Source organism: Pseudomonas sp. TMW22080, assembly GCF_022496745.1.
GTDB lineage: Bacteria > Pseudomonadota > Gammaproteobacteria > Pseudomonadales > Pseudomonadaceae > Aquipseudomonas > Aquipseudomonas bubulae.
The window spans coordinates 513,220-570,217 of record NZ_SCFF01000003.1 but is presented as its reverse complement, the minus strand read 5'-3'; the positions used below and the strand labels follow the sequence as shown (position 1 = coordinate 570,217).

Sequence of the window (56,998 nt, the reverse complement as noted above, 5' to 3'; positions counted from 1 at the left end):
TGTCTCATATCAACTTCCCGTTGGTCGGAGACCCTGCCTACGGCGGTCGCTTCCGTATTCCGCCGTCTGCCAGCGTGACGATGGTCGAGTCCCTGAAAAACTTCCCGCGTCAGGCGCTCCATGCCCGTTTCCTCGAGCTGGATCATCCGACGACCGGTAAGCGCATGAGCTGGGAATCAGCACTGCCTGACGACTTTGTCTGGCTGTTGACGTTGCTCAAGCAAGACCGTGAGGCATTTATCGGGTGAACACCTTCCTGATTCCTGACTGGCCAGCGCCGGCAGGCATCCGGGCCTGTGTGACCACCCGTGCGGGCGGCGTCAGTGTGGCGCCGTTCGACAGCTTCAACCTGGGCGACCATGTAGGCGACGACCCTGTTGCCGTTGCGCATAACCGCCATCGCCTTACCCATATTTTTGACGTACAGCCCGCCTGGCTTAGCCAGGTTCACGGGGTTGTGGTCGCACCTGCCAATCCCGAACTGATTGTTGAGGCCGATGCCAGCTGGACGGCCACCCCCGGTATTGCCTGTACGGCAATGACGGCGGATTGTTTGCCTGCATTGTTCTGCGATCGTGCTGGCACTCGTGTTGCGGCAGCCCATGCCGGTTGGCGCGGGCTGGCGGCCGGGGTGCTTGAAGCCGCCGCACTAAGCCTCAATGTTGCGCCACAGGAGCTGCTTGTGTGGCTGGGGCCGGCCATTGGCCCCAAGGCATTTGAGGTCGGGGCCGAGGTGCGGGAGGTCTTTGTAAAAGACATGCCCCAGGCCGAAGCCGCCTTTGTGCCCAGCATCAATGCCGGGCGTTTTATGGCCGATATCTATGAGCTGGCGCGTTTGCGTCTGGCCCGCTTCGGTATCACGGCTGTGTACGGCGGGGGTTTTTGCACCGTGACCGACCCGCGTTTCTTCTCCTATCGGCGCAGTCCCAATACTGGCCGCTTCGCATCACTGGTTTGGATCGAAAGACCGTCCAGCTGATCTGCGTCATTTTCCAAACGCTTGAAACTCTCGTAATCGCCCGCATCTACTATGGTATCTGGCAGGTTTCTTCATTCAGGAGTTTCCATCCCTCCGGCCTGCTCATAAGGAAGGTGACGAATGCGTATAGATAGATTAACCAGCAAGTTGCAATTGGCGTTGTCCGATGCTCAGTCATTGGCCGTTGGCCTCGATCATCCGGCCATCGAGCCTGCGCACTTGATGCAGGCATTGCTGGAACAGCAGGGCGGTTCGATCAAGCCGTTGCTGATGCAAGTCGGTTTCGATGTAAACAGCCTGCGTAAAGAGCTGACCAAAGAGCTCGATCAGCTGCCAAAAATTCAGAATCCGACTGGCGACGTAAACATGTCGCAGGATTTGGCACGTCTGTTGAACCAGGCGGATCGTCTGGCGCAGCAAAAAGGCGACCAGTACATCACCAGCGAAGTTGTATTGCTGGCGGCGATGGACGACAACAGCAAGCTGGGCAAGTTGTTGCTGGGTCAGGGCGTGAGCAAGAAAGCCCTGGAAAATGCCATCAACAACCTGCGTGGCGGCGAAGCGGTCAATGACCCGAACGTTGAAGAGTCACGCCAGGCGCTGGACAAGTACACCATTGACCTGACCAAGCGCGCCGAAGAGGGCAAGCTCGACCCGGTGATCGGTCGTGACGATGAAATTCGTCGCACCATTCAGGTCCTGCAGCGCCGTACCAAGAACAACCCGGTACTGATCGGTGAGCCTGGCGTGGGTAAAACCGCGATTGCCGAAGGTCTGGCACAACGGATCATCAATGGCGAAGTGCCTGACGGCCTCAAGGGCAAACGTCTGCTGTCCCTGGACATCGGTGCGCTGATTGCCGGTGCCAAGTTCCGCGGTGAGTTCGAGGAGCGCCTGAAAGCAGTGCTTAACGAGCTGTCGAAGCAGGAAGGGCAAGTCATCCTGTTTATCGACGAATTGCATGTCATGGTTGGCGCCGGTAAAGGCGAGGGTGCCATGGATGCGGGCAATATGCTCAAGCCTGCATTGGCTCGCGGTGAGTTGCACTGCGTGGGTGCGACCACGCTCAACGAGTACCGCCAATACATCGAGAAGGACGCAGCACTTGAGCGTCGCTTCCAGAAAGTACTGGTGGACGAGCCGAGCGAAGAAGACACCATTGCGATCCTGCGTGGCCTTAAAGAGCGTTATGAGGTTCACCACAAGGTAGCGATTACCGACGGTGCGATCATTGCTGCGGTCAAACTCAGCCATCGTTACATCACCGACCGGCAGTTGCCGGACAAGGCGATTGACCTGATGGACGAGGCTGCCAGCCGTATCCGCATGGAGATCGACTCCAAGCCTGAGGTACTGGACCGTCTTGAACGTCGTTTGATTCAACTGAAGGTTGAAGCCCAGGCGTTGAAGAAAGAAGAAGACGAGGCCGCGAAAAAACGCCTCGAGAAATTGCAGGAAGAAATCGAGCGTCACGAGCGCGAATATTCGGACCTCGAAGAGATCTGGACCTCGGAAAAAGCCGAAGTGCAGGGTTCTGCCCAGATCCAGCAGAAAATCGAGCAGGCGCGCCAGGAGCTTGAAGTGGCCCGCCGCAGCGGCAACCTCAACCGCATGGCCGAGTTGCAGTACGGGATCATCCCTGATCTGGAACGCAGCCTGCAGATGGTCGACGAGCACAGCGGCAAAACTGAAAACCAGTTGTTGCGCAGCAAAGTGACTGAAGAGGAAATCGCGGAAGTGGTATCGAAGTGGACGGGTATCCCGGTCTCCAAGATGCTCGAAGGCGAACGCGACAAGCTGATGAAAATGGAAAGCCTGTTGCATGAGCGCGTGATTGGCCAGGACGAGGCCGTAGTGGCTGTGTCCAACGCCGTGCGGCGTTCCCGTGCCGGCCTGAGTGACCCGAACCGTCCTAGCGGCTCGTTCATGTTCCTCGGCCCGACCGGTGTGGGTAAAACCGAGTTGTGCAAGGCGCTGGCCGAGTTCCTCTTTGATACTGAAGAGGCGATGGTGCGGATCGATATGTCCGAGTTCATGGAGAAACATTCCGTGGCTCGACTGATCGGTGCACCACCAGGCTATGTGGGCTACGAAGAAGGCGGTTATCTGACCGAAGCGGTACGGCGCAAGCCTTACTCGGTGATCCTGCTGGATGAAGTCGAGAAGGCTCACCCGGACGTGTTCAACGTGTTGCTGCAAGTGCTGGAAGACGGTCGCCTGACTGACAGCCACGGCCGTACCGTGGACTTCCGCAACACGGTGATCGTGATGACCTCCAACCTGGGCTCTGCACAGATCCAGGAACTGGTAGGCGATCGCGAAGCGCAACGCGCAGCGGTGATGGATGCGGTCAGCACCCACTTCCGTCCGGAGTTCGTGAACCGGATCGACGAAGTGGTGATCTTCGAGCCTCTGGCCCGTGATCAGATTGCTGGCATCGCCGAAATCCAGTTGGGTCGTCTGCGCAGTCGTCTGGCTGAGCGTGACTTGAGCCTTGAGCTGAACCAGGATGCTCTGGACAAGCTGATTGCGGTTGGTTACGACCCGGTTTATGGCGCACGCCCTCTGAAACGTGCGATCCAGCGCTGGATCGAGAACCCGCTGGCACAACTGATCTTGTCCGGTCAGTTCTTGCCTGGCACCACCGTGACAGCCAGCGTGAAGGACGACGAAATCGTCTTCGCATAAGGTTTGAAAGCGGTGTTTTAAGAGAGGCCTCGCTTTGCGAGGCCTTTTTTTTCTAGGGTGTTGATCTGTAAGGAAAACGCTTGTAATATGCGCCCCGCAGCAAGCAACCCGTAATAGCGACTTGGCCCAAACCGAGAAGCCCGCTGGAAGAGCTAAGTAATTGTCTTCTAACGAAAAATAAGGGTTGACAAGGCTTTTAAAGCTTGTAGAATAGCCGACCTCAGAGACGCCAACGCAGCGATGCGAAGAACTCGAAGAGTGTTGCTAAGCAGTAAGGCAGCAACGTTACAAATTGAAATATGTAGTTCCGCGATAGCTCAGTTGGTAGAGCAAATGACTGTTAATCATTGGGTCCCTGGTTCGAGTCCAGGTCGTGGAGCCATTTTCAAGCCGGGGTATAGCGCAGTCCGGTAGCGCGCCTGCTTTGGGAGCAGGATGTCAGGAGTTCGAATCCCCTTACCCCGACCATTTTTGGGTCGTTAGCTCAGTTGGTAGAGCAGTTGGCTTTTAACCAATTGGTCGTAGGTTCGAATCCCACACGACCCACCATTTTTGGCTCCAGTTCGCTGGGGTTAGATCTTAAGATCAGAGGCCAAAAGCACTGATCGAAGAAGGCGCCTCTTGAAGGTGCTTTTTTTTACCGGGGTATAGCGCAGTCCGGTAGCGCGCCTGCTTTGGGAGCAGGATGTCAGGAGTTCGAATCCCCTTACCCCGACCATTTTCTGCCCGGCAGTAATGGGTATAGAAAATAAGGCGCTGATGCCAGTTGCATCAGAGGCCATAAAAGAGCGTCCTTACGGACGCTTTTTTATTGTTGTAAAAGTTGAAATATGCAGTTCCGCGATAGCTCAGTTGGTAGAGCAAATGACTGTTAATCATTGGGTCCCTGGTTCGAGTCCAGGTCGTGGAGCCAGTTTCAAAGAATTTTTGGGTCGTTAGCTCAGTTGGTAGAGCAGTTGGCTTTTAACCAATTGGTCGTAGGTTCGAATCCCACACGACCCACCATGTTCGGCTCCAGTAGCCATAAAAAAAGCGTCCATTGGACGCTTTTTTTATGCCTGTAGGAAACGTAACCCTGTAGTCGCAGCCTTCGTTCTTCGGCAGCTGCTACGAGGTTTTTGCTTCAGCTTGGGTTTGCAGCCTTGTTGTCCGCGTCCTGAAGATCCTGCAGCGCGGCCGAATACTGATCTGCTTCTGCCTTGGGAACCATCTGCCATGACGGCTTGCGCAATGCATAGAAGATAAACGGCGGCACGCCTGCGACGATCAATCCCAGCAACAAAATCCCCGCATATTCGAAAAACGGCATGCTGCTGAAACTGTTGGGCGGAATAAAGCCGAAAATCAACGCCACGCAGGTTGAAAACAACCCCAGGTAGCACCAGCCATGCAGCCCCTTGAGCACATAGCCGCGTTTTACATTGGGCTGTGTTTTACGCAGCTTCATGGCCGCCATAAACATGAATACGTAAATGATCAGGTACATCAGCGCCGCCATCGCACTGATCATCCAGAAGGCATCGGATACATTGTCGAGAAAGATGTAAATCGTCGACAGCAGCGTGACGATAACGGCCTGTAAATACAGAATGTTTTTTTGCACGCCTTTTTTGTTCACTTCCTGCATCACAGGTGGAAGCATTCCGGCCTTACCGACGAACAGCAAGCCGGTAGACGGCCCGGCAGTCCAGGCCAGTACCCCGCCCAACGCACCGATAATCAGCAAAATGGCCATGATCGGGGTTGCCCATGGCATGTCGAAGCCCTGGAAGAACGCAGCGTAAGCCTGGATAACCCCGGCGGTAAGGCTGGTTGAGTCAGCGGGTACCACCAGCGAAATCGCCACCGTGGGCGGGATAAACACCAGCAGGATCATAAAGAAGGCCAAGAGAATCGCCCGGGGCATTTCCTTTTGCGGGTTACGCAATTCACGGGCGTGAATGGCGTTCATTTCGATACCGGCAAACGCCAGGAAGTTACTCACAATCAGTACCAGGCCGGTAATGGCGCCGGTAAATTCCTGCCAGAAGTCCGGGTGCAGGTTGCGCGAGCCGGATTTGACTGTGGAGTGGGTATCGAAAATGGCCGGGATCAAGGCATCCCAAGTCAACGGGGTGGCAGATTTATGCCCCAGCACCAGCCAGGCGACGCCGAGCAAAACCAGCAGCGCGGCGGGTAATGCGGTGCCCAGCAGCATGAACCATGACGTCAGCTTCGACAGTGCTGTCAGCCCGTTAAGTGCCACAAATGTCGATAGCCAGTATAAAACGATGATGACGGCGGCAGTAAATACACCGCTTTTGGCCAGTTCAGGGTTGATAAGATACGCCATGGTGCTGGCGCCAAACCCGAGCACAATCGGGTACCAGACCACCACTTGTACCCACATGAACCACATGATGAAAAAGCCCGGGCGGTCGCCGTAGGCTTGTCTTACCCAGCCATAAATCCCGCCGTTCCAGCCTGTGCCCAGTTCAGAGGCGACCAGGGATACCGGAATGAAAAACAGCAGTGCGGGGATGACATAGAGAAAGACCGAGCCCAGGCCATAGACGGCCATGCTGGGTAACGAACGAATACTGGCAACAGCGGCAACCATCATAAAGCAGATGGTCAGCCAGGACATGTAGGTTTTAGCTTTGCTGGTGGTAGCCATAAGTATCCCGCTCCCTTACGCGAATTCGTGCAACAGGCTCAGATTGAGCGTGCGGCTAAGGTATTCGGCGGCCAGTTGACCGCGAACGCTGTTACCGGCTCCGTCCAGTGGCGGGGCAAAGGCGGCGATGGCGCACACCCCCGGAACCACAGCCAGAATGCCGCCGCCGACCCCGCTTTTTCCGGGCAGGCCGACTTTGTAGTACCAGTCCCCGGTGGTGTCATACAGGCCATTCAGGGTCATCTCGGAGAGGATTGGCGCCACGTTGTTGGCCCGAACCGCGCGTTTTCCGCTGATCGGGTTGACGCCACCATTGGCCAGGGTAGCGCCCATGGTCACCAGGTCATGGCAGGTGATCGCCACGGAACATTGACGGGTGTAGACGGCGCACACTTCCATCGGGTCGGCGTACATATAGCCGTAACTCTGCAACAGCCAGGCAATGCCGCGGTTGTGCTGGTTGGTCTTGGCTTCCGATTGATAAACCTCGTCGTTGACCGTCAGTTCACGCCCGGCGAAAAGGTTGTAAGTCGCCTGGATCTGGTCCCAGCGCGCTTGCGCCGTATCGGCTTCGAGGAGGCTGACAGTGGCCATGGCGCCTGCGTTTACAAAGGGGTTGAGCGGTCGGCCCTTATGCAGTTCCAGGGCAATCACCGAGTTGAACGGCTCACCTGTGGGGTCGCAACCGATCTTGCTGCGCAAGGCTTGCGGTCCCACTTCATCGAGTACATGGGCGAGGGTGAATACCTTGGAAATCGACTCGATGGCGAAGGCGTAATCGGTGTCGCCGACTTCTGCATGGGTACCGTCGCAGAACATGATGCTGATGCCGAACAGATGGGATGGCACTGAGGCCAGGTAAGGGATGTAGCTGGCGTTCTTGCCGTGCTGATTGCTGGCAAACCGTTGCAGGGACTGGTCCAGCGCCTGTTTTACCGTGCTGTCTACGGTCGTGGGTCTTTGCTTCATCGTGCTCGCTCCGTGAGTACTATCGAGAATCGAGACTATAGATCGGAAAATGCACGGTGGTCGGAAATCGGACGGCAGACCTCAAATGCTTGGCTATGCTGGCTGGGCCGAAGCTGAGCCAGAGTTGCAACGGCGGGCTCATAGATTGACCAATACTCAAGGAGAGTTCACATGGCACTGCACCGTATCAAGCGCAACAAGGACGTCGACCCCGTATTTGGTTCTTCTGCGCTGGCTCATGCCGCTGCAATCAAGCTGTTCCCCGAGGCTGAGCAAGCGCCGGGTGAGGTTTTCCAACTGGTCCACGATGAGTTGTATCTGGATGGAAACTCCAGGCAGAACCTGGCGACCTTTTGCCAGACGTGGGAAGAGGACGAGGTCCACAAGTTGATGGACCTGTCGATCGACAAGAACATGATCGACAAGGATGAGTACCCGCAGTCTGCGGAGCTGGAAAACCGCTGTATTCATATGCTGGCGGACTTATGGCATTCGCCGGAAGCGGCTACCACCATCGGTACTTCCACCGTAGGCTCCAGTGAAGCCTGCATGCTGGGTGGTCTGGCTGCATTGTGGCGCTGGCGTGCGGTGCGCAAGGCGGCAGGCAAGCCGACAACTACGCCGAATATGGTGTGCGGTCCGGTGCAGGTGTGCTGGCACAAATTTGCCCGTTACTGGGACGTCGAAATTCGTGAAGTGCCGATGTCGGAAGGGCATTGGTTTATGACCCCCGAGGACATGCTGGAGCGGGTCGATGAAAATACCATCGTCGTAGTGCCGACCTTTGGCCAGACGTTCACCGGGCTATATGAAACCGTAAAGCCGTTATCCGATGCTCTGGATGACTTGCAAAAAAGCACGGGTCTGAATATTGATCTGCACGTCGACGGTGCAAGTGGCGCGATGCTGGCTCCGTTTTGTGCGCCGGATATTCTTTGGGATTTTCGCGTGCCGCGGGTCAAGTCCATCAGTACCTCCGGGCACAAGTTCGGCCTGGCTCCGCTGGGCGCGGGCTGGGTGGTTTGGCGGGATGAAAAGGAACTGCCTGAAGGGCTGGTGTTTCATGTGAATTATCTGGGGGGTGATATGCCTACGTTCGCCCTTAACTTTTCACGTCCGGCCGGGCAGATCATCTCGCAGTACTACAACTTCTTGCGTCTGGGGCGTGAAGGCTATGAGCGTATTCATTCAGCCTGCTACCAGACGGCCCAGTTTCTTGCGGCTGAACTGGTCAAGGTCGGACCGTTCGAGATGCTCTATAACGGTGACCCGCAGCTGGGGATTCCGGCGTTGACCTGGCGTCTGAAGCCAGGGGCGAAAACTTCATATTCGCTGTATGACCTGGCAGACCGGTTGCGCACCCGTGGCTGGCTGGTACCTGCGTATAGCTTGCCGGCAAATGTCGAGAACGTAGTGGTGCAGCGGATTCTGGTGAAGCAGGGTATGTCGATCGACATGGCCAAGTTGTTGCTGGAGGACTTTGTGCGCGCGGTGAAATTCTTTGACGAGCATCAGCCCCACGGCTTTAAAGGCCGTGAAGCCGAGGCGGGTAATCACGCGGGGCGCTGATTACGCGGCGCTGTAGATACTCTGTTGTAGATCAAGCCCTATTGTGGGAGCGAGCCTGCTCGCGAACGACCTTCGCGAGCAGGCTCGCTCCCACAGTTGCAGTTTTTACTGTCGCAGCCTTCGGCAGCGACTACAGAGTAGTCGCACTTAGTGCAGTTTCAGGCGCGGCTCGGTGCCGCGTCCGATCCTGCTGCCCAGCATCAGCATCAAGGTGCGGAAGGTGCCGTACAGCGCCATCTGGTGCATGCGATATAGCGAGATGTAGAACATCCGCGCCAACCAGCCTTCCAGCATAACGGTACCCATCAGGCTGCCCATCAAGTTACCCACAGCCGAAAAGCTCGACAGGGAAATCAGCGAGCCATAATCGCGGTAGGTGTAGTCCGGCAGCTGAGTTTTACCTTCAATGCGCAATTTCAGCGACTTGGCCAGCAACGACGCCTGCTGGTGAGCAGCCTGGGCGCGAGGCGGCACCAGCTTGTCGGTGCCGGGTTGCGGGCAGGCGGCGCAATCGCCAAAGGCAAAAATATTCTCGTCACGGGTGGTTTGCAGGGTAGGGCGTACCACCAACTGGTTGATGCGGTTGGTTTCCAGCCCGGCAATTTCCTTCAAGAAGCCAGGTGCACGAATGCCCGCAGCCCAAACCTTCAAACTTGCAGGAATCACCTGACCATCTTTGGTTATCAAGCTGTCAGCAGTTACTTCGCTGACTGCGGAGTTGGTCAGCACGGTGACCCCGAGTTTTTCCAGGGTTTTATGCACAGGCCCGCCGATACGGTCCGGCAGGGCAGGCAATACCCGTGGGCCCGCTTCGATCAGGGTGATATGCATGTTTTCCGGCTTGATCCGGTCCAGGCCATAGGCTGCCAGTTCGTGGGCGGCATTGTGCAGTTCGGCAGCCAGCTCGACTCCGGTTGCACCTGCGCCGACAATGGCCACGCTGATCTGTTCGAGCGTATCGCTTTGCCCTGCGTGGGCACGCAGGTAATGATTGAGCAGTTGCTGATGAAATTTCTCGGCCTGCTTGCGGGTATCGAGGAACAGGCAGTGTTCGGCCGCGCCTTTGGTACCGAAGTCATTGGTGGTACTGCCCACCGCAATCACCAGGGTGTCGTAACCCAACTCGCGGGCAGGTACCAGTTCCTGGCCGTTTTCGTCGAGAGTTGCCGACAATGAGATCTTTTTCAGTTCACGATCCAGCCCGCTCATGCGGCCCAGCTGGAACTGAAAGTGATTCCATTTGGCCTGGGCGACGTAGTTGAGCTCGTCTTCCGATGAGTTCAATGAGCCGGCAGCAACTTCATGCAGCAGCGGTTTCCAGATATGGGTCAGGTTGGCATCGACCAGCGTGACGCTGGCCTTGCCGCGCTTACCCAGAGTCTTGCCCAGGCGGGTCGCCAACTCCAGGCCGCCGGCGCCGCCGCCGACGATAACAATACGATGGGTCATGGATATCACTCACAAGGCTTGAAAAAAATTCTGTGCCTGAGTGGCCCCGGGCGAGCGCAATGCAGCTCATAGCGCCAGGTAACTCAGGAGGCGGCTTAAAAGGCCCATGCCGATCACCGCGATCACCACTACGGCAAGGAGCAGCCAGGGCCTGAAAGGGCGGCGCTCAACCTGATTTTGTGGCAATTGAAGGTACTCTTCGACACGCTTCAGATCATCGGGGTTCAGGCGACTGGGCATATTTTTGGCCTCGTCAAATAGACGTTGCTGGGTGTGTAAAAGCTACAGCATTGATCAACCGGGATGAAATGAAGCATAGCCGTGCGGGCCTAACGGCTCGACCCGCAGTTCGTCGTCTAGACGAATGATCCCGCTTTCGATTACCCGGGCCGTGATCCCGCCGTGGCCACGTACCGCCTGAAAAATCCCCTGGCCCAGACGCTGCTCCAGTCGGGCACAAGGCTGACACCAGCCAGTGGTTTCGAAAATGGCCTGGCCAACCTTGAAGCGCCGGCCTTTGAGGCTGAACAGGTTGATTCCGCGGATCACCAGGTTGCGGCGCAAGTCCTGCGCCAGGATCGGTTGATCCGCCGTGCGCCCCAGCAGTGAGCTGATAACGGCCAGGTGTTCCCATTGTATCAGCGTCACCTGGCGGGCATTGCGGGCGCCGGGCCGGGCATGATCGCCGGTCAGCCCGGCTTCGCGGCGGGCTTCAACCGCGTCGAGTTCGAGCATGTCTGCCCGGGACTCGGGGCGTACGCCGATCCAGCACACGCGCCCGGTTTGCGGCACATTGGCAATAAGCTCCTGCAATGGGCTCACAGGCTGATACCCACATCAAAAATAATGCTGCGTCCCAGGTTGTTGCGCAAAAAGTCCGGTGCATCGGGTTGGGCAAACAGCACCCTGGCAAAGGTCGGCCCTACCAGCGACAGCGAGCGCCAGCCCTGGCGCAAATATTCAGTCGGCGGCGGAAAGTGGCTGTTAAGGTCCAGCACTTCGCGCTTGAGGCTGGAAAACGCAATGATATCCAGCTGCCCCAGGTCGATATCGCGCTCTTTGTAGTTAGTGGCTTTTTTATGCAGGGTGGGGCCCAGCCGCTGCAATAGCTTGCTCGCCGGAATCCGTTTGGGCCGTGCTTCGCGACGGACCAACTGGCTCAGGGAGTAGGCGCTGCGCCTGCGCTGCAGTTCCGCGCGCCATTCATCGTTCAGGCGCCGGCCCTCATCGAGGACAAAGAACACCTCAAAGCGTGCATCGCCGAACAGCACATCGGGAGGCTCCTGGCCCGCCTGCCGGAAGTCTTCACTGTGGTAGGGGATATTCAGGCCTTGCAACAGGCGCTGGCAGACCCAACGCTCACGCTCCCATTTGCGGGCATTGGATAAAAAGGCATTGGCTTGCTCGGCCTGAATGGTGAGCAGGCGTAAATAATCTGAGTCGTCCATGCACGCAGCTTAGCCTTGAAACAGGTGTTACTGAAAGTCCGGGTGTAGACTCAGTCGCATCCGACAGGGAGGGTTGAACGGTGTGTTTTGACAAGGCAGGGCAAGGCCGATGATAAGTACACAGGTGTTATCCACACAAACGCTGGTCATCGGCTGGCTGATCTATGTTCCCGTTGTGCTGTGGGCCATCTGGCGTGCTCCCTGGGTTGAGCTGTTTACCGATACGCGGCGCCAGCACCTGTTGTTTGGCACGGTGTTCGGGCTGTTTTTGCTCTGGCTGGTACGGCGTGACTTTGAAGGCGGGGTGTCTTACCACTTTATTGGCCTGACGGTGGTCACGTTGCTGCTCGACTGGCCGCTGGCAGTCGTCGGTGCGCTTCTGGCGCAAGTCGGACTGGTGTTGCTGGGGCGTCAGGAGTTGGCCGCGATGGGTGTCAACGGCGTGCTGCTGATTCTGTTGCCGATAGCAGTGACCGAAGGGTGTGCGCGTATGGTCGAGCGTGCGCAACCGCGTAACCCCTTTGTGTATATCTTTTGCTCGGGTTTTTTTGCCGCAGCGTTGGCGGCGTTGCTGTGCATAGGGGCGGTGCTGGGTGTGTTGTGGCTGGACGGGTTGTTCGTCATGCCGTATTGGCTGGAGGACTTTGTCGGCTATCTGTGGCTGATCATCTTTCCCGAAGCGTTTATCAACGGGATGCTGGTAACGGCACTGGTGGTGTTCTGCCCGGAGTGGCTTGAGACCTTTAACCGCACCCGCTACCTGGCGGCGCCATGGAAGGATGATGGAGAAAAGCCGTAATCGCCGACGCAGGCTGCGAGATGAACCGCAGGGCCTGTGCTCTTTTAAAGCACGACCCCTTCGGGCTCGATCGCAGCCTTCGTACCTCGTCAGCGACTACAGGATTTGGCTTTTAATGTAAGCGCTCGCTGAGGTCCTCGGAAAACAGATCATCTTCAGCATCCGGGCTGACCGGGATCTTGTGTTCCTCGCTGGCCCAGGCACCCAGGTCGATCAGCTTGCAGCGGTCCGAGCAGAACGGGCGAAAAGCGTTGGTGGTATCCCATTGCACGGCTGTGCCACAGGTCGGGCAGTCGATGGTCATAGGTTTGGTCATGGTTGGCCTCCACGCAAAGTTAAATAAAAGTGATGCAGGCGCTCGACCTCAGTCTGCAGCGCCTTCAGATCCTTGTCATTGACCAGCACATCGTCAGCGTGACGAAGGCGATCTTCGCGGCTGGCCTGTGCCTTGAGAATGGCCTGGACTTGCTGTTCGGTGGTGTTGTCACGCACAAGGGTGCGCTGCATCTGCAGGGTTTGCGGTGCATCGATCACCAGTACACGTTGAGTTGTGGTGTATTGGCCGGACTCGATCAGCAGCGGCGAAACCAGAATGGCGTAAGGCGATTTTGCCTGTGCCAGATTGTTTGCGATCTCTTCACGAATCAGCGGGTGCAGCAGTGCTTCAAGCCAGCGGCGTTGCTCGGGGTCGGTGAAGATCAGATGGCGCAATGCGCCACGATTGAGTTGCCCGTCGGCTTGCAGCACCTGTGCTCCAAAGTGTTCGGCAATACTGGCCAGCGCCGGGCGTCCCGGCTCAACGACCCAGCGCGCCGCATGATCGGCGTCCACCACATGTATGCCCAACGCGGCAAAGTGCTCGGCAGCGGCACTTTTACCACTGCCGATACCGCCGGTAAGCCCGAGAATCCAGGGTTTGGAGGGTGGAGTCATCATGTCAAACCGAAACCTGCCAATAGAAGCCGGTTATTTGACCACCCCAGAGCAATGCAATCCAGCCGGCAATTGCCAGATACGGCGCAAAGGGGATCGGGGTACTGGTTTTGGCCCGCCGCATGGCCAAAAGCCCCAGCCCCACCGTCGCCCCCAGCAGTGAAGAGAGCAGGAGGGTTAGCGGCAGAACCGCAACCCCGCCCCATGCCCCGAGTACGGCCAGCAACTTGAAGTCGCCGTAGCCCATGCCGTCCTTGCCGGTGACCAGTTTGAATATCCAGAACACCGACCACAGGCTTGCATAGCCCAGCGCGGCCCCCCATACGGCCTGCCCCAAAGTGGTGAACAGGGAGAAGCTGTTGAGCAACAATCCCAGCCACAGCAGAGGCAAAACCAGCACGTCAGGCACGATTTGATGCTCGATATCGATCAGGCAAATGCCGAATAACCCCCAGGTCAGCAGAAGCATCCAGCCCGCCTGGGCGCCAAAACCGAAATGCCAGGCGACAAAAGCCGACAATACCGCGCAGGTCAGTTCCGTAAGGGGATAGCGCAGGCTAATGGCACTTTTGCACTGCGAGCATTTGCCACGCAAAAACAGGTAGCTCAGTAGCGGGATGTTCTCCCGGACGCGCAGCGAATGCTGGCAATTGGGGCAGTGAGAGCGCGGGCGCAGCAAGTTATACACAGGACCTTTGGCTGGCTCGGGCAAATCCAGCACCTCGCGGGCCTGGGCTTGCCATTCCTGTTCAAGCATTTTTGGCAATCGCCACGCCAGCACATTGATAAAACTGCCTGCCAGCAAGCCGAGTATCAGCGCGCAGGTAATAAAAGCGTCGGGGTGACGGCTCAGCAAATCAATCATGCTCATATTACCCGGCCAAGGTTGAATATCGGCAAGTACATGGCGATGACCAGCCCGCCAACCATGACTCCAAGTACCACCATGATTATCGGCTCCAGCAAGGTTGTCAGGTTGTCGACCAGAGTGTCGACCTCGCTTTCATAATAGGCGGCAACCTGGTCAAGCATGCTGTCCAATGTGCCGGATTCTTCGCCAATAGCTGTCATCTGGATTGCCATGCCCGGGAATACTCCGGCAGCGGCCATGGCCACATGGATCTGGCTACCCGTTGCAACCTGCTTCTTCAGTCGTAGCACCGCGTCTTTGTACAGGCTATTGCCAGTGGCGCTGGCTACGGAGTTCAGCGCTTCGAGCAATGGCACGCCGGCAGCCAGGGTCGTCGACAGCGTGCGGGCAAAACGGGCCATGGCTGACATGTGCAGCAGATTGCCCATGACGGGCAGTTTCAGCAGCCAGCGATCAACGCGCTGGCGCCAGGTTGCGCAGTGCTTGTAGCGATGGTGAAGGCCTGCAAGGGTGATGCCGCAAAAAAACAGGAGCCATAGACCATGCGCCTGAAGGCTGTCAGACAGGCCGATCACCCACAAGGTAAGCACTGGCAGTTGCGCGTCGAATGAGCGGAAAACGCCCTGGAACTGCGGAACCACTTCGATCAACAAAATGCCGCACACCGCCAGCGCGACCACGAGCACGGCGCTGGGGTAGGTCATGGCTTTTTTGATTTTCTTTTTCAGAGTGGCGGTCTTTTCCCTGTAGGTCGCCACCCGTTGCAGCAACACGTCCAGAGCCCCGGCCAGTTCGCCAGCTTCGACGAGGCTGCAAAACAGAGGATCGAAATGTGCCGGTTTTTTGCGCAGCGCCGCCGACAGGCTGGTGCCTGCGCCGATGTCTTGCTGGAGTTCGGTGACCTGCTGGCGCATGGCACGGCTCTCGAAACCGTTGGCGATAACCTTCAGAGCTTGCTGCATAGATATGCCCGCGCTGATCAGGGTAGCCAGTTGGCGGGTGAACAGGGTGATATCCAGTGCCGTGACCGATTTGCCCGCATTCAGTGTGTGACTGTAATGGCGGCGGATTTTACTAACGGTAATACCTTGGCGGCGTAGCTGGATCCGAATCATTGTGTGGTGTTCCGCCGTGATTTGCCCGCTGGTTTTAATGCCATTTCGATCGGTGCCTTCCCACTGGTAAAGGCTGTATTTAACGGCCTGTGTTGCCATGCATCGATCCTTGGAGCGCGGCGCGCCCGGCTGTGCTGTAAGCCCAAAGACTAGATGCTCCGAGCTTTGACCCGGAAAGTTGAGAGTGACCAGAAGTGTCAGCGATGCAGTTGTGGAGCAACGGCCCACTAACCTTGATAGCCTGTGCGCACTTTTTTGCCTGCACAGCACTGCCTGGCACCTGTGGGTGCCCCTTTTCTGGAGACTTCATGTGAAACAACAACAAGGCTTCACCCTGATCGAACTGATGATTGTGGTTGCAATTATCGGTCTGATTGCTTCGTTCGCATTTCCGGCTTACCACGAGCACGTGATGAAGACCCGTTTTGCCGAGGTGAACACCATCAGCAATACCTACAAGACTGCCGTCGCCCTGTGCTACAGCCAGACCAATGATCTGATGGCCTGTGATGCGGGCACCAACGGCATCCCGGGGCCGGCCGAAGCGACGGAAAACCTGGCAGCGGGCATGACGGTGGTCGATGGTGTGATTACCATGGCGGGGACCCAGGCAGCAGGCGGCTGGGTCAGCGTATTGGTGCCGACCCCGAGCAATTCGGGGGGCACCCTGAACTGGACGCAAAATGGCACCTGCCTGGCCAGCGGTGCGTGCAAATAACCCGTGATGGTCGTAATGCCGAGTGTGTGAAGCCTGGGCGCCAAGGGCTCAAGAATATCGCGATTTACTAACAACCTTGGTCAGCAGGCTCGCTCCTGCAGCGGCACACATGCGGCAATTGCCGGTTTTTTCCAGCGCTGCTAGTTTTACTGATACCGCCGGTGTAGCTCAGTCGGTAGAGCAGCGCACTCGTAACGCGAAGGTCGCAGGTTCGATTCCTGTCTCCGGCACCACTTAAAAAGCCATCCGGTCAATGCCGGGTGGCTTTTTCGTTCAGGGGCAGCACCAGGCACTTTGACGTCCGAAAATGGCGAGAATCGGCCAAAACGCGGTGCTATTCTGCGGTCCATGAATACAGATAACCGCCTGTCAACGCCCAGTACCGCTGCCTGCGAAATCGCTCGCCTGAGCCGTGATGCGCGGTTTGACGGGGTGTTTTTCACTGCCGTACTCAGCACCCGGATCTACTGCCGCCCCGTGTGTCCGGCCCGTGCGCCAAAAGCCGAAAACGTGGTTTATTACCCCAGCGCGGCAGCGGCTCAGGCCCAAGGCTTTCGCCCCTGTTTGCGTTGTCGGCCCGAGCTGGCACCGGGTAATCAGCTTTGGTTGCAGGGCGAGCATCTGGTGTCGCGCGCCTTGACGCTGATTAATGAAGGTTACCTGGCAGAGCACTCGCTGGAAGAGTTGGCTGAGCGCATGGACATCGGTGCGCGGCAATTGCGTCGTCTGTTTGTTCACTATCTCGGGGCGCCGCCGATGGCCGTGCATTCCACCCGGCGCCTGCTGTTTGCCAAGCAACTATTGACCGAAACCGACCTGTCGATCACTGAAGTGGCAATGGCTTCCGGCTTTGGTAGTCTGCGTCGTTTCAATGCGGCTTTTGCCGAAGCCAATCATGCCGAGCCCCGTGCCTTCAGGCGCAGCCCGAAGACACGGGCAGACAAGGCGCTGGTGTTGCGCCTGGGCTATCGCCCGCCTTACGACTTTGCAGCCTTGCTGGGCTTTCTGCAGACCCGGGCCTTGCCCGGTATCGAACGGGTCGATGGCCACAGTTATCAGCGGGTGTTTGGCAGCCCTGAAGCTCCCGGCTGGCTGAGGGTCAGCGCCTGGCCGGGTGAGCAGCATGCATTGCAGCTGGAGCTGCGCAATGTGCCACCGGGGCAGATGCTGGCGGTGGTCACGCGGATTCGGCGCATGTTCGATCTGGATGCCGACCCGCTGGCCATCGCCCGTACCTTGAGTGCCAGCCCGCTGCTGGCGCCTGTGATCGGGCGTTATCCGGGGCTGCGATTGCCGGGGGGCTGGGACGGTTTTGAAGTGGCGGTGCGGGCCGTGCTGGGGCAGCAAGTCAGTGTGGCTGCAGCACGCACCCTGGCCAGTCGAATCGTGCAGCGCCATGGTGTTGCCATTGAAGCCGACAAGGGCTCGGGGCTGGATCGTCTGTTTCCCGGCCCTGAGCAGCTGGCGCAAGCCGATCTTGGGCAAATGGGCATAACCCAGGCGCGCATCAACACGATCCAGGGCATCGCCCGCGCCCTTGCACAAGGGCGTGTCGACTTCGCCGTGGAGCAACCCCTGGAGCGTTTTATCGAGCGCTGGGTACAACTGCCCGGTATTGGCGAATGGACCGCGCATTACATCGCCATGCGCGTGCTCAAACACCCAGATGCATTTCCGGCCGCCGATCTGATTCTGCGCCGTGAAGCCAACCCCCAGGGTGAGCCGTTAAGTACCAAAGCGCTGCAGGCACTGGCTGAAAGCTGGCGCCCGTGGCGGGCCTATTCCGTGATGTATTTATGGCGCGCAGCTACCGATTCGATTGCAGCGCGCAAGGTGTGAACATGACGCAGATCTACTACGAACAAATGCCATCACCGATTGGGCCACTGTTTCTGGTCGCTGATGATGAAGGGTTGCGCGAAGTGCGTTTCGAGCTGGATCGCCGGCCCCATGTACCACAGGACGGGTGGGTGCATTCGCCACCAAAGCTTGCCGAAGTTCGCCGTCAACTGGAGGAATATTTTGCGGGTGAGCGTCAGACGTTCGACCTGTTTCTCAAGCCGCTAGGCACCGACTTTCAGCAGTCGGTATGGCAGGCCCTGACCACCATTCCCTTTGCGGTAACCACCAGTTACGGCCAGATTTCACAGCAGATCCATCGGCCCAAGGCGTCCCGGGCAGTGGGAGCGGCGAACGGGCGCAATCCGATCCCGATCATCATCCCGTGCCATCGGGTGATTGGCAGCAATGGCACCTTGACCGGTTTTGCCGGAGGTCTGGCAGCCAAGCAATGGCTGCTAGAGCATGAGATCAAGTGCCGCCAGCACGGCTGATGCAAAACCTGTGCTTTTTGTGGGAGCGGGCTTGCTCGCGATGCGGGCACCGCGGTGTATCTGGCGAACCCCAGTGAGGCCATCGCGAGCAAGCCCGCTCCCACAGCAAAGGTGTGCAGGGCTTACAGGCTCAACCGCATCGACAGATCCACCGCCTTCACATCCTTGGTCATGGCGCCAATCGAGATGTAGTCCACGCCGGTTTCGGCGATCGGACGCAAGGTCGACTCGTTGATACCGCCGCTGGCTTCCAGCATGGCCTTGCCCGCGTTCAAGCGTACCGCTTCGCGCATGTCATCCATGCTCAGTTCGTCGAGCATGATGATATCCGCACCTGCCGCCAGCGCTTCATTCAGTTCTTGCAGGCTTTCCACTTCGATTTCAACCGGCTTGCCAGGGGCAATCTTGTGCGCGGCACTGATGGCTTGCGCGATACCGCCGCAGGCAGCGATATGGTTTTCCTTGATCAAAAAGGCGTCGTACAGACCAATACGGTGATTGTGGCAGCCACCACAGGTTACTGCGTACTTCTGCGCCATACGCAAACCCGGCAGGGTCTTGCGTGTGTCCAGCAGCTTGACCCGCGTATCGGCCACCTGATCAGCGAGGTGCTGGGCATGGGTGGCGACGCCTGACAGCATTTGCAGAAAGTTCAGCGCGCTACGTTCACCGCTGAGCAGCGAGCGGGCCGGGCCTTCAAGATGAAACAGTACCTGGTCGGGGCTCACGCGATCGCCATCGGCCACCTGCCAATGCACGGCAACCCGAGGGTCAAGCTGGCGGAACACAGTGTCGACCCAGGCTGTGCCGCTGATCACTGCTGCTTCACGGGTAATGATCGTGGCTTTGGCCAGGCGCTCGGCCGGGATCAGCCGTGCAGTGATATCGCCGCTGCCAATATCTTCGGCTAACGCACGGCGCACGTTGGCTTCTATTTCGGCAGTGAGGTCGGCCAGGCGTAAATTCGGCATAACGAGCTCCACAAACAAAGTGCGCCGATTATAGGGGCATGCCACCGGTGAACCCAAGGTGTGCGAAGAGTCACATGCAAATACCTGCAATGTGCTGTTTTCGGCACTTTGAACATTAATTTGCACCTGCAATCACTCAAATGAAGAGTCCGCTGGTACAAGCGCCATCTTTTACAAGATAATCCGCCTTGCTATTGGCGCCATAGCTTTGACGTGCTGCCATTGCCCTAAATTCCGATTCACCGGCCAGTGCCCAATGCACTCGCCGGTTTCTGTTAGTGAGCGGCAAAAATGGCTCTGACCACGCGCGTTCACTGGCAAACGAAGAAATCCTTCCGGGAGGCCAGGATGCAAAATGACGGGAAAGTGGGGCCTGGGAGCAGGACCACTAAGGAGTTGGCGATGCACTCGCCGCTTACCCGCCTGCCTGTGATCCTGCTGCAGGTGCATGACAAGGCTGCGCAGCAGTTGCGCAACGAACTGCAGGTGCTGTTCGAAAATGCCGACCAGACCCTGTTTGAAATGGCCGACAAGGCGCAGAGCGATACCGATCAGAGCCTGTTCTTTGAGGCCATGCGCGATGTGCGGCTCAAACGAAAAAGCATTGAACGCGGTTTTCTTGAGCGTCTGTTCGATGCCTTTATCCGTCTGACCCTGCCTGATGTCAGTGAGCCAGCCCTGCAGGTCGTTCCCGCAGGGCATGCGGTGTTCTCGCTGATGGCCGATAACATTGAGCGCGCTCAGGTAACCAATGCAATGGTGACGAAGGTCCTGAGCCGCAACCAGCTGGCTTTGTGTCAGTTGAGCACACGCCTCAACACCCTGAGCTGCATGCCACTGGATGAACAGAACAACCCGCTGGGGCCGGCGATGCTGTGCGAATATTTTTTGCAGGCCGAACGTGACCAGGGAATGGACATCAAGGTCAAGCTGATCATGCTGCGCCTGTTCGACAAGTACCTGCTCAGTCAGACCGGGCAGCTGTACGCCGACGCCAACCAGCTGTTGATTGCCACCGGAGTGCTGCCAGATCTGTCGGACAGTGAGTCGTGCTGCGCCGCCAAAGCCGATATCCATGCCCAGGAATTGCCAGGGGCGGGTGAGGATGCGAGTAACCTGATCGGGCTTTTGTTCGACTACATCAGCGATGATCGCAACCTTTCGCAGCCTTTGAAAAAACTGCTGGGCTTGTTGCGTGAACCCATGCTCCAGATCGCCCGGCGTGATCAGAACTTCTTCAGCTGTGACAGCCATCCGGCCCGGCGTCTGCTCAATGTCATGGCCGATGCAGCCATTGGCTGGGACGCCGGTGCCAATAGTTGCAACGATCCGCTGTACCGCAAGGTCGAGCACGTGGTGCTGCAATTGGCCCGGTACGCGGGCAATAATCCGGCGCTGCTTGAGTCGTTGCTGCATGATTTTTCGATGTTTACCCGCGGCGAGCGCAGCCGCACCGAGCTGCTTGAGCAGCGCACCCGTGATGCCGAACAGGTGCGCTGCCGCCCTGCGGTGCAGCGCAACCCGGTGCGCTCATGGCCTTCACCGGTTCTCGATGAGCAAGCTCAGTTGGGGTTGTTGTTGGTCAGTCAGCTGCGGGTTGGGGCCTGGATCGAACTGCAAGAAGATGAGACCACCCGCCTGCGTTGCAAGCTGATTACGATTCTTGAGCCGGACGGTACGCATATCTTTGTAAACCGTATCGGGGCCAAGGTGCTGGAAAAAAGCCGCAACGATTTAATCGTGCACCTGCGCAATGGCAGTATCCTGCTGGTCGATGACCGACTGTTGATCGATCGGGCTCTGGAGTCGGTGATAGACAGTTTGCGTCAGGCTGGCGGCGAGTAATCGCGTATAGCGCAGATTGCTCCCCATCGATGCGCGCATCGCGGCATACTGGGCCTTTGGTTTTGCCTGTTAAAGGAGCCTGTATGCAGATGGACCCCGCGAGCGGCTGGTTTCAAGGCGTGCGCCATTGCCCGTCACCCAACTTCAATGCGCGCCCGGGTGATGAAATCTCCCTGCTGATCATTCATAACATCAGCTTGCCGCCGGGGCAGTTCGCCACCGGTAAGGTCCAGGAATTCTTCCAGAATCGACTGGACGTCACAGAACATCCTTACTTTGAAGGTATAAGTGCCCTGCGCGTGAGCGCACATTTTCTGATCGAGCGTGACGGCACTGTTACCCAGTTTGTCTCCTGTTTTGATCGCGCATGGCATGCTGGCGTTTCGAGCTTCGAAGGACGTGAGACCTGCAATGATTTTTCTCTGGGCATTGAACTTGAGGGCACCGATGAGCTGCCTTTTACGGATGCCCAGTATCAGGCTCTGACAACCTTGACCCGACAGTTGCAGATGCAGTTTCCTGCCATTACCCGGCACAGGATTTGCGGCCATAGCGACGTGGCGCCGGGACGCAAGACGGACCCGGGACCGGCTTTTGACTGGACGCGTTTTCGCAGCGCGTTGCAGCACACAGGAGATAAACAATGAGTTTTGTGGTGTTACTGCTGGCGATTGTGGTCGAGAAATTCTCGGGGCTGCGTCAGCGTCTGCAGCGTGATGGCGGCTGGTTGCGCGAGTTGCACAAACTTGAAACCAGCCCAAGGCTTGGCAACAAGCCATGGTGGGTGTTGTTTATCCTGATTGCCTTGCCTGCGGCGGTGCTGGGCTTGCTGCTGATGGTACTGCATCCGGTGGCTTATGGCCTGTTGGCACTGCCGATACATTTATTGGTGGTGATCTACAGCCTTGGGCGTGGAGACTTGCTGGGGGGGCTCGGGCCGTTTCGTGATGCCTGGCGTCGTGGTGATTTGCAGGCCGCCGCCCATGTTGCCGAGCGTGACCTGAGCATAAATGCGGACAGCGGTGAGCAATTGCTGGAGAGGGTGCAGGGGCATTTGTTATGGCAGGCCTACCAGAGCTTCTTTGCGGTTATTTTCTGGTACTTCCTGCTGGGGCCGGTGGTGATCCTGAGCTATCGCCTGCTGGCCCTGGCGCAGGAGCACAGCCAAAACCCGGCGTTGGTGGAGCGTGCCGGGCAATTGCGCCATGCTTTTGACTGGTTGCCGGTGCGGTTGCTGGCCGCGAGTTTTGCCCTGGTGGGTAATTTTGCAGCGGTTAGCCGGGTGATGTTGCATGAGTTGCTGAGCTGGGACATCAGTGCTGCGCAGCTGATCAACAAAGCCGGCTGCGCAGCTGCTGAAATCCCTGCGCCACAGGCCGGGCCTGAGGGCGTGAGCAGCCTCGACACCCTGTGGGCCTTGCTGCTGCGGGCGGCGGTGTTGTGGTATGCGTGCTTCGCGGTGTGGGCGTTGTTGCTCTGAGATTACACAAGATCTGTAGCAGCCTCGCTCCTTCGGCAGCTGCTACAGGGGTATAAGTCAGCGCTTCCAGCCAAAGACTTCGCAGGCATTAGCTGTTGTCGCCTTTGCCAATTGCTCGGGGCTGATGCCCATTATCTCGGCCAGCGCCCGGCAAATATCAGGCAGGTACTGCGGGCTGTTGCGCTGGTTGGGGTACATGGCCGGGGCCATGCCGGGGGCATCGGTTTCCAGCACGATGGCGTCCAGCGGCAGATCAGGTAGCACTTTGCGCAAGCGCAAAGCTTGTGGCCAGGTGGCAGCCCCCCCCAGGCCCAGCTTGAATCCCAGTTTTATATATTCACGGGCTTCTTCGCGACTGCCTGAAAAGGCATGAACAATCCCGCCACGCTGAAGCTTGAAACGCTTGAGGGTGGCGATTACCTGCGCATGGCTGCGCCGAACATGAAGCAGGGCGGGCAGATTAAAGTCGGCGGCCAATTGCAACTGGGCTTCAAACAACTGTTGCTGGATCTGGCGGTCCAGCTCGGGCAAAAAGTAGTCCAGGCCGATCTCGCCCACAGCACACACCTGAGGATGCCCTGCCAGGCGGCTCAGCCATTGCCCCAGTTCAATCATATGCTCGGGGCGATGCTCATTGATGTACACCGGGTGCAGGCCAAACGCGGCATACAGTTGGCTGTCGGTTTGGATCAAGTCCCACACGCTCTGCCAATTACTCTGATAAACCCCCAGAACCACCATGCTTTCAACCCCCAGTGCCCGACTGCCCGCCAGTACCTGTGGGCGGTCGGCGTCGAACTCAGGGAAGTCGAGGTGGGTGTGGGTGTCGATCAGTTGCATACTCAGGCCTGGTGGATGCGCTGTTTGAAGTTACGGGCAATGGCATGGATGCCGGGTACGTAGTTTTGCTCTTCAATCGCCGCCAGGGCCAGGTTCAGGGCTGTTTCGGCAATCAGCTTGTGTTGTTGGCCCATAGCATTGACTGGCAGCGGCAGGAAGTCCAGCAACTGGGTGTCACCAAACGTGGCAAGGCGCAATGGCGGGCGCTGGGTCGGGTGCTCCAGCAACGCGTCGAACATCCCTTGCAACAGCACATATGAAGTGGTGATCAGCGCTTCGGGGAAGTGCCCCTGGCGTGCCAGCAAATCATCAATGATCCGCCGTCCACATTCACGGCTGAACGCACTGCCGTGTTCGATCAGGACCTCGCCCTTGAACCCTTCGACCGCTTGCTTGAAACCCGCTTCACGGGCCTGGCTGACGCTCAGTTCGGGGCGTGCACCGATCAACACAATCTGGCGAGGCAAAGGCTGCAACAGACTGCGGGTCAATTGCAGGCTGGCTTCGCAATCATCACTGATTACCGAGCAGAAGCGCTCCGGCTCCAGGGTCCGGTCGATGGCGATGATGGGCATGCCCAGGTCCTGCAACTGGCGGTAGCTGTCATCTTCTGCGGGCAAGCAGCTGGCTACGAACAGGGCATCGCAGCGACGGGCACGAAACAGCTTGAGCAATTGGCGCTCACTGTCCGGTGCATCGTCGGAGCTGGCGATCAGCAACTGATAGCCGCGGGCACGGGCGCCTTGTTCGAGCTGCTTGGCCAGGCGCGCATAACTCGGGTTTTCGAGGTCCGGCAGGATGAACCCCAAGGTGCGCGTGTGTCGGCTGCGCAGCCCGGCTGCCTGCGGGTTGGGAGTAAAGCCGTGCTCCTCGACCACCGCACGTACGCGCTCGACCGTGCTGCTGCTGATGCGCTGCTGTTCGGCTTTTCCATTGATGACATAGCTGGCAGTCGTTACGGAAACACCTGCCAATTGAGCGATATCACTGAGTTTCACGCCGAAAATTCCTTATTTTTTGTAGTACATGTCGACATTGTGAACAATCCTAACCGATAAAGGCAGCCGACCATCGTCTGTCATGGGTGCGCTGTATTTATTTGCGACATCTACCCGCTGCCGCCAGGCAATACGACAAGTTGGACTTCAAGCGCGGGCAATTATGCAGTAACGTGCCGGGTATTCTTGATTAAACGTTTCAGCCTGCGCATTTAAAGGCCTCGAACCCGGCAGTGATGTGCTTGCCACGCATCAACTGACGCAGCACGGGAAGAGCGACCTAAGCTGACTTAATTCAAAACAATACCGGTTGCCATTGAGTACCGGAAAGGAGAACGCATGCTCGAGCTCACCATAGAGCAGATATCCATGGGCCAGACGGCTGTGGACAAGTCTGCGGCGCTGCAATTGCTTGCCGATAAACTGGTCGCCGATGGCTTGGTAGCCGAAGGCTATCTGAGTGGCTTGCAAGCGCGTGAGGCTCAGGGTTCGACCTTTCTGGGTCAGGGCATTGCCATCCCCCACGGCACGCCCGAAACACGTGAGCTGGTGTTCACCACGGGCGTGCGCCTGTTGCAGTTCCCCGAGGGGGTGGACTGGGGTGATGGCCAGATGGTGTACCTGGCCATCGGTATTGCCGCAAAGTCCGACGAACATTTACGTTTGCTGCAACTGCTGACCCGTGCCCTGGGTGAAACCGATCTGGGCGAGGCCCTGCGTCGCGCCAGCTCCGCCGAAGCCTTGCTTAAACTGCTGCAGGGCGCACCACAGGAGCTGGCGCTGGATGCACAGATGATCGGCCTGGGTGTGTCTGCCGATGACTTTGAGGAACTGGTATGGCGTGGTGCCCGTCTGCTGCGCCAGGCAGATTGCGTGAGCAATGGCTTTGCTGCCGTACTGCAGCAAGTCGATGCGCTGCCGCTGGGCGATGGCCTGTGGTGGCTGCATAGCGAGCAAACCGTCAAACGTCCGGGGCTGGCGTTTGTGACACCGGACAAACCGATGCGCTATCTGGGCCAGCCGCTGAGCGGTCTGTTCTGCCTGGCCAGCCTTGGCGAAGCGCATCAGGCCTTGCTGGAGCGCTTGTGCGCGCTACTGATTGCCGGTCGTGGCCACGAACTGGGCAGTGCCACCAGCCGCCGTGCCGTGCTTGAAGTATTGGGCGGCGAGCTGCCGGCCGATTGGCCAAGTGCCCGTATTCCCTTGGCCAACGCCCACGGCCTGCATGCGCGGCCGGCCAAAGTGCTGGCGCAACTGGCGAAAAGTTTTGAAGGCGAAATCCGCGTCCGGATCGTCGATGGCCAGGATTCGGCGGTATCTGCCAAGAGCTTGAGCAAGCTGCTGAGCCTGGGTGCCCGTCGCGGTCAGGTGCTGGAATTTGTCGCCGAGCCGAATATCGCCAACGATGCGCTGCCTGCACTACTGGCTGCGGTCGAGGCGGGTTTGGGTGAGGAAGTCGAGCCGTTGCCGGCGTTGGCTGAAGCCGTGCCCGGTGTCGCCGAAATTGCCACGGTGCTTACCGCCCCGGCGGCTGGCAGCCTGGTGCAGGCGATTGCCGCATCGCCCGGCATTGCCATTGGCCCTGCCCATATACAGGTGCTGCAAACGTTCGATTACCCGCTGCGTGGCGAGTCTTCCGTGGTCGAGCGCGAGCGTCTGCAAAAAGCCCTGAGCGAAGTGCGCAAGGACATTGAAGGCCTGATTACGCGCAGCCAGTCCAAGGCCATTCGCGAAATTTTCATTACCCACCAGGAAATGCTCGACGACCCTGAACTTACCGATGAAGTGGATTCGCGCCTCAAGCAGGGCGAAAGCGCCGAAGCGGCGTGGATGTCGGTGATCGAGGCCGCTGCGCGTCAGCAGGAGTCCTTGCAGGATGCGCTGCTGGCCGAGCGGGCAGCGGACCTGCGGGATATCGGCCGTCGCGTGCTGGCCCAGCTGTGTGGCGTCGAAACCCCGGCCGAGCCTGACCAGCCTTATGTGCTGGTAATGGATGAGGTCGGCCCTTCTGATGTGGCGCGCCTTGATCCGGCGCGGGTGGCAGGCATTTTAACCGCCCGTGGTGGTGCGACCGCGCACAGCGCCATTGTCGCCCGCGCGCTCGGTATTCCGGCCCTGGTTGGCGCGGGCGAAGCGGTGCTGCTGCTGGCGCCGGGCACTGAATTGTTGATTGATGGCCAGCGCGGTCGCCTGCACGTCTCCCCGGATGCCGACGCCTTGCAGCGTGCCACCCAGGAGCGCGACAGCCGTGAGCAGCGTTTGCTGGCAGCCTCTGCCCAGCGCCACGAACTGGCCGTGACCCAGGATGGTCATGCGGTTGAAGTGTTTGCCAATATCGGTGAGAGCAAGGGCGTCGCCACGGCAGTGGAGCAGGGCGCCGAAGGCATTGGCCTGCTGCGCACCGAACTGATTTTCATGGCCCATTCGCAAGTACCGGACGAGGCGACTCAGGAAGCCGAATACCGTCGTGTACTCGACGGCCTGGCTGGCCGGCCGCTGGTGGTACGCACGCTGGACGTGGGCGGCGATAAACCGCTGCCGTACTGGCCGATCGAGAAAGAAGAAAACCCGTTTTTGGGTGTACGTGGCATTCGTCTTACGCTGCAACGGCCGCAGATCATGGAAAGTCAGTTGCGCGCCTTGCTACGTTCAGCCGACAACCGCCCGCTGCGTATCATGTTCCCGATGGTGGGCAGCGTGGCCGAGTGGCGTGCCGCCCGTGACATGACCGAGCGTTTGCGCCTGGAAATTCCAGTGGCTGACCTGCAATTGGGGATCATGATCGAAGTGCCGTCGGCTGCCTTGCTGGCGCCCGTGCTGGCCAGGGAAGTGGACTTTTTCAGCGTCGGCACCAACGACCTGACCCAATACACCCTGGCCATCGACCGTGGCCACCCGACCCTGTCGGCCCAGGCTGACGGCTTGCACCCCGCGGTATTGCAACTGATCGATATCACCGTGCGTGCGGCCCATGCCCACGGCAAATGGGTGGGCGTGTGCGGCGAGCTGGCGGCTGATCCGCTGGCCGTGCCTGTGCTGGTGGGCCTGGGCGTGGATGAGCTGAGCGTTTCGGCGCGCAGCATCCCCGAGGTCAAGGCGCGGGTACGCGAGTTGAGCATGGATCGTCTGAAAACCCTGGCCGCCGAAGCGTTGAGCGTGGGCAGCCCGGATGAAGTTCGTGCGTTGGTGGAGGCGCTCTGATGGCCCGTATTCTGACTGTCACCCTCAACCCGGCACTGGACTTGACCGTGCGTCTTGGGCAACTGGCACCGGGGGAGGTTAACCGTAGCCCGCTGATGCTGACCCATGCTGCCGGCAAGGGCCTGAACGTGGCGCAAGTACTGGCCGATCTGGGCCACACGCTGACGGTAAGTGGCTTTTTGGGTGAGGATAATGCGCAAGCATTCGATGCCCTGTTCAAGCGTCGCGGTTTTGTCGATGCCTTTATCCGTGTGCCGGGCGAAACCCGCAGCAATATCAAGCTGGCTGAAGACGATGGCCGCGTCACCGACCTTAACGGGCCGGGGCCGCAGGTTGGCGCACAGGCGCAGCAAACCTTGCTCGATACCCTTGAGCGCATTGCTCCCGGGCATGACGCGGTCGTGGTGGCTGGCAGTTTGCCCCGAGGCGTCAGCCCGCAATGGCTGCACGATCTGCTGCTGGGCTTGAAGGCTCAGGGCCTGAAAGTGGTCCTGGACACCAGCGGCGAGGCCTTGAAGCAGGGCCTGGCAGCGGGGCCGTGGTTGATCAAGCCCAACACCGAAGAACTCAGCGATGCGCTGGGCCGCGATATCAGCGACCTTGCAGCCCAGGTTGCAGCCGCAACCGCTTTGCAGGCACAGGGCGTTGAGCACGTGGTGATTTCCCACGGTGCTGAAGGCGTGAACTGGTTCAGCCGTGGGCCGGCCTTGCAAGCGTTGCCGCCCAAGGTCAGCGTCGCCAGCACGGTGGGTGCGGGCGACTCACTGTTGGCGGGTATGGTCCACGGTTTGCTCAGCGGCTATAGCCCCGAGCAGACCCTGCGCACCGCCACTGCCATTGCGGCAATGGCCGTTACTCAGATCGGTTTTGGTATCAGCGATGCAGCGCACCTGGCGACGCTCGAAAGCGGCGTTCGCGTTCGCCCCCTGACAGAAGAATAAAAGGAATCCACATGAAATTAGCCATTGTGACGGGCTGCCCCAACGGCATGGTGACCAGCGTGCTGTGCGCCCGTTTGCTTGATGCGGCGGCTCAGCGTCAGGGCTGGAGCACCAGCGTTGAAGTCCACGACCCCAAGCACCCTGAACGTCAGTTATCGGCGGCGACCATCGATGAAGCCGAGTGGGTGTTGCTGGTCAGCAGTACGCCGCTGGATATGCAGCGTTTTATCGGCAAGCGTGTGTTCCAGAGCACGCCGGCCCAGGCCCTGCAAGATGTAGAGGCGGTGTTGCAGCGTGGCGTGGAGGAGGCCGAGGTCTACGTTGCACCTGCGCCAACAGCTGCAGTTGAAAACGCGCAGAAAGCTCCAAAAATCGTCGCCATCACCGCCTGCCCGACAGGCGTGGCCCATACCTTTATGGCAGCCGAAGCCTTGCAGCAAGCGGCCAAGCGTTTGGGCTACGACTTGCAAGTCGAGACCCAGGGTTCGGTAGGCGCGCGCAACCCGTTGAGCGCCGAAGCCATTCGCGACGCCGATGTGGTGTTGCTGGCGGCAGATATCGAGGTGCCTACTGAGCGTTTTGCCGGTAAGAAAATCTACCGTTGCGGCACCGGCATCGCCCTCAAACAGGCGGAAGCTACGCTGAACAAGGCGTTGAGCGAAGGCCAGCAGGAGAGCGTTGCAGCTGCGGGCGGGGCGCCTGCCAAGCAGGAAAAGACCGGCGTCTACAAACATTTGCTGACGGGCGTTTCTTTTATGCTGCCGATGGTGGTGGCGGGTGGTTTGCTGATCGCGCTGTCTTTCGTATTTGGCATTGAAGCTTATAAAGAGCCCGGCACGCTGGCGGCGGCGCTGATGCAGATCGGTGGTGACGCCGCCTTCAAACTGATGGTGCCGTTGTTGGCGGGTTATATCGCCTACTCGATTGCCGACCGCCCGGGCCTGGCGCCGGGGATGATCGGCGGGCTGTTGGCGAGCACCTTGGGGGCCGGGTTTATCGGCGGGATCATTGCCGGTTTTATCGCCGGTTACTGCGCCAAGGCGATCAATCGCTATGCGCGTCTGCCGCAAAGCCTTGAAGCGCTGAAACCGATTTTGATCATCCCGTTGTTCGCCAGCCTGTTTACCGGTCTGGTGATGATTTACGTGGTGGGCAAGCCGGTTGCCGGAATGCTTGAAGGCCTGACCCACTTCCTCGACAGCATGGGCACCACCAACGCCATCCTGCTGGGTGTATTGCTGGGCGGGATGATGTGCGTTGACCTGGGTGGGCCGATCAACAAGGCGGCCTATGCGTTTTCGGTGGGGCTGCTGGCTTCGCAAAGTTATGCACCGATGGCGGCAACGATGGCGGCGGGCATGGTGCCGCCGATTGGCTTGGGTATTGCCACGTTCCTGGCGCGCCGCAAGTTCGCCCAGACTGAGCGTGAGGCGGGCAAGGCGGCGCTGGTGCTGGGGCTGTGCTTTATTTCCGAAGGTGCCATTCCATTTGCTGCCAAGGACCCGCTGCGGGTGATTCCGGCGAGCATCGTGGGGGGCGCGTTGACGGGGGCATTGTCGATGTACTTCGGTTGCAAGCTGATGGCACCGCACGGTGGCTTGTTTGTATTGCTGATTCCAAACGCGATCAACCATGCGCTGCTGTACTTGTTGGCGATCGTGGCGGGCAGCTTGGTGACGGCGGTGGTGTACGCGGTGATCAAGCGTCCGGAGCCGGTTGAGATGGCGCTGGAGACGGCCAAAGCATAAATCAATCCCCGCTCCCACAATGTCACCGCAAATCCAGTGGGAGCTGGTTCGCCTGCGATGCAGGCACTGGGGTCTGTCAGGCAAACCGTGGCGATGCCATCGCGAGCAAGCCCGCTCCCACAATGTCACCGCAAATCCAGTGGGAGCTGGTTCGCCTGCGATGCAGGCACTGGGGTCTGTCAGGCAAACCGTGGCGATGCCATCGCGAGCAAGCCCGCTCCCACAATGTCACCGCAAATCCAGTGGGAGCTGGCTTGCCTGCGATGCAGATACTGGGGTCTGTCAGGCAAACCGTGGCGATGCCATCGCGAGCAAGTCCGCTCCCACAAGAGCTGAGCAGCTTGTCCGACTAGTACACATCCCGCCGATAACGCCCTTGCTCGATCAGCCTCTCTACCGCTTCTGCCCCCAGCATGTCGATCAGCGCTTGATCCACACCCGCCGCCATTCCCTGCAAACTGCCACAGATATAAATCGCCGCGCCTTGGTCCAGCCATTGGCGTACCTGCTCGGCAGACTCGCGCAAGCGGTCCTGCACATACACTTTCTGCGCCTGATCCCGTGAAAACGCCAGATCCAGCCGCGCCAGATCGCCACTGGCCAACCAGCCCTGCAGCTCATCGCGGCAATAGAAGTCGTGCTCGGCATTACGCTCGCCAAAGAACAGCCAGTTGCGCTGCTGGCCCTGGGCAATCCGAGCCTTGAGCAAGCTGCGCAGCCCTGCCAGGCCGGTACCATTGCCGAGGAGAATCATTGGCACCGGTTCGGCCGGCAAATGAAAACCGCTGTTGCGGCGCACGCGCAGGCTGATCGCCGAGCCGACTGCGGCATGTTCGGTAAGCCAGCCCGAACCGATGCCCAGGCTGCCATCAGCATGCCGCTCCTGACGTACGATCAACTCCAGCAGACCGTCCTGCGGGATCGAGGCAATGGAGTATTCGCGCATGTTCAACGGGATCAGTGCGTCCACCAGTGCCTGGGCGTGCATGCCCACAAGATGGCCGCGATTTTCCGGCAGTTGTCGGCCAGCCAGGGCCTGAGCCAAAGTTTCCTGCAGGCCATCGAGTTGCACCGGAGTGTCAGCCGACAGCCCCAGCCCCTCCAGGAAGTGCTCAACCGCCCAGCTCGATTGCCGCGGCATCACTTCCACCAGATCACCGGCCTGCCACAGGCTGTTGGTGTCAGGCGCGCTGAGCCCCAACAGGTACACCCCCGAGCCACTGCTGCCGGGGTTGAGCAGCTTGCGCTCAGTCAGGGGCCAGTTGTTGTAACCAGGCGCCTGCCAGTTGGCATTCGGCGTGCCTCCGGTCAGTTGGCTAAGCTGCTGTTGCCATTGATGCAGGGCCTCGGCATCGCCGCTGTCCACCTGCACCGGGCTGAACAACGCTTGGGCACCGCGCTCGCTCAGCCAGTGCTGGATCCGCGTGGCAAAACCGCAAAAGTGCGGGTACTGACGATCGCCCAGTGCCAGCACCGAGTACTTGAGGCGGTTCAGTCCCAGAGGCTGGCCGAGGATCTTGCGTTCAAAGCCCCGCGCGCTATCAGGCGCTTCGCCATCGCCAAAGGTGCTCACCACAAACAGCGCGTTGCTGGCCTGTTGTAAATCGTTTTCGCTCAGGGCGGCCAAGGGCTGCACCCGTACCGGCAATCCGGCGGCTTGCAATTGCCCGGCGGTCTGCCAGGCCAGTTGCTCGGCAAAGCCGCTCTGGCTGGCAAAACCGATCAGCCAGGACGGCGTATCGCTGCTCGTAGCGGCAAAACCCTGGCGTGCCTGCTTGATCTGACGCTTTTTACGTCGACGGTCCAGATACAGCAACCAGCCGGTAATAAAGAACAGCGGCATGGTCAGGCTGGCTACGGTCACCAGCACGCGCCCGGTAATGCCCCAGTAACTGCCTGTGTGCAGCGCGTAAATGCTGGTCAGCAATTGTGCCTTGTAGGACTTGTCGTCATAACGATCGACTTTTTTGACGGCACCGGTGGCCGGGTCGAGCACAATCTGGTTGAACGCGCGCTCATGGGGTGAGGTGTTCAACAGGTAGAACACCGTGGCAGGCTGGCCGGCCACTGGCGGCATACGCACGTTGTACATGCTCAGCTCAGGCCCGGCGGTTTTCTGGATGCTGGCCCAAATGGCATCGTAATCGGCGACCGGAGCTGGCCCGGCTGGCCCGCCCTGACCACGGGGGCCGCGACCGCCGCCCTGGCGCTGCTCGCCGCTCGGGGCATCGGACAGGAGTTTTTGCAGGCCCTGGTTGTACCACTCATAGGACCACGACAAGCCGGTCAGTGCGGCCAGCAGATAAAAGACCATGCACCAGGTGCCCGCCACGGCGTGCAGATCCCAGTTGAAGCTGCGACCTTTTTTCGCCCAGTCCAGGGTCAGCCAGGTGCGCCAGTTAAGCGCCTGGCGCGGCCAGCGCAGGTACAGGCCCGACAGGCAGAAGAACACCAGCATCAGGGTGCAGGCGCCGGTGATCTGGCGACCGCTCTGGCCCATGGCCAGGAAACGGTGCAATTGCAGCATCAGGTCGAAAAAGCCCTGGCCGTTGGCCTCGCCCTGATAGGTACCGGTATAGGGGTCAACATAACGCAACTGGCCACGACGCTCGCCCGGTGGCGGGGTGAAGAAGATGCGTGCAGCGGTGCCGCTGTCCACGCCCACCCAGAGCATGGCGACTTGCTTGCCCTCGGTGGCCTCGACCCTGCGCACCAGCTCGGCCGGTGGCAGCACGCCGCTGTCGAGTTTCTCGACCTTGAGCACTGAAGGGTTGAGCAAGTTCAGCAGCTCGTCCTGAAACGACACCGTGGCACCGGTTATCCCCATCAGGGCCAGAACCAGCCCGGCGGTTATGCCGAAAAACCAGTGCAGCTGAAACAGTGTTTTCTTAAACACAACGACCGCCTTGCTTGCTCAATTGAATTCATCACGGCGCAGTATGCCGTGTACGTCTTTTTACACACAAAAGCCCCGACCATTGAATGGACGGGGCCTGGTTCAGCTCAACTTCGAGTTAGAAGTGGAAGCTGGTGGTCAACAGGGCAGTACGGCCCGCTGCCTGGCTGGCGAAATGCGCAGCGTAGGCTTTGTCGTAGTAGGTCTTGTCGGTCAGGTTTTGTACGTTCAGTTGCAGGTCGATGTTTTTGGTCAGCTTGTAGCTGGCCATTGCGTCGTAGCGAGTGTAAGCCGGCACGTAAACGGTGTTGGCCGTGTCGCCGTAGACTTCGTCAACATAGAACGCGCCGCCGCCGATGGTCAGCTTTGGCATCACTTCATAGGTTGTCCACAGGCTGAAGCTGTTTTTCGGGGTGTTCGGCATTTCGTTGCCTTTGTCCGAGACCGCTGCGGTATTGATAGTGCCGTTACGGTTGGCTTTCTGGCCTGGATCAACCAGCTCGCTTTTCAGGTAGCTGTAGCCTGCAAACACTTGCCATTTGTCAGTGATTTTACCGCTGGCCGACAGTTCCAGACCGTCAACGCGGGATTCACCGGCGTTTTCGTAGGTGAACGAGTCAGTCAGGACGCGAGTGTTTTTCTTCTCGGTACGGAAGATGGCTGCTGTCAGCGACAGACGATCGTGGAACACGTCCCACTTGGTGCCCAGTTCGTAGTTGACGGTTTCTTCCGGCTTCAGGTCGCTGGTGATGGTGCTGCCTGGGGCAACCAGGCCGTTGCCTTCAACGCCTTCACCCACCACGCCGCCTGGCGGTGTAGCCGAGGTCGCGTAGGACAGGTAAACGCTGCCGTTATCCAGTGGCTTCCAGACCAGGCCGGTCTGCCAGTTGAAGAAATGGCTGTCGTTTGAGGCCTTGGTACGACCGCTCGCCGCATTGGTATTGGCGGTGGTGCTGAATGCGTCGTAACGCAGGCCGGCGTTCAACAGCCACTTCGGATCAAGCTCGATGGTGTCGAATACGTAGGCAGCTTTGGTCACACCCACGGTGTTGGTGCCGTAGTAGTTACGCGCTTCAGTACCGGTCCACACATCGTTCGGGTTCGGGTTGGACAGCGAGGTGCACTGGCCGCCGCTGTTACCGACTTTATCCGGTGTACAGTTGGGGTTGCTGTTCGGGGTCACGGTGTAACCGCTGGCCCGAGTCTCTTCACGAGTGAATTCAACACCTGTGGAGTAGTTGTTCTTGAAACCCATGACCTGGAAGTTGCCGAACAGATCGGTCTGGTTGGTAGTGGTTTCAGTGGTCGAAACACGGGTGTTGGCGCGACGCCATACGGTACCGTACTGGTTGACGTTGTGCTGGCTGTCGTCCGGCTGGGTGAGAATGTAGTCCTGGCCGGTGTTGCCGTGACGGAAGGTGTTTTTCAGGGTCATCGCATCGTTGAAGTCATGCTCGAACGAGATGGTGCTGATGTCCACGCGGGTCTTGCGGAAGTCACGGTCTTTCAAGCCGTAGAAGTTTTTGCTGTCGCCGCCATCGTCCGGTTTGTCGTGGGCGTGAACAGCGGTCTTGGAGCTGTTGCTGTAGCCGTATGGAATGCCCGAGTCCGGCAGGTCGTTGCTTTCCAGGTGGTAATAGCTGACGTTCAGGCGGTTTTCAGTGCCCAGGCCGAAGGTCAGCGATGGCGCTACGCCCCAGCGGTCGTAGTTGACCGACTCACGGCCAGCGACATTCTGCTCGTGGCTCATCAGGTTCAGGCGGAACGCTGCGGTGTCCAGGAACTGGCGGTTTACATCCAGGGTGTAGCGGCGGGTCTGGTCGGAGCCGTAGGTGAAGCCGCCGTTGAGGAAGTCACCCGCCTTGGCGGTCTTGCTCACCATGTTCAGGCTGCCGCCAGCCGAGCCACGACCACCAAAGGTGGAGTTCGGGCCTTTGCTGACTTCGATCGATTCGATGTCGAAGATTTCCCGGGTCTGGCCGCCAGCATCGCGCACGCCGTCCAGGTACATATCGGATTGTGCGTCAAAACCACGGATAAATGGACGGTCGCCCTGTGGGTTGCCGCCTTCGCCTGCGCCGAAGGTGATGCCCGGTACGGTGCGCAATGCATCCTGCAGCGAAGTGGCTGCGGTGTCCTGCAGCACTTGCTGTGGGATCACGGTGACAGAGCGCGGGGTATCTACCAGGGGCGCTGTGTATTTTTGGGAGCTGGCTTTTTCGGTTTGATAAGACTGCTCGGTCTGTTCACCGGTAACCGTGGTCGCGCCAAGGGAAATACTGCTGCCCTGTGCCTTGCTGTCAGTGCTCTCGGCAGCCTGAACCATATGGCCTGCCGAGGTCGCGGTAATCGCGACACCGATGGCCGAAGCCAGTAAACGCGGTGAGCTGACGGGTATTTTTATTTGTTGGCGCGACATTTGAAGATCCCTTCCCCCAGAATTTGAGCCGCGAAATATATGGCAAACAATTCTGACTATCAATTGAGAGGCATTACTATTTGCGCTGAATTTACATTCTTTACAAATTGCCTTTACGGTTTTTTCACACTCGTTCGTCTACAGGTCTCTTAACAAAGTTTTACACAGACAATAAGAATCAATACCATTGCCATCCCTTTGCTATCAGGTATTGCGTCATGTTGCTGCATATCCCCGGCTTGTTCTCCCGTGAAGAGGTGCAGCGCATCCGTGAGGCGCTGCAGCAGACGCAATGGGCTGACGGTAAAATCACCGCCGGCTTTCAATCGGCCAAGGCCAAGCACAATCTGCAACTGCCCGAAGACCATCCCCTCGCCAAGGAGATCGGCGCGGCGATGGTAGACAGGCTGTGGAAAAATCCGCTGTATATGTCGGCGGCCCTGCCACACAAGGTCTTCCCGCCGTTGGTGAACTGCTACACCGGGGGCGGCAGTTTCGACTTCCATATCGACAATGCCGTGCGCCAGCCCAAGGGCAGCCCTGAACGGGTGCGTACTGATCTGTCGGCGACCCTGTTTTTCAGTGACCCCGAGGAGTACGACGGCGGCGAACTGGTGATTCAGGACACCTATGGTGTGCAGCAGGTCAAACTGCCTGCTGGCGATATGGTCTTGTACCCCGGTACCAGTTTGCACAAGGTCAATGCCGTTACCCGTGGGGCACGTTTTGCGTCGTTCTTCTGGACTCAGAGCCTGGTACGCGAGGACAGTCAGCGCACGTTGCTGTTTGAAATGGACGGCGCGATCCAGCAACTGACCCGTGACGTTCCTGATCATCCATCGCTGATCCAGCTCACCGGCACTTATCACAACCTGTTGCGTCGCTGGGCCGAGGTGTAATTCATGAGCTTTCAATTACGCCGCGAAGAAGTACTCAATGGTGACCAGCTGAGCGCCATGTTGAGCGAGAACCCGGCCAAAGCGGCCCAGGCCATTTTGATGGCGGCCAAAGAGGGCATCGTCGATGGTCAGGCGTTGCTGGGGCAGATCCTGCTCGACGGCCAGGGCATCGAGCGCGACCCGGTGCTGGCCAAGCGCTGGTTTCAGATTGCGGCCAATGCCGGCCACTTGATGGCCCGCAACATGCTGGGTCGCTGCTGGGAGCATGGTTGGGGCGGGCCCGTCGACTGCACCCTGGCAAGCCTGGAATATCGACAAGCCGCTGAAGCTGGACTGGATTGGGCGCTCTACAACTACGCCAACTTGCTCGCTACCGGTCGCGGCGTAACCCAAGACCAGAACGCGGCGTACCAGCTGTACCGGGTGGCGGCACAGGCGGGCCATGCCAAGTCGATGAACCTGCTGGGGCGTTACCTCGAAGAAGGCGAGCATTGCCCGGCCGACAAAGCCGAGGCCTGTCTCTGGTACGAGCGCTCGGCACGCGGCGGTGATTTTCGTGGCCAGTTCAGCCATGCCTCGGTACTGGCCGAAGACGGCAATATTGATGACGCGTTGCGCTGGTTCGAGCGTGCCCTGAATGGCGGCAATCTGAACTTCTTGCGGGTGACCCTGGGCACCCTGCTAGAGGCTCGGGAACCCCGTATCCGGGCACTGAGCGCTGCCTGGCAAGTGCGTATCGATGCCTTGCAGGGCAACAACGGCTGACCGTGATTACACCGTCAAAGTTAATGCTCGTACGCGGCTTTCAAGCGTGTCCTAGCCAATAACTGTTTATTCGGGTAATTATTCATTTTTATTTTTGTCCCGGTCTTACAGGTACTCGGGTAGTTCGGTTATTGATGGATGCTCTTTGAGAAGTGATGCTGTTCGAACAGGATCATTTTTTAAAGGGAATTAATATGCAGGTTGATAATAAGGCGTTCAGCAACAGTGCTGAGGAGGCCAGATCGCTTGAGAAAATGAGCGTTCTGGAAGCGGCTATCTATTTGCCATCGCATTATATTCAAATGCTGGCCGGTGAAAAAGATTCCGCTGTTTCAAAGGAAGAATTGGGTTTTATTATCCGGCGCAGTGATATTCACAGTGTTCGAGCCTATGTGAGTGAATCACGCAAGTTACCCGTGGATTACAACAAGATTGTGGCCTGGTTTGGTCTGGACACTACAAGTGTTCCGGGGCTAGAACCCGCCAGTATTCAGTCTTTTCATCAACGCGTCGTGCAGCATGCCGGCAGCTGGTCGGCGCTCGAGCGGGAAACAAAGGAACTTGCTCGCCAACTGAACCGGTTCTCGGACAGTTTCATTACCCATGCCAATGGCATCATTGAGTTAATAAACAGGCTGGATTCCGATCGGCTGTTCTCTGGTGGGCTGGACGATCTGACGGCCGCGGAAACCGCGCAGTTGGCTGATGGGCTTAGCTCTACAGAGCTCAAGGCAGTCACCATCATGCGCGAACATGTAAAGTCGATCAAAAGCAGCACCGAGTCCTATATAAAAAGAGCCTACGCAGTGGGGGCATTGGCGGCCGAGTTTGAGCGCGTCCTGTCCGATGAATTGACTCATGAAGTCAATGCCAAACTGGATGCCTATGCCAAAGCGGGCCTTTCCAGGGACCGTGAAACACTGACTGCGCGCATCAAAGAGCTGGACAGCGAAATCGAGCGATTGATAAGGGATTACAGGTCTCAGGTTTTGTACGGGCACTCAGGGATTTTTCTGGGGCCTATCGGCTTGGCTGTCACAGGCGGGATATTCGGGGTAAAGGCCGAAGCAATACGCACACGAAAAAACAAACTGATTGCCGAGCGTGACATTGCCAGGCAAGGCAGCCAGGAGCAAGAGCAACTCGCGATGGTGCTGGATGCCACCCAGCAGCGTTTTACCGACTTGCGCAGTCGCATGCTGGGAGCGGAAGAGGGCGCCAAGCGTCTGGCGCAAGTATGGAGCTATATCAGTAACTACCTGGATGAAGTTGATCATGAATTGGGGTACGTGGATTCTTTTGGTCGCTTATACAAACTTAAAGTTGATTTTGCACAGCTGCTGAATCCGTGGAAGCGTGTTAAGGATTACAGCGTGCAAATATCCAATGCATTTAATGAGATTATTGAAAAGCGTATTTGAAAAGGAAGTCACAATATGAATGCGGGCGTCGATGAAGTGGAGTATGAAACCCCTGATATGCCAGGTGTTTTCAGCGGGCTAAAAAAGTTTAATGCTGTGGCGGTCAGTCATGAATACGATTTTATTCCATCGTTGCAGGAGCGTTTAAGCCTGGCGGCCAGATGCTTGAGTCGTGGTGCGCGCAGTATTGTCGACAAGGTGCGTAGCCTTGAAGTAATGGTGGACAGTGCGGGTTTTGATGAACTGGCGGAACAATGGGCAGCCATTCACACTCATGGCCCATTAACACCAGAGGCTCGCACCTCTGCAATCCATATTCTGAATGAAACTTTCACTCAGCGAAGCCGGCGCCTGGTGAGTGCTGTTGCGGCGGCCAAAGCGCAAATAGCATTGCGTACTGCCGAAGGCGAGGGACTGAATCTCGAACACTATTCCGATCCGCTGCTGGCGTATGACGTGGCCAGGCTGGATGAACTGGAGCAACAGGCGATTACGCTGCAACTGGAAGAAGATCAATTGCGTGCGGACAAACAGGTTGTCGTCGCGGCTCTGGAGATCCTTCAGTCCAGGACCTGGCTTGATCATGCAAGGGATTTGCTGCCTGGTATTGAACAAATTCAGGTACTTGTGACAACAGCTGCAGTGGGAAAGGTCGAGGCGGATGTGGTGACTGCCGCCATTGAGCGTATAACGCAGTACCTGGGTTTTATTGACAGTGGGTACAGGATGTTTTCGCTGATTGAAGCACGCAACAAAATCACCGACAAACTGGCTGATTTGAGCATGCGTAAATCCAGGGACAAGTCAGACAGGCGCGTGCTCAAGGAGCGCGCTGAAAAAATAAGGCGTCACGCAGAGCTGGTTGAGGCGCGGGCGTACTGGGTCGACAACATGAAGCGGATTGCCAACGGGTTGACCGTGTTTTCCGCTCGGGTCAATGCAGCCATTGATGCAAATGAGCACTCGATGGTGCAAGCCTCGGCAGAGCTGGCGGGTTTTCTGCGTTTCTTACGGCACATCAGCCGATAGGGGCTGCCCCCCGCACGCTTGCGCGGGGGGCCAGTTGTTACAGGTAGAACGATTTCAGCGGCGGGAAGCCATTGAACTCAACGGCGCTGTAGCTGGTGGTATAGGCACCGGTCGACAACCAGTACAGGCGATCGCCGATGGCCAGGTTCAGGGGCAGGCCGTATTTGTAGTTTTCGTACATGATGTCGGCGCTGTCACAGGTTGGGCCGGCGATGACCACTTCTTCCATCTCGCCTTTCTTTTCAGTCCAGATCGGGAACTTGATGGCTTCGTCCATGGTTTCGATCAGACCAGAGAATTTGCCCACGTCGGTATACACCCAACGCTCGACGGCGGTGCGCGATTTACGCGCGACCAAAACCACTTCACTGACCAGGATGCCTGCGTTGGCAATCAGCGAACGGCCCGGTTCCAGAATGATTTCTGGCAGGTCGTCACCGAAGTCTTCTTTCAGGAAACGAATGATTTCTTCGGCGTAGGTTTCCAGGCTGTTGGTACGGGTGATGTAGTTGGCCGGGAAGCCGCCGCCCATGTTGATCAGCTTGAGGACGATGCCGTCTTCTTCTTTCAGACGCTCGAAGATCACCTTGACCTTGGCGATGGCTGCGTCCCACACGCTAATGTCACGTTGCTGCGAACCTACGTGGAACGAAATGCCGTAAGGCACCAGACCCAGGTCACGGGCCAGAATCAGCAGGTCCATGGCCATATCGGTCTGGCAGCCGAATTTTCGCGACAGAGGCCAGTCAGCGGTGGTCGAACCTTCGGTAAGGATGCGCACGTAAATCTTGGCGCCCGGCGCGGCCTTGGCAATGTTGCGCAAGTCGGCTTCGGAGTCGGTGGAAAACAGACGCACGCCTTTCTCGTAGAAATAACGAATGTCTTTGGATTTCTTGATGGTGTTGCCGTAGCTGATGCGGTCCGGGCTGACGCCGCGGTCCATGACTTTATCCAGCTCATAGATCGACGCGATATCGAAGCTCGAACCTTTGTCGCGCAGCAGATCAATGATTTCGACGGCCGGGTTGGCCTTCACCGCGTAATACACCTTGGCGAATTCGAAGCCTGCGCGCAGGTCATCGTAAGCCTTGCTGATCATGGCGGTATCGATCACCACAAACGGTGTTTCCTGGGTGTCAGCGAACGCCTTCATTTTGTTGAAGGTGTCGCGCGCGTAATAGTCTTCGACCTGGATCGACATGCTGGGGAACTCCTGTGGCAAACGTCATCAATAAATGGGTGCAGCTGAACATCCTCCGTATCCCCACTTTGGTTCGCCTACTTCCCAAGGCATGTCCGCCGAAAGCAAATAAGGTAAATGGACCTTGCTGTCTCGTCGTCAGTACTTGAGCCGGATGGATCGTTTCCAGCATGGATGTTCGGCGCGAACTTTAGGGCGTGACTGCGCTTAGATCAACAAAAAATGTCGCAATTTTATAAGCCTTCGTCGTGGGGCCAAAGTGAGCCATTTAAGTAACCGACCTTGATGACGGTGTGATGTTCCCCCGGTGGCTTTTTTGGCCGTTGCCAAACAGACGAAGCCCGCCATTGGGCGGGCTTCGGTAGTTGCATGTTGAAGCAGGGCTTACCTTGGGGGAAGGAACAGGCCAGGTCTCAAAATGCAGTACTCAAGGTCAACGACAGGCTGCGCGGATCACCGTATATGGCGCCAGCGTAGAAGCCGTAGCGGGTGTAGTAGGTTTTGTCGAAGAGGTTGTTGGCGTTCAAGGTAACGGCCGTATCTTCGGTGAGGTCGTATTTGGCCATTGCGCTCCAGATGGCATAACCTGCCCAGGTCACATCGGTGGGGCCGCGGCTTACACCGTCTGTGGGAATGCCTGCCGGAGTAGAGGTGGCGCGAATGCTGGTTTGCGCGGTGACACCGGTACCCACGGTCAAGCGATCAAGAGCACCCGACAGGCGGTAGGTGGTTGAAGCCTTGAACAGGTGCGACGGGTCACTTTGGCCGTCGGCGTTAAGGCGACGAAAGTGCAGATAGGTGTAGCCACCGTAGACATTCCAGTTGGGCGTCAACGCGCCGGAGACTTCGAGGTCGATACCTTCTGTCTCTACGCCGGTGCCGGTCGTGTAGGCCTGGGCTCCGGTGGGCGTCAGGTTGGCGCCATCGGTCACTGCCTTGTTTTCCTGGCGGGTCAGGAAGTAGGCAGCTTGCGCATTGACCTGACCGTCAAACCATTCTCCTTTAATACCGGTTTCATAACTCTGGCCGCGAATCGGCTCGAGCTTGTTGCCGCTGGCGTTTTCTTCGCTTTGCGGGCTGAAGATATCGGTGTAGCTGGCGTACAGCGAGTAGGTGTCGTTGAGGTCATACACCGCCCCCAGGTAAGGCGTGACGATACCGTTTTGTTGTTGATTGCTGCGCACTCCGGCGGTCGACACCGTGGTGCTGCTGTAATCGCTGATGCGCGCGCCCAGGATCACCGACAACGGCTCGGTAATGCTCAGGCGGGTGGCCGCATACATGCCTTGCAGGCGGGTGGTGGTTTTGCTGTGCAGGCCGGTTTTGTAAGCGTTGATCCGGTAGTCGCTATCGACCCCGTTGTGCCAGTCGGTAATCGGGAAACCGTTGTTTGCCCGGAACTGGCACCCCAGCGCGCTAGGGCTGGTGCGGTCATCGCTGACCATATTGCAACGATATTGAGGTGACCAGGCGACGGTGCGACTGTCGTTGTAGCCGAACATGGCCTGGTGGGTGCGTCCGAACAGGCTGAAAGGTCCGGTCACGTCGACTTGTGCCGATTGCTGGGTCGTGTCGGTGGAGCTGTGCAGGCCATTGAGAATGGCCCCGCTACCATCCTGGTTCCAGTAACCGCCGAATGCGCCGCCACCTATGGAGTTGACCTTGGCCAGCCCGCGGTGATTCAACGCATCGGTGGTGCTTTGCGCCGCTTTGACGTTGAGCGTCCAGTCATTATCAAAGCGATGCTCCAGCGAGCCGAACGCTGTACGCGTGGTGTACTCGCCAAAACTCCAGCTGGGCACCACGTTGGTGCTGCGCGGCAAGCTTGTTTTACTGCCATCGCCGTACCAGATAGGGATGTTCGCGCCCCAGCCGCCGCCCACGATCTTGTAGTACTCATATTGATAGCCGGCACCGAGGGTCGTGGCATCCGTCAGGTCAAACTCGACATTGGCCAGCGCGGCCCGCGAACGCTCGGACTGTTGATCGCGGAAAGAGTTGGCGTCCTCTTGCGTCATGACCAGGCGAGAGCGCAATCGGCCATCTTCAGACAAGGGCAGGTTCAGGTCAGCGCCCAGGCGTCGCTTGTCCCAACTGCCATAGGTGGCGTATGCACTGCCGCCGAACTCGTAGCCAGGGCGTTTGCGGATCAGGTTGACGGTGGCCGATGGGTCGCCGGTGCCGCCCAGCAGGCCATTGGCGCCGCGTACGATGTCGATACGCTCGTACATATCCATGTTCAGCGAGCTGCCTGCGCCACTGAAGTCCGAGCCGCCCTGAAACTGCAGGCCGTCGGTTTTCCAGTTGGTAATCGGATAGCCGCGTGCGCGGTACTCGGTGCGTCCGCCCACTTCTGACTTGCTCATGGTGACGCCGGGTGCGCTGTCCAGCGCTTGCTCGATATTGGTGATCTGGCGGTCTGCCATTTGTTCCTGGGTGATGGTGGTGACCGATTGTGGCGTTTGGCGCGGGGTGAGTTTCATGCCCGTGGAACTGGTGGTGCTCTTGACGGTGTAACCCAGTTGGCCGGTGTTTTCATCGGCTGATGGCTGGGTACCTTCGACATTCAGGGTGTCCAGTTCAATCGTCCCCGCTATTGCCGGTTGGCTGGCCAAGCCGACCATGGCGCTGAGGCTGATAGCGGCCATGAGCGCGGCCTGGTTGCGGGGTGCATTTCGGCGAGCCGGGGTGGTTAGCATCAAAGGTCGTGCTGAGAGATCCGTCATCATGCCCTGCGTTGTCATTGGTAATACTTCGTATTTGCAGATAATGTTTGGTAGCATTTTAGGTATCACGCCGCCAGGCACTATTACGGATATGTGTGGGTATGTAATGGAATGTAATGAGCGCCATGTTTTACCCACGTCAAAACCTCCCGTGGCCGCCAAAACGCTGTTGGTGGTGGATGACGATGATGAAATTCGCGAGTTGTTATGTGATTACCTGAGTGAGAACGGCGACCATGTGCTGGCAGCAGCCGATGGCCTTGAGATGTGGGCGCAGTTGGAGCGCCAGGCTGTCGATCTGGTCGTGCTCGACGTCATGCTGCCGGGAGAAGACGGCCTGAGTCTGTGTCGCCAGCTTCAATCGCGCCCCGGCCTTAGCGTGATCATGCTTTCCGCCAAGGGATCAGCGCTGGATCGCATCATTGGCCTGGAGGTTGGTGCCGACGATTATTTGACCAAGCCTTTCGAGCCCCGTGAGCTGGTGGCCAGAATCAAGGCGGTGCTGCGCCGGCAAGCACGGGCCGAGCCCATCGCGGATCGCCCGGTCACGACCCACCGCGACTTCGTCGGCTATCGCCTCGATTATGTAAAGCGCCTGTTACACACCCCGGGTGGCCAGACCCTGACCTTGCCGCGCTCCGACTTCAGGGTGTTGCGTGATTTGCTCCAGGCCCGTGAACAAGTGTTGTCGCGTGATCAATTGACACTCAGTGCGATGGGACGAGAATACTCGCCCGACGACCGCTCGATCGACATGTGCATCAGCCGTCTGCGCCAGCATTTCAAGGAGGGGCACGTCCAGATACTGACCGTGCGTAATGAAGGTTACCTGCTAAGTGTCTACAGCCCTGAAGCGGCGGTTTAACCAGGTGCGCAATGCTCTGGTGCGGGGGGTGATGCGCCTGTGGCCCAAAACCCTGTTCGGCCAACTGACGCTGATTCTGGTCAGCGGCACGCTGGCTATTCAATTGTTGTCGAGCAGCATCTGGTTCGATGTGCGCTATGCGCAAGTCCTCGAAGCGCCTGTCCGGTTGATGGCCAGCCGAACGGCACAATTGATTAACCAAGACAGTTGCATTGCGGGGCAACCCCAGACAGCACCGGCCAATTACACGGCCAGGTGCCTGGCCACGAAACCCGATACTCAACCCGGCAATGATCGCGCGGCCCGACGCACGGCTTTGCTGTTGAAACAGGCACTGGCGTATGAGTTGGGCTATGCGCCAGCGGTTGAGATGATAGAGGTCGACCTGACCGATGCATCCGGTCAGCCGCTGGTCTGGCGCAGCCTTTTTGGCCTGCAAACGGCCACCGCCCATGTGGATTTCGCGGTGCCCCTGGCCGATGGTCATTGGTTGAGTATCGAGGGGCACGAGTTGCAGGGCTGGAGCGGCGAGTCAGCATGGGCGTTAATTGCCGACTACATTCTGCGGGTCTATGTGGTGCGCATTATCGGCGTCATCGGGATGTGCTGGCTGGCTGTGCGACTGTGCCTGCGCCCTCTAAAACGGCTCAGTGACGCCGCGAATGCGTTGGGCGATAACCTTGATCAGACGCCGTTGGCGATTGAAGGGCCTCTGGAAGTCCGCCAGGCCGCCCAGATGTTTAACACCATGCAGAAACAGATTGTCGCGATGGTCAATGACCAGAGTTTTTTTCTGGCGGCAGTGTCCCACGATCTGCGAACGCCGTTGACCCGCATGCGTTTACGCATTGAGCGGTTGAGCGATCTCGATCAGCGTGAGCGCTTGAAGCAAAACATTTATCAAATGGACAAGATGATTACTCAGGTACTCGTCTATCTGCAGAGTGCCAACCAACACACATGCCAGTTTATTGATCTCGACAGCGTATTGCGCAACCTGTGTACCGAGTTGTCGACACCCGCCGAGCCATTGCCAGTCAGCGGCCGGGGCGGGATGCTCTACGCAAACGGCGTGTTGCTGCACCGTTGCTTGCAGAACTTGCTGGTGAACGCGCAGGCCTATGCCCGGGAAATAACGATTGAGGTCGAGCGCTCGTCAAGCGGTGTGACGTTGCGAGTCAATGATCGCGGGCCTGGTATAGCGCAATCTGTTCTGCATTCAGTCACCGATCCGTTCGTACGTGCGGATACCTCACGCAATGATCAATCTGGCGGTTTTGGACTGGGGCTTAGTATCGCCAGGCGTATTGCCGTCAGCCATAAGGGCAGCCTGGTGCTTGGCAATCGTGAAGGGGGAGGTTTGACCGCCTGTATTTTCTTGCCGCTCAGGGAGGGTGAGGGCGCAAGCGCTCAGGCAAAGGCTTGAGAGCAACTCAACACGTCGGAACTTCAAAAGCCTTGACCCGGGGGTAGAGAGATCTATTTGAGTCACCGACCTTGATGCCGAGCTGATGTACCACACTTCATGAATCGAGCCGCCACGGTTTGGCCCTTGTCGCCGAATCTGGGAGCTCTAGCATGGGCTGACCATTAGAAGGAGCAGCCTCATGTTCGCCGGTTTTAACACAGTACAGCGCCAGGTCAATGGCGTGCAGATTGCCTTCCGGGTCGGCGGTCACGGGCCGGGGTTGCTGTTGATTCACGGGCACCCGCAGACGCACGTGATCTGGCACAAGGTTGCCGGGCAATTGGCCGAGCACTTCACAGTGGTCGTGGCCGATTTGCGTGGCTACGGTGACAGTGAAAAGCCCGAAGCGGTAGCCGACCATAGCAACTACAGCAAGCGTGAAATGGCCCGTGACTCGCTGAGGCTGATGAGCAGCCTGGGTTTCGAGCAGTTTTCGGTACTGGCCCATGACCGTGGCGCGCGAGTTGCCCATCGTCTGGCGCTGGACCATCCGCAGGCGATTACCCGCCTGGTCATGCTCGACATTGCGCCGACGCTGGCTATGTACGCGCAAACCAATGAGGCCTTTGCCCGTGCTTACTGGCACTGGTTCTTCTTGATTCGCCCGGCGCCGTTGCCTGAACGCCTTATCGAGGCCGATCCTGAACAGTACCTGCTCAGCGTGATGGGCAGCCGCAGTGCGGGCTTGCAACCGTTTACGGCCCAAGCGCTGGCTGAATACGTGCGCTGCATCAAACTGCCGGGCGCGGCGCGAGGGATCTGCGAAGACTATCGTGCCAGCGCCGGGATTGACCTTGAGCATGACCGCGAGGACATTGCCGCGGGTCGGTATTTGAATATGCCCGTGTTGCTGTTGTGGGGCGCGGAGGGCACGGTGGGGCGTTGTTTCGACCCGCTTGGCGAATGGCAGAAAGTCGCGACCGATGTGCGTGGCCAGGCGTTGCCCTCCGGGCACTACATTGCCGAAGAAGTCCCTGAACTGCTGCTTGAACATGTGCTGCCTTTTCTGCGCTGAGCTATTCTGTACGCTCTTGCCGCCAAGCCGCTCATGACCATGCCGCCAATAAAATACAGTGCGCCGTTGCCTGAAGACCTGCGGGTCTTCCTCACGGTGGTGCGCAAAGGTGGCTTTGCCGCAGCGGCAGAAGAGCTGGGGTTGTCTCCAGCCTATGTCAGCAAACGTATTCAAATTCTCGAAACTACCCTGGGCAGTCGCTTGCTGCATCGCACCAGCCGCCGTATCGCGCTGACCGATGACGGCGAGCGGGTGCAGCGCTGGGCGGTACGGATTCTGGATGATGTTCAGCAGCTACAGGATGAGCTGTCCGAAGCGCATTCGGCCCCGCGTGGACGCTTGCACGTATGCAGTACTTTCGGTTTTGGCCGCAACCATGTGGCGCCTGCCATTTCGTTGCTGGCCGAGCAGTACCCCGAGCTGGAGATTCGCCTCGACGTGTTTGATCGAGTGGTGAATATCGTCCATGAAGGCTTCGATCTGGAGATTCATGTGGGCGATGACATTCCGGGCCAGCATATCGGGCGCCGGCTGGTGACCAACAATCGCGTGTTGTGCGCTTCCCCTGACTACCTCAAGCGCCGGGGTGTACCTCAACATCTGGAAGACCTGGGGCAGCACGATTGCCTGGTGCTTAAAGAGCGCGACAACGCGTTTGGTATCTGGCAACTGCAAGGCCCGGAAGGCGAAGCCAGCGTGCGCGTCAGCGGGCCGTTGTCGTCTAACAGTGGCGAGATAGTGTTGCAGTGGGCACTGGACGGGCGTGGCGTGTTGCTGCGCTCGATGTGGGATGTCAGGCCACTGCTGGAACAGGGCAGGTTGGTGCAGGTACTGCCTGATTACTGGCAAAGCGCTGACGTGTGGGCGGTGTACCCGACACGGCTGGCTAACTCGGGCAAGCTGCGGGTGTGTGTGGAGTTTTTGCAGAAGCAGTTGGGGCGCTTGTGACCTCTGCCGTGAGGGCGCTTTTCAGCTCAACCAAGGGTTGGCCTGCAAGTGCCGCTCTTGGAACTCGCGAATCTGCCGACTGCGTTGCAAGGTGCTGCCAATGGCATCCAGTCCCTGCAACAGCGCGGTTTTACGCAGGCCGTCGATCTGGAACTCAACCGTTGAACCATCGGCCAGACAAATGCTTTGGCTCGGCAGGTCAACGGCAATTTCAGCCGTGTCTGCGTGGCTGATAGTGGCCCTAGCGCCTGCACCTGCGCCTCTTCCAGGGTAATCACCAACACCCCGTTACGCTGGCAGTTGTCATAAAAGATCCCGGCGAAGCTGCTGCCAATCAAGGCCCGGATACCGAGTTGCTTCAATCCCCAGACCGCATGTTCACGGCTGGAGCCACAGCCAAAATTCGGCCCGGTGACTAAAAAGCGTGCCTCTTGCCAGCCCGGCTGATTAAGGACGAACGCCGGGTTCGGCTCGCCCGAAGGCAGGAAACGCAGGTCAAAAAACAGACCGCAATCCAGTCCGTTGCGATCAATGCCTTTAAGAAACTGCTTGGGCATGATCACATCGGTATCGATGTTGGCCGCGAGCATCGGTGCTGCCTTGCCGCTGACGGTGGTGAAAGGTTGCATGCTCAGACTCTCCCTGACAGTTGGCGAACGTCGACCAGATGGCCGGTAATGGCGGCGGCCGCGACCATCGCCGGGCTCATCAAATGGGTGCGTGCCCCGGCGCCCTGGCGGCCTTCGAAGTTGCGATTGGTACTGGAGGCGCAGCGGTCGCCGGGGGCGAGTACGTCATCATTCATGGCCAGGCACATGGAACACCCTGACTGGCGCCACTCAAAACCGGCGTCGATAAAGATCGCGGCCAACCCTTCGGCCTCGGCCTGATCACGCACCTGAGTCGACCCCGGCACGATCATCGCCCGCACATGCGTGGCCACTTTCTGGCCGCGCACCACCTGTGCGGCGTCACGTAAATCTTCAATGCGGGCGTTGGTGCACGAACCGATAAAGGCATGGCTGATCACCACTTCATTGAGCGGCGTGCCAGCCTCCAGGCCCATGTAGTTCAAGGCCCGGCGCATGTCCTGACGCAAGATCAAGTCGCTGATCGCCTGTGGGTCCGGCACGCGGCTGCCAATGGCGGCGGCCTGATCGGGGCTGGTGCCCCACGTGACCATCGGTTGCAGGTCAGAGGCGTCCACTTGCACCTCTTGATCGAACTGCGCGTCGGGGTCGCTATAAAGCAGGCACCAATGCTCAACCGCTTGTTCCCACAACTCGCCTTGTGGGGCACGGGGTTTGTCTTTGAGGTAGGCGTACACCTTGTCATCGGGCGCCATAAAAGCACCGCGGGCACCGGCTTCCACGGCCATGTTGCAGATGGTCATGCGCGCTTCGACGCTCAATGCATCGATGGTCGAGCCGGTAAATTCAATGGCATAGCCGGTGGCGCCTGAAGCGCCGATTTTGGCGATCAGGGCCATGATCAGGTCTTTTGACGTCAGCCCCAGGCCCAGCGCGCCCTGGACGGTCACTCGCATGCTTTTCAGACGTTTGTAGACCAGTGTCTGAGTGGCCAGCAGGTGCTCGATTTCAGAGGTGCCGATACCAAAGCCGAAGGCACCCAGCGCGCCATAAGTCGTGGTGTGACTGTCGCCTGCGGCGATCATCATGCCGGGCAGGATGAAGCCTTGCTCGGGGGCGATAACGTGTTCGATCCCCTGGCGCTGGTCGAGCACATCGAACAGCTCGATGCCAAACTTTTCGCAGTTCTGTTGCAGATACGACACCTGCAAAGCGCCGCCTGCATCGGCCATGGCGGCCACGCGCACGGGGGCGGTCGGGTTCACATGGTCAACCACCGCCAGGGCGGTTTCCGGGCGCCACACTTCGCGCCCGGCTTCACGCAAACCACTGAAGGCTTGCGGGCTGGTGTATTCGTTAATGACCTGACGGTCTATGTATAGCAAGACGTGACCTTGATCATCGAGCGCGCACACGGTGTGCGCATCAATGTGCTTGTCGTAGAGGGTTTTGGCATGGGGCATGGTGATGGCTCGCAGCGGGAGGCGTGCGAACCATCATAAGGACGCGGGGAGCACCATCAATGGCGATGCAGTGATGGCTCAGAACATGATTCGTGTTGGATACAACTGGTTGTAGCCGCTGCCGCAGGCTGCGCAACCCGGCGCAGTCTGCGGCAGCGGCTACAGGGGTCAAGCGGAAGCTATTTCAGCCGGTGAAACAATGCTGGTCTTGGCGCCACGCGAACGACCCGAACTCAGGTACGCCGCAATCGATTCTTGCGTCACCTCGCCCTGGAACACGCGTTCGGCGTCCATCACCGGCAACCACGAGCGGTTGAACTCGTACATGCGCGACAGCAGGATGCGCAAATGTTCTTCCGACGCAGCGGTCGCGGTGAACTCCCGCAGGAACTGGCCACAGGTGCCTGTCTGACGATGCAGGTCACGACGACGTACATACCCCAGTGCCTTGTTGTCGGCACAGGTGACCACCACGTAGCGACGGTCCAGTTCGTCCATCAGTTCCAGGGCTTCCGCCACCGGGGTTTCCGGGCTCACCGATGGCGCGTTGTCTGCGGCATCTTCGGCCTTGACCAGCAGCAGGCGCTTGAGGGTGCTGTCCTGGCCGACAAAGTTGCTCACGAAGTCGTCCGCCGGGTGAGCGAGCAGGGTATCCGGGTGGTCCATTTGCAACAGTTTGCCGCCACGGAAGATGGCGATCTTGTCGCCCAGTTTGATCGCTTCGTCGATGTCGTGGCTGACCATGATTACGGTCTTGTTCAGCGCGCGCTGCATCTCGAAGAATTCGTTCTGGATCATCTCGCGGTTGATCGGGTCCACCGCACCAAACGGTTCATCCATCAGCAGCAGCGGCGCATCGGCCGCCAGGGCGCGGATCACGCCGATTCGTTGCTGCTGACCACCAGACAGTTCGCGCGGATAACGGTTGAGGTATTGCTTGGGCTCCAGCTTGATCATGCTCATCAGTTCGCGGGCACGGTCATGGCACTTTTGCTTGTCCCACCCCAGCAGGCGCGGAACGATGGTGATGTTCTCCTCGATGGTCATGTTGGGGAACAGGCCGATCTGCTGGATCACATAACCAATATTGCGACGCAGGGTTACCGGGTCGAGGTCAGTGGTGTCTTCGCCATTGATAAGGATCTTGCCCGACGTGGGCTTGATCAGACGGTTGATCATTTTCAGCGTGGTGCTTTTGCCGCAGCCCGAAGGCCCGAGGAATACGCAGATTTCGCCTTCATTGACGGTCAGGTTTACCGAGTCCACGGCCTTTACATCTTTGCCGTTGCTTTGGAATGTTTTGCTGAGGTTTTGAAGTTCGATCATTTGAGCAGTCCTTTTGGAGTCAGCGAGCGTTGCAGCCATTGCAGAAGCAGGTCGGCGATGATGGCCAGAACACTGACCAACACGGCGCCTACGATCAGCATCGACATGTCGCTACGGCTGATTGCAGCAAGAATAAGTACACCCAGACCACCGGCACCGATGGTGGCGGCAATGGTCATGACGCCGATGTTCATGACCACGGCGGTACGCACACCGGCCAGAATCACCGGCACGGCGATGGGCAGTTCAACCATGCGCAGGCGCTGGCTGAAGGTCATGCCGATACCGCGAGCGGCTTCGCGAATACCCGGTTCCACGCCGGTGAGGGCCAGGAAGGTGTTACGCATGATCGGCAGCAGTGAGTACAAAAACACGGCGGTAATGGCCGGCATAGGGCCAAGGCCCTGGCCGAACTTCGAGTAGAACGGCAGCAGCAGGCCGAACAGGGCAATTGACGGAATGGTCAGCAGCACCGTGGCGCTGGCTTGCAGCGGGCCGGCCAGTGACGGAAAGCGTGTCATCAGCACGCCCAGCGGCACGCCGATCAGGATTGCCAGAATCACGGCAATGCCGACCAGGGTGATGTGCTGCAAGGTCAGATGCAGAACAAGCGACCAGTCCATGTGGGAAAAGGCGTTTAAAAATTCCATGTCTTCTCCTCTTTTCAGTTCAGTGGATGCTGGCGCAGAAAGTCTGCGGCGACTTTGGACGGGCTTTCGTGGTTTACATCGACCCGGGCGTTGAGTTGACGCATGGTTTCATCGTCAAACAGATCGGCCAGTGGCTTAAGCAGCCCCGCAAGGTCGGGGTGCTGATCCAGATAGGCCTGACGCACTACCGGCGCGGCGGTGTAGTCCGGGAAGTAGTGCTTGTCGTCTTCAAGCAATTTGAGATTGAAGGCGCTCAAGCGACCGTCCGTGGTGTAGACCAGTCCGGCAAACACCTGGCCGTTTTTCAGCGCGGTGTAGACCAGCCCGGCGTCCATCTGGCGGATATTGCGACGGGTCAGGTCCATGTCGTAGAGCTTGACCATACCCAGCAAGCCGTCGGAGCGGTTGGCGAACTCGGTGTCCAGGGCCACCAGCGCATTTTTGTTGTCCGGTTCGCGCATTGCCTTGTTCAGGTCGCTGATGCTGTTGATGCCCGGAAACGCTTCGGCCACCTTTTGTGGCAGTGCCAGCGCATAGGTGTTGCTGAACTTGGACGGATGCAGCCAGACCAGTCCTTGTTTAGCATCGACCTCTTTTACCCGGTCGTAGGATTGCTGGCTGTCGAGTTTGTCGGTGATGTGGTTGTAGGCCACCAGCGAAACGCCGGTGTATTCCCACACCATGTCCAGTTGCCCCGACTCCTGGGCCGAACGCGCCAGGCTGCTGCCCAGCCCGCCGGTGACCTGAGCGTTATAGCCCTTGCTGTTGAGGTATTGCGAAGTGATTTCCGCGAGCAGGGTTTGCTCGGTAAACACCCGCGCCCCAATGCGAATCAAGGGTTTTTCCGCAGCCTGGGCAATTCCTGCACACAGCAGGATGCAGCCTAGTAAAAAGCTAATTTTTTTCATGGTTATTCCTTTGCTCAGCCAGACCTTAAGCAGGTCGCAGACCGCGTTCCAACCACTGGCGGCTGATGAGTATCACCAGGCCGTCGAGCAGCAGTGCCAGCAGCGCAGTACAGGCGGCGCCGAGGATCAGTTGCGGCTGATTGTTGAGGGCAATGCCTGGAAAAATCAGGCTGCCCAGGCTGTTGGCGCCGATCAGGAACGCCAGCGGGGCGGTACCGACGTTGATCGCCAGTGCCACGCGCACACCGCCCATGATGATGGGCACGGCGTTGGGCAACTCGACCCGCCACAGCACCTGGCGCGGCGTCATGCCGATACCGACGGCGGCTTCCTTGAGCGAACCCTGGACGTTTTTCAAGCCTTCGTAGGTATTGCGCACAATGGGCAGCAACGAGGCGAGAAACAGGGCGAAGATGGCAGGGCCGCTACCGATGCCCAGGAAACCCAGGGCAATGGCCAGTACCGCCAGAGGAGGCACGGTGTTGCCGATGTTGAAGACTTGCATGAAGCGTTCCGCACGTCCGGCCATTGAAGGTCGGCTGAGGAAAATGCCGGCAGGTATCCCTACAAGGAGGGCGGCGAGCATTGAAGCGAGTACCAGGTACAGGTGGGCTTGCAGGTAGAACAACAAATCATCTTGATAGTGTTCGATAGTGCTGATGCCGATCCAGTGGACCAACAGGGCCAGAAGCGCGATAACGACCGCGCATCCTATAAGCCCTTTTCCATAGCGATTCGCCATAGACGGACTCCTTTTTTTTCAGTCGGCGAACACATCGTCGTGTGGCAAGGCCATTCCTGGCTGCCGGCAATATGTTCGCGAAGAGCAACAGGTGGTGGCGAAAATGCGCCCTCAACACCTGTCATTAGCGCAGCCTCGTCAGGCTAACTTGCTGATATTTCAGCCCCTGACGCTTTGTCGTATCAGGAGAGTGGACGCCTCCACTGTTTAAAAGGTTCACATTTTTTACGGCACATTGCCACCCTTGTCCGACGAGCCACGGTTCCAACGGTGGCTGTAGGCGCCTGATTTGAGCTATAATCCGCGCCCTTTTTTGAATCAATCGTCAGGCGATTTCCCATGACCAACCAGGCCGCCGAAGTCGCGAAACGCCGCACTTTCGCCATTATTTCCCACCCCGATGCGGGTAAGACCACCATCACCGAAAAGCTCTTGCTGATGGGTAAGGCGATTGCTGTCGCCGGTACGGTGAAATCGCGAAAGTCCGACCGCCATGCCACCTCCGACTGGATGGAAATGGAGAAACAACGGGGTATTTCGATTACCACGTCGGTCATGCAGTTCCCGTATCGCGACAACATGATCAACCTGCTCGACACCCCGGGCCACGAAGACTTCTCCGAAGACACCTACCGCACGCTGACCGCGGTCGACTCGGCGCTGATGGTCCTCGACGGCGGTAAGGGCGTTGAGCCACGTACCATCGCCCTGATGGACGTGTGTCGTCTGCGTGACACGCCAATCGTCAGCTTTATCAACAAACTCGACCGCGATATTCGCGACCCGATCGAGTTGCTGGACGAGATCGAAGCGGTTCTGAAAATCAAGGCGGCGCCGATCACCTGGCCGATCGGCTGCTACCGCGATTTCAAGGGTGTCTACCACCTGGCAGACGACTACATCATCGTCTACACCGCCGGTCATGGGCATGAGCGCACCGAAACCAAAATCATCGAAAAGCTCGATTCCGATGAAGCCCGTGCCCACTTGGGTGACGAGTACGATCGTTTTGTTGATCAACTGGAACTGGTTCAGGGCGCTTGCCATGAATTCAACCAACAGGAATTTCTCGACGGCCAGTTGACCCCGGTGTTCTTCGGTACCGCACTGGGCAACTTTGGTGTCGACCATGTGCTCGACGCGGTAGTGGACTGGGCGCCGAAGCCGCTGGCCCGTGTTGCCAACGAGCGTACCGTCGAGCCGGTTGAAGAGAAATTCACCGGTTTCGTGTTCAAGATCCAGGCGAACATGGACCCGAAACACCGCGACCGTATCGCCTTTATGCGCATTTGCTCGGGCAAATACGAAAAGGGCATGAAAATGCGCCATGTGCGCACCGGCAAAGATGTTCGTATCGGCGATGCGCTGACGTTCTTCTCCTCCGAGCGTGAACAGCTCGAAGAGGCTTTTGCAGGCGATATCATCGGTTTGCACAACCACGGCACCATCCAGATCGGTGACACCTTCACCGAAGGTGAGAGCCTGAGCTTCACCGGTATTCCGCACTTTGCCCCGGAACTGTTCCGTCGCGTACGTCTGCGCGATCCACTCAAGTCCAAGCAATTGCGTCAGGGCTTGCAGCAACTGGCCGAAGAGGGCGCCACCCAGGTGTTCTTCCCGGAGCGCAGCAACGACATCATCCTGGGCGCCGTGGGTGTGCTGCAGTTCGACGTGGTCGCCAGCCGCTTGAAAGAAGAATACAAAGTGGAATGCTCCTACGAGCCGATCACTGTGTACTCGGCTCGCTGGATTGATTGCGACGATAAGAAGAAGCTCGAAGAGTTCAGCGTCAAAGCTGTGGAAAACCTGGCCGTGGACGGTGGCGGTCACCTGACCTATCTGGCTCCGACCCGCGTCAACCTGGCGTTGATGGAAGAGCGCTGGCCGGATGTGAAGTTCCGCGCAACCCGCGAGCATCACTAAGCACTCAGGTGTCTGGTTGATAAAAAGCGAAGCCCTTGGGCTTCGCTTTTTTTTGCGCAAATTTTGTAACCGCTGCCGCAGACTGCGATCGAGCCCTTAGGAGCGCAAAGGCCTGCGGACCTATTCGCGCCTTGTCCGGTTTATTTGCAGGCACAGCTTCGGGGTTTTTGGTGGGGGTGTCTGCCTTGGTGTATTCGCCCAAACTGGCAAATGGCGAATTGCCTGAGCGCTATGCATTTAGTACGCCGCTCTCGGATCTGGCGCCTGGGCTCAACGACGATCTATCAGCAATTGCTGCCGCCAATGGCAATGTTGATCTGCCAGTGCGTATCAGTTCAAAAACAGCCGCAGATGGGCAGTCTGAAGTTTTTGTCGCTTTGGCGGATGGCGTAACTGTGCCGTCGAAAGTCAGGGTTGTAGCTGCAACGTTTAACGCACAGCTGAATGTTTACAGCGTAACCACCGAAGATGTGCCACCAAGGACGTTGACCTGGACACCCATCGTCGATCCGTGGAATAGCTCGACTACTTCCCCTGCCGAGCAACCAGTGCCAACGGTTTACACTGGCGCCACTGTCACGCCAGTGACGGGTATCTGGCTGGGGGCTGCGGCGCAGGGTGAGGGTGCTGCGGTGCCGTCGCAGATTGCTGATTGGCTTCGGGGGAGGAAGTTCAAGAATTTCAAGGCGTTTCGAGAGGCGTTTTGGGTAGAAATAACGAAAGATCCGGTGCTGTCACAGCAGTTTATAGCTCCAAATAGAGCCCGAATGAGCATCGGTAAAGCAGCTAAGACCAGGAAAAGTGATGCAGTGGGCAAGCGGTCCTCATTTGAAATACATCATGTCCATGAAGTCGCTAAGGGGGGAGATATTTACAATGTTGAAAATATGTTGATTTTGACCCCTAAGCGTCACCTGGATATTCATAAAGGAGCGAAATGATGGAGCTGAAAAGTAGTTTCTCTGAGTATACGGAAGCCGAGTTCTGGGTGTTTATGAAAGAAATATTCCAGGAGAACATTGCTGAAACTGATGAACGCCTTGACAAGCTTCTGGCGCATTTTGAAAAAGTCACTGAGCATCCTGACGGTACAGACCTTATCTACTATGCCGCATCTGATTTGGACAGCACTCCAGAAGCTATAACCAAGAAAGTCAGTGAATGGCGAGCCGCCAACGGTAAGTCTGGCTTCA

At 58.3% G+C, this 56,998-nt stretch carries 47 protein-coding genes, 7 tRNA genes and 1 pseudogene (2 of these 55 running past the window's edge); 32 read left to right on the top strand and 23 right to left on the bottom strand.

The window, feature by feature from the left end; genetic code table 11:
- From rluD to EQV96_RS12875, 9 genes are all read left to right on the top strand, one after another.
- Positions 1 to 248: the end of a 23S rRNA pseudouridine(1911/1915/1917) synthase RluD gene (rluD, locus tag EQV96_RS12915; protein ID WP_094999964.1), read on the top strand. The gene continues 715 nt to the left of window position 1, outside the view; only the last 248 of its 963 coding nucleotides appear in the window; the start codon falls outside the window, past its left edge; it ends in the stop codon at positions 246 to 248.
- On the top strand, positions 245 to 979 hold the full coding sequence (gene pgeF / locus EQV96_RS12910) for a peptidoglycan editing factor PgeF (RefSeq protein WP_094999336.1): 735 nt from the start codon (positions 245 to 247) through the stop codon (positions 977 to 979). The genes rluD and pgeF overlap by 4 nt, the downstream gene beginning before the upstream one ends.
- Before the next feature lie 120 nt (positions 980 to 1,099).
- Complete coding sequence (gene clpB / locus EQV96_RS12905; RefSeq protein ID WP_094999335.1) at positions 1,100 to 3,667, top strand: ATP-dependent chaperone ClpB; 2,568 nt, start codon at positions 1,100 to 1,102, stop codon at positions 3,665 to 3,667.
- A 306-nt stretch (positions 3,668 to 3,973) separates the two neighbouring features.
- Positions 3,974 to 4,049 (top strand) — tRNA-Asn (locus EQV96_RS12900).
- A gap of 9 nt (positions 4,050 to 4,058) precedes the next feature.
- Positions 4,059 to 4,135 (top strand) — tRNA-Pro (locus tag EQV96_RS12895).
- Positions 4,136 to 4,140: 5 nt separating this feature from the next.
- A tRNA-Lys gene (locus EQV96_RS12890) sits at positions 4,141 to 4,216 on the top strand.
- A gap of 92 nt (positions 4,217 to 4,308) precedes the next feature.
- A tRNA-Pro gene (locus EQV96_RS12885) sits at positions 4,309 to 4,385 on the top strand.
- A gap of 119 nt (positions 4,386 to 4,504) precedes the next feature.
- Positions 4,505 to 4,580, top strand: a tRNA-Asn gene (locus EQV96_RS12880).
- Between the two features lie 16 nt (positions 4,581 to 4,596).
- Positions 4,597 to 4,672: transfer RNA gene (locus tag EQV96_RS12875), tRNA-Lys, on the top strand.
- Between the two features lie 118 nt (positions 4,673 to 4,790).
- On the opposite strand, the gene EQV96_RS12870 is transcribed toward EQV96_RS12875, so the two are convergent.
- Entirely contained in the window at positions 4,791 to 6,323 is a 1,533-nt protein-coding gene (locus EQV96_RS12870; protein ID WP_095001626.1) for an amino acid permease, read from the bottom strand.
- A gap of 15 nt (positions 6,324 to 6,338) precedes the next feature.
- Positions 6,339 to 7,292: a glutaminase A gene (glsA, locus tag EQV96_RS12865; RefSeq protein WP_095001625.1), complete on the bottom strand. Its 954-nt coding sequence runs from the start codon at positions 7,290 to 7,292 to the stop codon at positions 6,339 to 6,341.
- Between the two features lie 171 nt (positions 7,293 to 7,463).
- On the opposite strand from glsA, the gene EQV96_RS12860 reads away from it, so the two are divergent.
- On the top strand, positions 7,464 to 8,861 hold the full coding sequence (locus tag EQV96_RS12860) for a glutamate decarboxylase (protein ID WP_095001624.1): 1,398 nt from the start codon (positions 7,464 to 7,466) through the stop codon (positions 8,859 to 8,861).
- 147 nt (positions 8,862 to 9,008) lie between these two features.
- Here the strand turns inward: EQV96_RS12860 and EQV96_RS12855 are convergent, their stop codons facing one another.
- The 4 genes from EQV96_RS12855 to EQV96_RS12840 form a co-directional block, all read right to left on the bottom strand.
- Positions 9,009 to 10,310: an NAD(P)/FAD-dependent oxidoreductase gene (locus EQV96_RS12855; RefSeq protein WP_095001623.1), complete on the bottom strand. Its 1,302-nt coding sequence runs from the start codon at positions 10,308 to 10,310 to the stop codon at positions 9,009 to 9,011.
- A 66-nt stretch (positions 10,311 to 10,376) separates the two neighbouring features.
- Positions 10,377 to 10,550 carry a DUF3094 family protein gene (locus tag EQV96_RS12850; RefSeq protein WP_240882096.1) on the bottom strand — a complete coding sequence of 58 codons (174 nt, stop codon included), beginning with the start codon at positions 10,548 to 10,550 and terminating at the stop codon, positions 10,377 to 10,379.
- A gap of 54 nt (positions 10,551 to 10,604) precedes the next feature.
- Complete coding sequence (locus EQV96_RS12845; protein WP_240882095.1) at positions 10,605 to 11,132, bottom strand: MOSC domain-containing protein; 528 nt, start codon at positions 11,130 to 11,132, stop codon at positions 10,605 to 10,607.
- Positions 11,129 to 11,758: a DUF1780 domain-containing protein gene (locus tag EQV96_RS12840; RefSeq protein WP_095001620.1), complete on the bottom strand. Its 630-nt coding sequence runs from the start codon at positions 11,756 to 11,758 to the stop codon at positions 11,129 to 11,131. Before EQV96_RS12840 ends, EQV96_RS12845 begins: the two co-directional genes overlap by 4 nt.
- Before the next feature lie 109 nt (positions 11,759 to 11,867).
- Between EQV96_RS12840 and EQV96_RS12835 the strand changes: the two genes are divergently transcribed.
- Entirely contained in the window at positions 11,868 to 12,557 is a 690-nt protein-coding gene (locus EQV96_RS12835; protein WP_095001619.1) for an energy-coupling factor ABC transporter permease, read from the top strand.
- A gap of 112 nt (positions 12,558 to 12,669) precedes the next feature.
- On the opposite strand, the gene yacG is transcribed toward EQV96_RS12835, so the two are convergent.
- The 4 genes from yacG to EQV96_RS12815 are packed head-to-tail and all read right to left on the bottom strand — an operon-like array spanning position 12,670 to position 15,575.
- Positions 12,670 to 12,873 carry a DNA gyrase inhibitor YacG gene (gene yacG, locus EQV96_RS12830; RefSeq protein WP_016779444.1) on the bottom strand — a complete coding sequence of 68 codons (204 nt, stop codon included), beginning with the start codon at positions 12,871 to 12,873 and terminating at the stop codon, positions 12,670 to 12,672.
- Positions 12,870 to 13,493: a dephospho-CoA kinase gene (coaE, locus tag EQV96_RS12825; RefSeq protein WP_095001618.1), complete on the bottom strand. Its 624-nt coding sequence runs from the start codon at positions 13,491 to 13,493 to the stop codon at positions 12,870 to 12,872. Before coaE ends, yacG begins: the two co-directional genes overlap by 4 nt.
- Before the next feature lies 1 nt (position 13,494).
- Positions 13,495 to 14,361: an A24 family peptidase gene (locus EQV96_RS12820; RefSeq protein ID WP_240882094.1), complete on the bottom strand. Its 867-nt coding sequence runs from the start codon at positions 14,359 to 14,361 to the stop codon at positions 13,495 to 13,497.
- Positions 14,358 to 15,575 (bottom strand): type II secretion system F family protein, encoded by a 1,218-nt coding sequence (locus EQV96_RS12815; RefSeq protein WP_240882093.1) that lies wholly within the window; start codon positions 15,573 to 15,575, stop codon positions 14,358 to 14,360. The genes EQV96_RS12820 and EQV96_RS12815 overlap by 4 nt, the downstream gene beginning before the upstream one ends.
- Before the next feature lie 211 nt (positions 15,576 to 15,786).
- Here EQV96_RS12815 and EQV96_RS12810 point away from each other — a divergent pair, with 211 nt between their 5' ends.
- The 4 genes from EQV96_RS12810 to EQV96_RS12795 all read left to right on the top strand — a co-directional run bounded on the left by EQV96_RS12810 (position 15,787) and on the right by EQV96_RS12795 (position 18,527).
- Complete coding sequence (locus tag EQV96_RS12810) at positions 15,787 to 16,194, top strand: prepilin-type N-terminal cleavage/methylation domain-containing protein (protein WP_095001615.1); 408 nt, start codon at positions 15,787 to 15,789, stop codon at positions 16,192 to 16,194.
- Between the two features lie 157 nt (positions 16,195 to 16,351).
- Positions 16,352 to 16,427: transfer RNA gene (locus EQV96_RS12805), tRNA-Thr, on the top strand.
- Between the two features lie 115 nt (positions 16,428 to 16,542).
- Positions 16,543 to 18,033 carry a DNA-3-methyladenine glycosylase 2 gene (locus tag EQV96_RS12800; RefSeq protein ID WP_240882092.1) on the top strand — a complete coding sequence of 497 codons (1,491 nt, stop codon included), beginning with the start codon at positions 16,543 to 16,545 and terminating at the stop codon, positions 18,031 to 18,033.
- A 2-nt stretch (positions 18,034 to 18,035) separates the two neighbouring features.
- Positions 18,036 to 18,527 (top strand): methylated-DNA--[protein]-cysteine S-methyltransferase, encoded by a 492-nt coding sequence (locus tag EQV96_RS12795; RefSeq protein ID WP_130871846.1) that lies wholly within the window; start codon positions 18,036 to 18,038, stop codon positions 18,525 to 18,527.
- Between the two features lie 122 nt (positions 18,528 to 18,649).
- Here the strand turns inward: EQV96_RS12795 and nadC are convergent, their stop codons facing one another.
- A complete protein-coding gene (gene nadC / locus EQV96_RS12790; protein ID WP_095001607.1) occupies positions 18,650 to 19,498 on the bottom strand; it encodes a carboxylating nicotinate-nucleotide diphosphorylase in 849 nt (282 codons plus the stop codon).
- Between the two features lie 348 nt (positions 19,499 to 19,846).
- Here nadC and EQV96_RS12785 point away from each other — a divergent pair, with 348 nt between their 5' ends.
- The 3 genes from EQV96_RS12785 to ampE all read left to right on the top strand — a co-directional run bounded on the left by EQV96_RS12785 (position 19,847) and on the right by ampE (position 22,823).
- Positions 19,847 to 21,343 (top strand): DUF1631 family protein, encoded by a 1,497-nt coding sequence (locus tag EQV96_RS12785; RefSeq protein WP_240882091.1) that lies wholly within the window; start codon positions 19,847 to 19,849, stop codon positions 21,341 to 21,343.
- A gap of 83 nt (positions 21,344 to 21,426) precedes the next feature.
- Positions 21,427 to 21,990, top strand: coding sequence for a 1,6-anhydro-N-acetylmuramyl-L-alanine amidase AmpD (gene ampD / locus EQV96_RS12780; protein WP_095001605.1), 564 nt, complete (start codon positions 21,427 to 21,429; stop codon positions 21,988 to 21,990).
- A complete protein-coding gene (gene ampE, locus EQV96_RS12775) occupies positions 21,987 to 22,823 on the top strand; it encodes a regulatory signaling modulator protein AmpE (protein WP_240882090.1) in 837 nt (278 codons plus the stop codon). The genes ampD and ampE overlap by 4 nt, the downstream gene beginning before the upstream one ends.
- Before the next feature lie 57 nt (positions 22,824 to 22,880).
- Here ampE and EQV96_RS12770 read toward each other — a convergent pair whose 3' ends face one another.
- Together EQV96_RS12770 and cra are read right to left on the bottom strand one after the other, a co-directional pair.
- The gene (locus tag EQV96_RS12770) at positions 22,881 to 23,663 is read right to left on the bottom strand and encodes a TatD family hydrolase (RefSeq protein WP_095001603.1); all 783 of its coding nucleotides are present in this window, start codon (positions 23,661 to 23,663) and stop codon (positions 22,881 to 22,883) included.
- A 2-nt stretch (positions 23,664 to 23,665) separates the two neighbouring features.
- Positions 23,666 to 24,661, bottom strand: a complete 996-nt coding sequence (gene cra, locus EQV96_RS12765; RefSeq protein WP_095001602.1) for a catabolite repressor/activator — start codon at positions 24,659 to 24,661, stop codon at positions 23,666 to 23,668.
- Positions 24,662 to 25,000: 339 nt separating this feature from the next.
- On the opposite strand from cra, the gene ptsP reads away from it, so the two are divergent.
- From ptsP to EQV96_RS12750, 3 genes are read left to right on the top strand one after another with little or no spacing between them, the layout of a single operon-like run.
- Positions 25,001 to 27,862 (top strand): phosphoenolpyruvate--protein phosphotransferase, encoded by a 2,862-nt coding sequence (gene ptsP / locus EQV96_RS12760; protein ID WP_095026378.1) that lies wholly within the window; start codon positions 25,001 to 25,003, stop codon positions 27,860 to 27,862.
- Positions 27,862 to 28,803, top strand: coding sequence for a 1-phosphofructokinase (gene pfkB / locus EQV96_RS12755; protein WP_240882089.1), 942 nt, complete (start codon positions 27,862 to 27,864; stop codon positions 28,801 to 28,803). Before ptsP ends, pfkB begins: the two co-directional genes overlap by 1 nt.
- A gap of 11 nt (positions 28,804 to 28,814) precedes the next feature.
- Entirely contained in the window at positions 28,815 to 30,551 is a 1,737-nt protein-coding gene (locus EQV96_RS12750) for a PTS fructose-like transporter subunit IIB (protein WP_240882088.1), read from the top strand.
- A gap of 349 nt (positions 30,552 to 30,900) precedes the next feature.
- On the opposite strand, the gene EQV96_RS12745 is transcribed toward EQV96_RS12750, so the two are convergent.
- On the bottom strand, positions 30,901 to 33,447 hold the full coding sequence (locus EQV96_RS12745) for a sulfite reductase flavoprotein subunit alpha (protein WP_178102597.1): 2,547 nt from the start codon (positions 33,445 to 33,447) through the stop codon (positions 30,901 to 30,903).
- Positions 33,448 to 33,565: 118 nt separating this feature from the next.
- Positions 33,566 to 35,866: a TonB-dependent siderophore receptor gene (locus EQV96_RS12740; RefSeq protein ID WP_095001597.1), complete on the bottom strand. Its 2,301-nt coding sequence runs from the start codon at positions 35,864 to 35,866 to the stop codon at positions 33,566 to 33,568.
- A 218-nt stretch (positions 35,867 to 36,084) separates the two neighbouring features.
- Between EQV96_RS12740 and EQV96_RS12735 the strand changes: the two genes are divergently transcribed.
- The 4 genes from EQV96_RS12735 to EQV96_RS12720 all read left to right on the top strand — a co-directional run bounded on the left by EQV96_RS12735 (position 36,085) and on the right by EQV96_RS12720 (position 39,980).
- The gene (locus EQV96_RS12735; protein ID WP_095001596.1) at positions 36,085 to 36,765 is read left to right on the top strand and encodes a Fe2+-dependent dioxygenase; all 681 of its coding nucleotides are present in this window, start codon (positions 36,085 to 36,087) and stop codon (positions 36,763 to 36,765) included.
- A 3-nt stretch (positions 36,766 to 36,768) separates the two neighbouring features.
- Positions 36,769 to 37,530, top strand: coding sequence for a tetratricopeptide repeat protein (locus EQV96_RS12730; protein ID WP_095018272.1), 762 nt, complete (start codon positions 36,769 to 36,771; stop codon positions 37,528 to 37,530).
- Positions 37,531 to 37,685: 155 nt separating this feature from the next.
- Positions 37,686 to 38,951, top strand: a complete 1,266-nt coding sequence (locus EQV96_RS12725) for an alpha-xenorhabdolysin family binary toxin subunit A (protein ID WP_240882087.1) — start codon at positions 37,686 to 37,688, stop codon at positions 38,949 to 38,951.
- Positions 38,952 to 38,966: 15 nt separating this feature from the next.
- Complete coding sequence (locus EQV96_RS12720) at positions 38,967 to 39,980, top strand: alpha-xenorhabdolysin family binary toxin subunit B (RefSeq protein WP_095025461.1); 1,014 nt, start codon at positions 38,967 to 38,969, stop codon at positions 39,978 to 39,980.
- 37 nt (positions 39,981 to 40,017) lie between these two features.
- Here EQV96_RS12720 and EQV96_RS12715 read toward each other — a convergent pair whose 3' ends face one another.
- Positions 40,018 to 41,181: a type III PLP-dependent enzyme gene (locus tag EQV96_RS12715; protein WP_095001593.1), complete on the bottom strand. Its 1,164-nt coding sequence runs from the start codon at positions 41,179 to 41,181 to the stop codon at positions 40,018 to 40,020.
- Between the two features lie 413 nt (positions 41,182 to 41,594).
- Entirely contained in the window at positions 41,595 to 43,829 is a 2,235-nt protein-coding gene (locus tag EQV96_RS12710) for a TonB-dependent siderophore receptor (protein ID WP_240882086.1), read from the bottom strand.
- Between the two features lie 184 nt (positions 43,830 to 44,013).
- Between EQV96_RS12710 and EQV96_RS12705 the strand changes: the two genes are divergently transcribed.
- The 4 genes from EQV96_RS12705 (at position 44,014) to EQV96_RS12690 (ending at position 48,203) form a co-directional block, all read left to right on the top strand.
- Positions 44,014 to 44,772 carry a response regulator gene (locus EQV96_RS12705; protein WP_095001591.1) on the top strand — a complete coding sequence of 253 codons (759 nt, stop codon included), beginning with the start codon at positions 44,014 to 44,016 and terminating at the stop codon, positions 44,770 to 44,772.
- Positions 44,773 to 44,791: 19 nt separating this feature from the next.
- Positions 44,792 to 46,198, top strand: coding sequence for an ATP-binding protein (locus EQV96_RS12700; RefSeq protein ID WP_240882142.1), 1,407 nt, complete (start codon positions 44,792 to 44,794; stop codon positions 46,196 to 46,198).
- 181 nt (positions 46,199 to 46,379) lie between these two features.
- Positions 46,380 to 47,255 carry an alpha/beta hydrolase gene (locus EQV96_RS12695; protein ID WP_095001589.1) on the top strand — a complete coding sequence of 292 codons (876 nt, stop codon included), beginning with the start codon at positions 46,380 to 46,382 and terminating at the stop codon, positions 47,253 to 47,255.
- Positions 47,256 to 47,294: 39 nt separating this feature from the next.
- On the top strand, positions 47,295 to 48,203 hold the full coding sequence (locus EQV96_RS12690) for a LysR substrate-binding domain-containing protein (protein ID WP_217902873.1): 909 nt from the start codon (positions 47,295 to 47,297) through the stop codon (positions 48,201 to 48,203).
- A gap of 21 nt (positions 48,204 to 48,224) precedes the next feature.
- Here the strand turns inward: EQV96_RS12690 and leuD are convergent.
- From leuD to EQV96_RS12660, 6 genes and pseudogenes are all read right to left on the bottom strand, one after another.
- Positions 48,225 to 48,838: pseudogene (gene leuD / locus EQV96_RS12685) on the bottom strand (3-isopropylmalate dehydratase small subunit).
- Positions 48,835 to 50,256 carry a 3-isopropylmalate dehydratase large subunit gene (gene leuC / locus EQV96_RS12680; RefSeq protein WP_240882085.1) on the bottom strand — a complete coding sequence of 474 codons (1,422 nt, stop codon included), beginning with the start codon at positions 50,254 to 50,256 and terminating at the stop codon, positions 48,835 to 48,837. The pseudogene leuD and the gene leuC overlap by 4 nt, the downstream one beginning before the upstream one ends.
- Positions 50,257 to 50,424: 168 nt before the next feature.
- Entirely contained in the window at positions 50,425 to 51,582 is a 1,158-nt protein-coding gene (locus EQV96_RS12675) for an ABC transporter ATP-binding protein (protein ID WP_095001585.1), read from the bottom strand.
- Positions 51,579 to 52,232 (bottom strand): ABC transporter permease, encoded by a 654-nt coding sequence (locus EQV96_RS12670; RefSeq protein WP_095001584.1) that lies wholly within the window; start codon positions 52,230 to 52,232, stop codon positions 51,579 to 51,581. The genes EQV96_RS12675 and EQV96_RS12670 overlap by 4 nt, the downstream gene beginning before the upstream one ends.
- A gap of 14 nt (positions 52,233 to 52,246) precedes the next feature.
- Positions 52,247 to 53,140 (bottom strand): glycine betaine ABC transporter substrate-binding protein, encoded by an 894-nt coding sequence (locus EQV96_RS12665; RefSeq protein WP_095001583.1) that lies wholly within the window; start codon positions 53,138 to 53,140, stop codon positions 52,247 to 52,249.
- Positions 53,141 to 53,165: 25 nt separating this feature from the next.
- On the bottom strand, positions 53,166 to 53,882 hold the full coding sequence (locus EQV96_RS12660; protein WP_095001582.1) for an ABC transporter permease: 717 nt from the start codon (positions 53,880 to 53,882) through the stop codon (positions 53,166 to 53,168).
- 339 nt (positions 53,883 to 54,221) lie between these two features.
- Between EQV96_RS12660 and EQV96_RS12655 the strand changes: the two genes are divergently transcribed.
- The 3 genes from EQV96_RS12655 to EQV96_RS12645 form a co-directional block, all read left to right on the top strand.
- A complete protein-coding gene (locus EQV96_RS12655; RefSeq protein WP_016779471.1) occupies positions 54,222 to 55,805 on the top strand; it encodes a peptide chain release factor 3 in 1,584 nt (527 codons plus the stop codon).
- A gap of 131 nt (positions 55,806 to 55,936) precedes the next feature.
- Positions 55,937 to 56,746 (top strand): S-type pyocin domain-containing protein, encoded by an 810-nt coding sequence (locus tag EQV96_RS12650; protein ID WP_346769611.1) that lies wholly within the window; start codon positions 55,937 to 55,939, stop codon positions 56,744 to 56,746.
- Positions 56,746 to 56,998: the 5' portion of a bacteriocin immunity protein gene (locus EQV96_RS12645; protein ID WP_240882140.1), read on the top strand. Its footprint extends 11 nt past the window's final position; the window shows 253 of its 264 coding nt (coding positions 1-253); it begins with the start codon at positions 56,746 to 56,748; its stop codon lies beyond the right edge, outside the window. Before EQV96_RS12650 ends, EQV96_RS12645 begins: the two co-directional genes overlap by 1 nt.

What these genes read in the sequence shown, in the direction of transcription:
- EQV96_RS12870 (WP_095001626.1), bottom strand. Translation starts at nt 6,323, where the DNA reads ATGGCTACCACCAGCAAAGCTAAAACCTACATGTCCTGGCTGACCATC.
- EQV96_RS12850 (WP_240882096.1), bottom strand. Translation starts at nt 10,550, where the DNA reads ATGCCCAGTCGCCTGAACCCCGATGATCTGAAGCGTGTCGAAGAGTAC.
- EQV96_RS12770 (WP_095001603.1), bottom strand. Translation starts at nt 23,663, where the DNA reads ATGCAACTGATCGACACCCACACCCACCTCGACTTCCCTGAGTTCGAC.
- glsA (WP_095001625.1), bottom strand. Translation starts at nt 7,292, where the DNA reads ATGAAGCAAAGACCCACGACCGTAGACAGCACGGTAAAACAGGCGCTG.
- EQV96_RS12855 (WP_095001623.1), bottom strand. Translation starts at nt 10,310, where the DNA reads ATGACCCATCGTATTGTTATCGTCGGCGGCGGCGCCGGCGGCCTGGAG.
- EQV96_RS12750 (WP_240882088.1), top strand. Translation starts at nt 28,815, where the DNA reads ATGAAATTAGCCATTGTGACGGGCTGCCCCAACGGCATGGTGACCAGC.
- ptsP (WP_095026378.1), top strand. Translation starts at nt 25,001, where the DNA reads ATGCTCGAGCTCACCATAGAGCAGATATCCATGGGCCAGACGGCTGTG.
- EQV96_RS12705 (WP_095001591.1), top strand. Translation starts at nt 44,014, where the DNA reads ATGGAATGTAATGAGCGCCATGTTTTACCCACGTCAAAACCTCCCGTG.
- EQV96_RS12675 (WP_095001585.1), bottom strand. Translation starts at nt 51,582, where the DNA reads ATGATCGAACTTCAAAACCTCAGCAAAACATTCCAAAGCAACGGCAAA.
- yacG (WP_016779444.1), bottom strand. Translation starts at nt 12,873, where the DNA reads ATGACCAAACCTATGACCATCGACTGCCCGACCTGTGGCACAGCCGTG.
- EQV96_RS12730 (WP_095018272.1), top strand. Translation starts at nt 36,769, where the DNA reads ATGAGCTTTCAATTACGCCGCGAAGAAGTACTCAATGGTGACCAGCTG.
- EQV96_RS12820 (WP_240882094.1), bottom strand. Translation starts at nt 14,361, where the DNA reads ATGAGCATGATTGATTTGCTGAGCCGTCACCCCGACGCTTTTATTACC.
- EQV96_RS12735 (WP_095001596.1), top strand. Translation starts at nt 36,085, where the DNA reads ATGTTGCTGCATATCCCCGGCTTGTTCTCCCGTGAAGAGGTGCAGCGC.
- EQV96_RS12665 (WP_095001583.1), bottom strand. Translation starts at nt 53,140, where the DNA reads ATGAAAAAAATTAGCTTTTTACTAGGCTGCATCCTGCTGTGTGCAGGA.
- nadC (WP_095001607.1), bottom strand. Translation starts at nt 19,498, where the DNA reads ATGCCGAATTTACGCCTGGCCGACCTCACTGCCGAAATAGAAGCCAAC.
- ampE (WP_240882090.1), top strand. Translation starts at nt 21,987, where the DNA reads ATGAGTTTTGTGGTGTTACTGCTGGCGATTGTGGTCGAGAAATTCTCG.
- EQV96_RS12655 (WP_016779471.1), top strand. Translation starts at nt 54,222, where the DNA reads ATGACCAACCAGGCCGCCGAAGTCGCGAAACGCCGCACTTTCGCCATT.
- EQV96_RS12835 (WP_095001619.1), top strand. Translation starts at nt 11,868, where the DNA reads ATGATAAGTACACAGGTGTTATCCACACAAACGCTGGTCATCGGCTGG.
- EQV96_RS12695 (WP_095001589.1), top strand. Translation starts at nt 46,380, where the DNA reads ATGTTCGCCGGTTTTAACACAGTACAGCGCCAGGTCAATGGCGTGCAG.
- EQV96_RS12795 (WP_130871846.1), top strand. Translation starts at nt 18,036, where the DNA reads ATGACGCAGATCTACTACGAACAAATGCCATCACCGATTGGGCCACTG.
- leuC (WP_240882085.1), bottom strand. Translation starts at nt 50,256, where the DNA reads ATGCCCCATGCCAAAACCCTCTACGACAAGCACATTGATGCGCACACC.
- EQV96_RS12715 (WP_095001593.1), bottom strand. Translation starts at nt 41,181, where the DNA reads ATGTCGATCCAGGTCGAAGACTATTACGCGCGCGACACCTTCAACAAA.
- EQV96_RS12670 (WP_095001584.1), bottom strand. Translation starts at nt 52,232, where the DNA reads ATGGAATTTTTAAACGCCTTTTCCCACATGGACTGGTCGCTTGTTCTG.
- EQV96_RS12740 (WP_095001597.1), bottom strand. Translation starts at nt 35,866, where the DNA reads ATGTCGCGCCAACAAATAAAAATACCCGTCAGCTCACCGCGTTTACTG.
- EQV96_RS12840 (WP_095001620.1), bottom strand. Translation starts at nt 11,758, where the DNA reads ATGGACGACTCAGATTATTTACGCCTGCTCACCATTCAGGCCGAGCAA.
- EQV96_RS12725 (WP_240882087.1), top strand. Translation starts at nt 37,686, where the DNA reads ATGCTGTTCGAACAGGATCATTTTTTAAAGGGAATTAATATGCAGGTT.
- ampD (WP_095001605.1), top strand. Translation starts at nt 21,427, where the DNA reads ATGCAGATGGACCCCGCGAGCGGCTGGTTTCAAGGCGTGCGCCATTGC.
- EQV96_RS12800 (WP_240882092.1), top strand. Translation starts at nt 16,543, where the DNA reads ATGAATACAGATAACCGCCTGTCAACGCCCAGTACCGCTGCCTGCGAA.
- EQV96_RS12720 (WP_095025461.1), top strand. Translation starts at nt 38,967, where the DNA reads ATGAATGCGGGCGTCGATGAAGTGGAGTATGAAACCCCTGATATGCCA.
- EQV96_RS12860 (WP_095001624.1), top strand. Translation starts at nt 7,464, where the DNA reads ATGGCACTGCACCGTATCAAGCGCAACAAGGACGTCGACCCCGTATTT.
- EQV96_RS12690 (WP_217902873.1), top strand. Translation starts at nt 47,295, where the DNA reads ATGCCGCCAATAAAATACAGTGCGCCGTTGCCTGAAGACCTGCGGGTC.
- EQV96_RS12660 (WP_095001582.1), bottom strand. Translation starts at nt 53,882, where the DNA reads ATGGCGAATCGCTATGGAAAAGGGCTTATAGGATGCGCGGTCGTTATC.
- EQV96_RS12785 (WP_240882091.1), top strand. Translation starts at nt 19,847, where the DNA reads ATGCAAAATGACGGGAAAGTGGGGCCTGGGAGCAGGACCACTAAGGAG.
- pfkB (WP_240882089.1), top strand. Translation starts at nt 27,862, where the DNA reads ATGGCCCGTATTCTGACTGTCACCCTCAACCCGGCACTGGACTTGACC.
- coaE (WP_095001618.1), bottom strand. Translation starts at nt 13,493, where the DNA reads ATGATGACTCCACCCTCCAAACCCTGGATTCTCGGGCTTACCGGCGGT.
- EQV96_RS12710 (WP_240882086.1), bottom strand. Translation starts at nt 43,829, where the DNA reads ATGGCCGCTATCAGCCTCAGCGCCATGGTCGGCTTGGCCAGCCAACCG.
- EQV96_RS12815 (WP_240882093.1), bottom strand. Translation starts at nt 15,575, where the DNA reads ATGGCAACACAGGCCGTTAAATACAGCCTTTACCAGTGGGAAGGCACC.
- clpB (WP_094999335.1), top strand. Translation starts at nt 1,100, where the DNA reads ATGCGTATAGATAGATTAACCAGCAAGTTGCAATTGGCGTTGTCCGAT.